Source organism: Streptomyces sp. NPDC045022, from assembly GCF_056432605.1.
Window position 1 is genome coordinate 259,300 of the sequence record NZ_JBWKIR010000008.1, and the last position, 57,447, is coordinate 316,746.

Annotated in this window: 49 protein-coding genes, 2 tRNA genes and 2 pseudogenes (1 of these 53 only partly in view); 35 read left to right on the forward strand and 18 right to left on the reverse strand. The window is 72.0% G+C overall.

The features are described from left to right. Window positions 1–330: 330 nt before the first annotated feature. Window positions 331–561, reverse strand: a complete 231-nt coding sequence (locus tag AC07C1_RS17395; protein WP_478939845.1) for a hypothetical protein — start codon at window positions 559–561, stop codon at window positions 331–333. A gap of 193 nt (window positions 562–754) precedes the next feature. On the opposite strand from AC07C1_RS17395, the gene AC07C1_RS17400 reads away from it, so the two are divergent. The 4 genes from AC07C1_RS17400 (at window position 755) to moeZ (ending at window position 5,014) form a co-directional block, all read left to right on the forward strand. Beyond that, complete coding sequence (locus tag AC07C1_RS17400; RefSeq protein ID WP_478939846.1) at window positions 755–1,834, forward strand: hypothetical protein; 1,080 nt, start codon at window positions 755–757, stop codon at window positions 1,832–1,834. A 241-nt stretch (window positions 1,835–2,075) separates the two neighbouring features. Continuing rightward, window positions 2,076–3,035: an NAD-dependent epimerase/dehydratase family protein gene (locus AC07C1_RS17405; RefSeq protein ID WP_478939847.1), complete on the forward strand. Its 960-nt coding sequence runs from the start codon at window positions 2,076–2,078 to the stop codon at window positions 3,033–3,035. Continuing rightward, window positions 3,023–3,772, forward strand: a complete 750-nt coding sequence (locus tag AC07C1_RS17410; RefSeq protein WP_478939849.1) for a spherulation-specific family 4 protein — start codon at window positions 3,023–3,025, stop codon at window positions 3,770–3,772. Before AC07C1_RS17405 ends, AC07C1_RS17410 begins: the two co-directional genes overlap by 13 nt. A 63-nt stretch (window positions 3,773–3,835) precedes the next feature. Further along, on the forward strand, window positions 3,836–5,014 hold the full coding sequence (gene moeZ, locus AC07C1_RS17415; RefSeq protein WP_478939851.1) for an adenylyltransferase/sulfurtransferase MoeZ: 1,179 nt from the start codon (window positions 3,836–3,838) through the stop codon (window positions 5,012–5,014). A gap of 129 nt (window positions 5,015–5,143) precedes the next feature. Here moeZ and AC07C1_RS17420 read toward each other — a convergent pair whose 3' ends face one another. The 3 genes from AC07C1_RS17420 to AC07C1_RS17430 form a co-directional block, all read right to left on the reverse strand. Then, window positions 5,144–6,709 carry an alpha/beta hydrolase gene (locus AC07C1_RS17420; RefSeq protein ID WP_478939853.1) on the reverse strand — a complete coding sequence of 522 codons (1,566 nt, stop codon included), beginning with the start codon at window positions 6,707–6,709 and terminating at the stop codon, window positions 5,144–5,146. Between the two features lie 133 nt (window positions 6,710–6,842). Beyond that, window positions 6,843–8,384: an alpha/beta hydrolase gene (locus AC07C1_RS17425; RefSeq protein ID WP_478939855.1), complete on the reverse strand. Its 1,542-nt coding sequence runs from the start codon at window positions 8,382–8,384 to the stop codon at window positions 6,843–6,845. Window positions 8,385–8,505: 121 nt separating this feature from the next. Continuing rightward, window positions 8,506–11,427 carry a lysylphosphatidylglycerol synthase domain-containing protein gene (locus tag AC07C1_RS17430; protein WP_478939857.1) on the reverse strand — a complete coding sequence of 974 codons (2,922 nt, stop codon included), beginning with the start codon at window positions 11,425–11,427 and terminating at the stop codon, window positions 8,506–8,508. Window positions 11,428–11,613: 186 nt separating this feature from the next. Here AC07C1_RS17430 and AC07C1_RS17435 point away from each other — a divergent pair, with 186 nt between their 5' ends. From AC07C1_RS17435 to AC07C1_RS17460, 6 genes are all read left to right on the forward strand, one after another. Beyond that, window positions 11,614–12,000 carry an MGMT family protein gene (locus AC07C1_RS17435; RefSeq protein WP_478939859.1) on the forward strand — a complete coding sequence of 129 codons (387 nt, stop codon included), beginning with the start codon at window positions 11,614–11,616 and terminating at the stop codon, window positions 11,998–12,000. Window positions 12,001–12,257: 257 nt separating this feature from the next. Beyond that, the gene (locus AC07C1_RS17440; protein ID WP_478939860.1) at window positions 12,258–15,716 is read left to right on the forward strand and encodes an ATP-dependent helicase; all 3,459 of its coding nucleotides are present in this window, start codon (window positions 12,258–12,260) and stop codon (window positions 15,714–15,716) included. A 114-nt stretch (window positions 15,717–15,830) separates the two neighbouring features. Next, a complete protein-coding gene (locus tag AC07C1_RS17445; protein ID WP_478939861.1) occupies window positions 15,831–19,415 on the forward strand; it encodes a UvrD-helicase domain-containing protein in 3,585 nt (1,194 codons plus the stop codon). A 76-nt stretch (window positions 19,416–19,491) separates the two neighbouring features. Further along, window positions 19,492–20,895 (forward strand): dipeptidase, encoded by a 1,404-nt coding sequence (locus tag AC07C1_RS17450; protein WP_478939863.1) that lies wholly within the window; start codon window positions 19,492–19,494, stop codon window positions 20,893–20,895. Window positions 20,896–21,042: 147 nt separating this feature from the next. Beyond that, window positions 21,043–21,987 carry an NAD(+) diphosphatase gene (gene nudC, locus AC07C1_RS17455; protein WP_478939864.1) on the forward strand — a complete coding sequence of 315 codons (945 nt, stop codon included), beginning with the start codon at window positions 21,043–21,045 and terminating at the stop codon, window positions 21,985–21,987. Between the two features lie 10 nt (window positions 21,988–21,997). Then, window positions 21,998–22,123 carry a hypothetical protein gene (locus AC07C1_RS17460; protein WP_478939865.1) on the forward strand — a complete coding sequence of 42 codons (126 nt, stop codon included), beginning with the start codon at window positions 21,998–22,000 and terminating at the stop codon, window positions 22,121–22,123. Between the two features lie 351 nt (window positions 22,124–22,474). Here AC07C1_RS17460 and AC07C1_RS17465 read toward each other — a convergent pair whose 3' ends face one another. Further along, the gene (locus tag AC07C1_RS17465) at window positions 22,475–22,717 is read right to left on the reverse strand and encodes a mycoredoxin (protein ID WP_478939866.1); all 243 of its coding nucleotides are present in this window, start codon (window positions 22,715–22,717) and stop codon (window positions 22,475–22,477) included. A 184-nt stretch (window positions 22,718–22,901) separates the two neighbouring features. On the opposite strand from AC07C1_RS17465, the gene AC07C1_RS17470 reads away from it, so the two are divergent. The 5 genes from AC07C1_RS17470 to AC07C1_RS17490 all read left to right on the forward strand — a co-directional run bounded on the left by AC07C1_RS17470 (window position 22,902) and on the right by AC07C1_RS17490 (window position 26,823). Continuing rightward, window positions 22,902–25,124: an ATP-dependent DNA helicase UvrD2 gene (locus tag AC07C1_RS17470; protein ID WP_478939868.1), complete on the forward strand. Its 2,223-nt coding sequence runs from the start codon at window positions 22,902–22,904 to the stop codon at window positions 25,122–25,124. A gap of 164 nt (window positions 25,125–25,288) precedes the next feature. Continuing rightward, entirely contained in the window at window positions 25,289–25,609 is a 321-nt protein-coding gene (locus AC07C1_RS17475) for a hypothetical protein (protein WP_478939870.1), read from the forward strand. Window positions 25,610–25,783: 174 nt separating this feature from the next. After that, window positions 25,784–26,152: a WhiB family transcriptional regulator gene (locus AC07C1_RS17480; protein ID WP_103817702.1), complete on the forward strand. Its 369-nt coding sequence runs from the start codon at window positions 25,784–25,786 to the stop codon at window positions 26,150–26,152. After that, window positions 26,149–26,472 carry a hypothetical protein gene (locus AC07C1_RS17485; protein WP_356941895.1) on the forward strand — a complete coding sequence of 108 codons (324 nt, stop codon included), beginning with the start codon at window positions 26,149–26,151 and terminating at the stop codon, window positions 26,470–26,472. The genes AC07C1_RS17480 and AC07C1_RS17485 overlap by 4 nt, the downstream gene beginning before the upstream one ends. Window positions 26,473–26,610: 138 nt before the next feature. Further along, window positions 26,611–26,823 (forward strand): hypothetical protein, encoded by a 213-nt coding sequence (locus tag AC07C1_RS17490; protein ID WP_478939872.1) that lies wholly within the window; start codon window positions 26,611–26,613, stop codon window positions 26,821–26,823. Between the two features lie 69 nt (window positions 26,824–26,892). Here AC07C1_RS17490 and AC07C1_RS17495 read toward each other — a convergent pair whose 3' ends face one another. Both AC07C1_RS17495 and AC07C1_RS17500 read right to left on the reverse strand, forming a co-directional pair. Next, on the reverse strand, window positions 26,893–28,260 hold the full coding sequence (locus AC07C1_RS17495; RefSeq protein ID WP_478939873.1) for an ABC1 kinase family protein: 1,368 nt from the start codon (window positions 28,258–28,260) through the stop codon (window positions 26,893–26,895). Then, on the reverse strand, window positions 28,253–29,467 hold the full coding sequence (locus tag AC07C1_RS17500) for a TOMM precursor leader peptide-binding protein (RefSeq protein WP_478939875.1): 1,215 nt from the start codon (window positions 29,465–29,467) through the stop codon (window positions 28,253–28,255). Before AC07C1_RS17500 ends, AC07C1_RS17495 begins: the two co-directional genes overlap by 8 nt. 273 nt (window positions 29,468–29,740) lie before the next feature. On the opposite strand from AC07C1_RS17500, the gene AC07C1_RS17505 reads away from it, so the two are divergent. The 4 genes from AC07C1_RS17505 (at window position 29,741) to AC07C1_RS17520 (ending at window position 33,619) form a co-directional block, all read left to right on the forward strand. Further along, on the forward strand, window positions 29,741–30,337 hold the full coding sequence (locus AC07C1_RS17505; protein ID WP_478939877.1) for a M48 metallopeptidase family protein: 597 nt from the start codon (window positions 29,741–29,743) through the stop codon (window positions 30,335–30,337). 143 nt (window positions 30,338–30,480) lie between these two features. Further along, a complete protein-coding gene (locus tag AC07C1_RS17510) occupies window positions 30,481–32,154 on the forward strand; it encodes a TerD family protein (protein WP_478939879.1) in 1,674 nt (557 codons plus the stop codon). An 11-nt stretch (window positions 32,155–32,165) separates the two neighbouring features. Continuing rightward, window positions 32,166–32,846 carry an AIM24 family protein gene (locus tag AC07C1_RS17515; RefSeq protein WP_478939881.1) on the forward strand — a complete coding sequence of 227 codons (681 nt, stop codon included), beginning with the start codon at window positions 32,166–32,168 and terminating at the stop codon, window positions 32,844–32,846. A 17-nt stretch (window positions 32,847–32,863) separates the two neighbouring features. After that, entirely contained in the window at window positions 32,864–33,619 is a 756-nt protein-coding gene (locus AC07C1_RS17520) for an AIM24 family protein (protein WP_478939883.1), read from the forward strand. Window positions 33,620–33,686: 67 nt separating this feature from the next. Here the strand turns inward: AC07C1_RS17520 and AC07C1_RS17525 are convergent, their stop codons facing one another. After that, window positions 33,687–34,208, reverse strand: a complete 522-nt coding sequence (locus AC07C1_RS17525; RefSeq protein WP_478939885.1) for an NUDIX hydrolase — start codon at window positions 34,206–34,208, stop codon at window positions 33,687–33,689. Further along, window positions 34,205–35,647, reverse strand: a complete 1,443-nt coding sequence (locus AC07C1_RS17530; protein WP_478939886.1) for a zinc-dependent metalloprotease — start codon at window positions 35,645–35,647, stop codon at window positions 34,205–34,207. Before AC07C1_RS17530 ends, AC07C1_RS17525 begins: the two co-directional genes overlap by 4 nt. Window positions 35,648–35,838: 191 nt before the next feature. On the opposite strand from AC07C1_RS17530, the gene AC07C1_RS17535 reads away from it, so the two are divergent. From AC07C1_RS17535 to AC07C1_RS17550, 4 genes are all read left to right on the forward strand, one after another. After that, entirely contained in the window at window positions 35,839–36,951 is a 1,113-nt protein-coding gene (locus tag AC07C1_RS17535; RefSeq protein WP_478939888.1) for an SDR family oxidoreductase, read from the forward strand. A 195-nt stretch (window positions 36,952–37,146) separates the two neighbouring features. Next, window positions 37,147–37,608 carry a molybdenum cofactor biosynthesis protein MoaE gene (locus AC07C1_RS17540; protein ID WP_478939890.1) on the forward strand — a complete coding sequence of 154 codons (462 nt, stop codon included), beginning with the start codon at window positions 37,147–37,149 and terminating at the stop codon, window positions 37,606–37,608. Window positions 37,609–37,793: 185 nt separating this feature from the next. Next, complete coding sequence (locus AC07C1_RS17545) at window positions 37,794–37,934, forward strand: hypothetical protein (RefSeq protein WP_478939956.1); 141 nt, start codon at window positions 37,794–37,796, stop codon at window positions 37,932–37,934. A gap of 50 nt (window positions 37,935–37,984) precedes the next feature. Next, on the forward strand, window positions 37,985–39,082 hold the full coding sequence (locus AC07C1_RS17550; RefSeq protein ID WP_478939892.1) for a YlbL family protein: 1,098 nt from the start codon (window positions 37,985–37,987) through the stop codon (window positions 39,080–39,082). Between the two features lie 118 nt (window positions 39,083–39,200). Here the strand turns inward: AC07C1_RS17550 and AC07C1_RS17555 are convergent, their stop codons facing one another. Further along, window positions 39,201–39,746 (reverse strand): PPA1309 family protein, encoded by a 546-nt coding sequence (locus AC07C1_RS17555; protein WP_478939893.1) that lies wholly within the window; start codon window positions 39,744–39,746, stop codon window positions 39,201–39,203. Window positions 39,747–39,910: 164 nt separating this feature from the next. Between AC07C1_RS17555 and AC07C1_RS17560 the strand changes: the two genes are divergently transcribed. From AC07C1_RS17560 to AC07C1_RS17575, 4 genes are all read left to right on the forward strand, one after another. Continuing rightward, complete coding sequence (locus AC07C1_RS17560) at window positions 39,911–42,856, forward strand: UPF0182 family membrane protein (RefSeq protein ID WP_478939952.1); 2,946 nt, start codon at window positions 39,911–39,913, stop codon at window positions 42,854–42,856. Window positions 42,857–42,897: 41 nt separating this feature from the next. Beyond that, window positions 42,898–42,971 (forward strand) — tRNA-Met (locus AC07C1_RS17565). A 206-nt stretch (window positions 42,972–43,177) separates the two neighbouring features. After that, window positions 43,178–44,998, forward strand: a complete 1,821-nt coding sequence (locus AC07C1_RS17570; RefSeq protein ID WP_478939894.1) for a tetratricopeptide repeat protein — start codon at window positions 43,178–43,180, stop codon at window positions 44,996–44,998. A gap of 110 nt (window positions 44,999–45,108) precedes the next feature. Beyond that, a tRNA-Met gene (locus AC07C1_RS17575) sits at window positions 45,109–45,182 on the forward strand. 134 nt (window positions 45,183–45,316) lie between these two features. On the opposite strand, the gene AC07C1_RS17580 is transcribed toward AC07C1_RS17575, so the two are convergent. Next, the gene (locus tag AC07C1_RS17580; protein ID WP_478939896.1) at window positions 45,317–45,733 is read right to left on the reverse strand and encodes a Fur family transcriptional regulator; all 417 of its coding nucleotides are present in this window, start codon (window positions 45,731–45,733) and stop codon (window positions 45,317–45,319) included. A gap of 145 nt (window positions 45,734–45,878) precedes the next feature. Between AC07C1_RS17580 and AC07C1_RS17585 the strand changes: the two genes are divergently transcribed. Then, complete coding sequence (locus tag AC07C1_RS17585; protein ID WP_478939898.1) at window positions 45,879–47,333, forward strand: catalase; 1,455 nt, start codon at window positions 45,879–45,881, stop codon at window positions 47,331–47,333. Window positions 47,334–47,400: 67 nt separating this feature from the next. Here the strand turns inward: AC07C1_RS17585 and AC07C1_RS17590 are convergent, their stop codons facing one another. Further along, window positions 47,401–47,796 carry a CBS domain-containing protein gene (locus AC07C1_RS17590; RefSeq protein ID WP_478939900.1) on the reverse strand — a complete coding sequence of 132 codons (396 nt, stop codon included), beginning with the start codon at window positions 47,794–47,796 and terminating at the stop codon, window positions 47,401–47,403. A 173-nt stretch (window positions 47,797–47,969) separates the two neighbouring features. Next, the gene (gene hisN, locus AC07C1_RS17595; RefSeq protein WP_478939901.1) at window positions 47,970–48,791 is read right to left on the reverse strand and encodes a histidinol-phosphatase; all 822 of its coding nucleotides are present in this window, start codon (window positions 48,789–48,791) and stop codon (window positions 47,970–47,972) included. A 257-nt stretch (window positions 48,792–49,048) separates the two neighbouring features. Between hisN and AC07C1_RS17600 the strand changes: the two are divergent. Both AC07C1_RS17600 and AC07C1_RS17605 read left to right on the forward strand, forming a co-directional pair. Beyond that, window positions 49,049–49,516 (forward strand): annotated as a pseudogene (locus AC07C1_RS17600) (TetR/AcrR family transcriptional regulator); the annotation flags it as partial. Window positions 49,517–49,837: 321 nt separating this feature from the next. Further along, window positions 49,838–49,963 (forward strand): annotated as a pseudogene (locus AC07C1_RS17605) (TetR family transcriptional regulator); the annotation flags it as partial. A gap of 137 nt (window positions 49,964–50,100) precedes the next feature. Here AC07C1_RS17605 and AC07C1_RS17610 read toward each other — a convergent pair. The 5 genes from AC07C1_RS17610 to AC07C1_RS17630 form a co-directional block, all read right to left on the reverse strand. Continuing rightward, window positions 50,101–50,403 (reverse strand): hypothetical protein, encoded by a 303-nt coding sequence (locus AC07C1_RS17610; RefSeq protein WP_478939903.1) that lies wholly within the window; start codon window positions 50,401–50,403, stop codon window positions 50,101–50,103. 208 nt (window positions 50,404–50,611) lie between these two features. Then, window positions 50,612–50,935 (reverse strand): DMT family transporter, encoded by a 324-nt coding sequence (locus AC07C1_RS17615; protein ID WP_014674883.1) that lies wholly within the window; start codon window positions 50,933–50,935, stop codon window positions 50,612–50,614. Between the two features lie 84 nt (window positions 50,936–51,019). Next, a complete protein-coding gene (rsgA, locus tag AC07C1_RS17620) occupies window positions 51,020–52,030 on the reverse strand; it encodes a ribosome small subunit-dependent GTPase A (RefSeq protein ID WP_478939905.1) in 1,011 nt (336 codons plus the stop codon). 9 nt (window positions 52,031–52,039) lie between these two features. Beyond that, window positions 52,040–53,356 carry a 3-phosphoshikimate 1-carboxyvinyltransferase gene (gene aroA, locus AC07C1_RS17625; RefSeq protein WP_478939906.1) on the reverse strand — a complete coding sequence of 439 codons (1,317 nt, stop codon included), beginning with the start codon at window positions 53,354–53,356 and terminating at the stop codon, window positions 52,040–52,042. A gap of 28 nt (window positions 53,357–53,384) precedes the next feature. Then, complete coding sequence (locus AC07C1_RS17630) at window positions 53,385–54,107, reverse strand: M50 family metallopeptidase (protein WP_478939908.1); 723 nt, start codon at window positions 54,105–54,107, stop codon at window positions 53,385–53,387. A 50-nt stretch (window positions 54,108–54,157) separates the two neighbouring features. Between AC07C1_RS17630 and AC07C1_RS17635 the strand changes: the two genes are divergently transcribed. From AC07C1_RS17635 to AC07C1_RS17655, 5 genes are all read left to right on the forward strand, one after another. Continuing rightward, entirely contained in the window at window positions 54,158–54,973 is an 816-nt protein-coding gene (locus tag AC07C1_RS17635) for an SOS response-associated peptidase (RefSeq protein ID WP_478939909.1), read from the forward strand. A gap of 1 nt (window position 54,974) precedes the next feature. Next, window positions 54,975–55,601, forward strand: a complete 627-nt coding sequence (locus AC07C1_RS17640; RefSeq protein WP_478939911.1) for an alpha/beta hydrolase family protein — start codon at window positions 54,975–54,977, stop codon at window positions 55,599–55,601. 256 nt (window positions 55,602–55,857) lie between these two features. Further along, entirely contained in the window at window positions 55,858–56,559 is a 702-nt protein-coding gene (locus AC07C1_RS17645; protein ID WP_478939912.1) for a sigma-70 family RNA polymerase sigma factor, read from the forward strand. Continuing rightward, on the forward strand, window positions 56,556–56,858 hold the full coding sequence (gene rsrA / locus AC07C1_RS17650) for a mycothiol system anti-sigma-R factor (protein WP_478939913.1): 303 nt from the start codon (window positions 56,556–56,558) through the stop codon (window positions 56,856–56,858). The genes AC07C1_RS17645 and rsrA overlap by 4 nt, the downstream gene beginning before the upstream one ends. Before the next feature lie 109 nt (window positions 56,859–56,967). Next, on the forward strand, window positions 56,968–57,447 hold the start of the coding sequence (locus tag AC07C1_RS17655; protein ID WP_478939915.1) for an HD-GYP domain-containing protein. The gene runs 825 nt beyond the window's last position; 480 of the gene's 1,305 nt are visible here — the first part of the coding sequence; it begins with the start codon at window positions 56,968–56,970; its stop codon lies beyond the right edge, outside the window.

Here is a 57,447-nt window from a genome sequence, read left to right on the forward strand (position 1 = left end):
TGTCACGTACCAGTACCTCGGCGGCGGCGGCGGTCGTGCCGTGGGCGAGGCGGACGGAGCGACCGGTGGTCATCAGCCCCTTGGTGCCGGCGGTCATGCCTTGGGCGAGGCGGGCGGACTTGACCGGCCGGGGATGCCCAGCGGCGCCGACCCGTGGCACGCGCGGTCGGGGGAGTGGCTGGGGAGTGGGACGAGCGGCGAGCCCGACTCGCCCACCGAGCGCTCGGCGGACGGCTCCGGCACTGCGGCGCAGTCGTCCCCTGCGAGCGTCGCCGGTCCGTCGGTGCCGTCGGCTTCCGTGGGTGGCGCTGGTCCGTCGGTGCCGTCGGCTTACGCGAGCGTCGCCGGTCCGTCGGTGCCGTCGGTTTCCGTGGGTGGGGCGCTGGCGTCGAGGCCGTCGGCCTTCGCGGAAGACATGCCGGCGTCGGTGCCGTCGGGCTTCGCGGAAGATATGCCGGCGTCGGTGCCGTCGGCCTCTGCGAGCGACGCGCTCTCGTCGGTGTCGTCGCCCTCGGTGAGCGTCCCACCCCGGCCGTCGGCGTCGCTGCTCTCGGGGATCACCCCCCGGTCGGCGGCGTCGCCCCAGGCAAGGCCACCCCGCGGGTCAGCGCCGCCGGCCTCCGGGCTCGGTGCCGTCGGGCCCGGCGAGCAGTCCGGCGGGCACGGCACCGGGTCGGCCGCCGCAGGTGTCGTAGCGACACCGGAGTCCGGTGAGAGGCGTACCGCCGCAGCACGGCGCGGGGCCGGGGACCCGGTGAAAGCGCTGCTGCACCGGCACCGTGAGCTGTGTGAGCGGGCCGTGGACCCGCTGGAGATCGCGGCCGGGCTGGAGGCGCACGGGGTCACCGACCGGACCGCCGCCCGCTTCCGGCACCGGGACGTGTTCTCGCTGGCCGAGGAGCTGTACGCGCGTGTGCCGCGCGACGGAGATCCGCGGCCGGAGTCCGAGTCCCTGCCCGTGTCCCGCGATCGCGCCGGCTGGGTCCTGCTCACCCTCCTGCCCGGCGCCCTCGGCGCGGCCACCGTCGCGGCTCTGCGGCTCACCCACGGACAGCCCCGCCTGCTGGTGGCCCTCGGTGGCCTCCTCGCCGTCGCTCTGGCCACCCGCACGGCACTGCGTCGCGGCCCCTTGGCCGGCCCGCCCGGCACGCGCGCGTGGAGCAGGGCGAGCGGCACGCGCGCGTGGACGCTCTGGCTGCTGGGCTATGCCCTCTTGGGCGACGGTCTGCTCGACGCCGTCGTGACGGGTGGCCCCGACGCCCTGCCCACCGGAACCACGGACGGCCCCTGGCCCACCACCGCCGCGCCCGCCCTGGCCCTCACGCTGGCCTGCGCCCCCGCTGCCTGGTGCGCCCACCTGCTCACCACCGGCGCCCGCCGCAGGCTCGCACGCAGCCGGGACCTGGAGGACTTCACGTCGGCCGCGAAACCGCTGCTGCTCGGCACGTTCACGCTGTTCCTCGGCGCGCTCACGGCACTGCTCCTGCTGTGCGGCACCGCCCTGCACGAACCCGCGGCCTACCCGCAGGCCCTCACCCTGGGCGCCCTGCTCCTGCTAGCCCGCCTGCTCAACCTGCACCGCCACCGGCACGCCCCCGCCCTCGCCCTCGGCGCCGCGGCGTCCACGGAGGCGGCGGTCCTCGCCCTGCCGCTGACTGCCCGGTTGCCCGGTTGTGCCTTCCTCGCGGCCCCCGCGCAGACCCTCGTGAACGCCTGGGGCGCGGCCGCCGTCCCCGCCCTCGCCTGCGGCGCCGCGGCCCTGGCCCTGCTGCTGCACGCCGTCCGCACCCTCACCCAGGCCTCGGCCCACGCACCCACGGGAGCACCCGAGTGACCCCTCCGCCACCGGCCCGACCCGTGCCCCCCGCCATCCGCCCGGAGCGCCCGACAGCACCGGGCGACGGCCACCGGTGCCCGGCCCGCCGACGAAGGCACCCGCACCACCCCCTTGAAGGAGAACACCAGATGACCACCTCCCGACCCGGAGCGTCCGGAGCCGCCGGAACCGCCGGAGCGGCCGCAGGAGCCTTCGCACCGGCCGGTTCCACCGGCGCGCACACCCCGGGAGCCGCCCGATGAGGGTCCTGCTGATCGGAGCCAACGGATACATCGGCCGCTTCGTCGCCGACCGCCTGCTGGCCGACCCGGCCGTCCAGCTCACCGCGCTCGGCCGCGGCGACGACGCCGACGTCCGCTTCGACCTCGCCACCGGCAGCCCGGGCGCGCTCACCCGCTTCCTCGACGCGGTGCACCCCGGAGTCGTCATCAACTGCGCCGGCGCCACCCGGGGCGGTGCCCGCGAACTCACCCGGCACAACACCGTCGCCGTCGCCACCGTCTGCGAGGCCCTGCGGCGCAGCGGCTGCGGTGCCCGCCTGGTGCAGATCGGCTGCGGCTCCGAGTACGGTCCGAGCCAGCCCGGATCCTCCACGGCCGAGGACGCCGTACCGCGCCCCGGCGGCCCGTACGGCGTCAGTAAACTCGCCGCCACCGAACTGGTCCTCGGCTCCGGCCTCGACGCCGTCGTGCTGCGCGTCTTCTCGCCCGCCGGACCCGGCACCCCGGCCGGTTCCCCGCTCGGCCGCCTCGCCGAGGCCATGCGCCGCGCCATGCAGTCCGGCGACGGCGAACTCAAGCTCGGCGGGCTCGGCGTCCAGCGCGACTTCGTGGACGTACGCGACGTCGCCCGCGCCGTGCACGCCGCCTCGCTCTCCGCCGCGCAGGGCGTCATCAACATCGGTTCCGGCCGCGCCGTCCGCCTCCGCGACGCCGCCGCGGTCCTCGCCCGCGTGGCCGGATACGGCGGCGCCCTGCATGAGCTGGACGCCCCACCCGGCGCCCTGCGCGGCACCATCGGCCACCCGCGCGCCGACTCCGACCACATGGCCCCGGTCGCGTACCCGTACCCCGACGGCTGCGGCAGCTGGCAGCAGGCCGACGTGCGCACCGCACGCGACCGGCTCGGCTGGCGGCCCCGGATCAACCTCGAGGAATCACTGGCAGACATCTGGATGGAGGCGGCATGCCGCATCTGACCAGCACCACGGCGGGCGTCACGAGCACCGGCGTCCGCACCGCCCTCGGCATCCCCGGTTACGCCCACCCGCTCGTCGCTCCCACCCAGTGGACCGAACTCGCCCGCCCGGGAACCCCGCTGGACTGGGTGGTCCTCGACGTGGCCGCCGGCCCCGGCACCCGCCCCGACCCGCACTGCCTGGAAGCCGCGGGCCGGCTGCGCAACGCGGACGTCCGCGTCCTCGGCCACCTGAACCTCGACCACGGCGCCCGCGTCCTCGGTGACCTTCTCGGCGACGTCCACCGCTACCTCGACTGGTACCGGGTCGACGGCTTCCTGCTGGACCGCTGCCCCGCCGAGCGCACCGCGCTCCCCGGCGTCCGCCGCGCCATCACCTCGCTCCGGGCGATCAGCGACCGCACCCACATCGTCCTCGGCCACGGCAGCCATCCGGACCCGGGCTATGCCGAGCACGCGGACCAGCTGGTGACCTTCTCCGGCTCCTGGTCCGACTACCGCTGGTCGCAGGTCGCCGAGTGGACCGCCGACTACCCGCCCGACCGCTTCTGCCACTTCGTCCACGGCGTGCCGCACGGCCACCTGGACGAGGCGCTGCGCATCGCGCGCTGGCAGGGAGCGGCGACGATCTACTTCACGGACCACACCGACCGCGGCGGGCGCACCGACCCGTGGGAGACGATGCCCGGGTACTGGGACGATGTCGTCTCGCGGGTCGGAACGGGTGTCTCGGAATGAAGAAGGCCATGGCAGTGTTACGAGGAGAACAACTGTAGTGATTGACCGACCAACGGAGTTCCCGTGTCGCTGCCACCCCTGGTCGAGCCAGCTTCTGAGCTCACCGTAGACGAGGTCCGCCGGTACTCCCGCCACCTGATCATCCCTGACGTCGGGATGGACGGGCAGAAGCGGCTGAAGAACGCCAAGGTGCTCTGTGTGGGTGCCGGCGGCCTGGGCTCGCCGGCGCTGATGTACCTGGCCGCCGCGGGTGTGGGCACCCTTGGCATCGTGGAGTTCGACGAGGTCGACGAGTCGAACCTGCAGCGCCAGATCATTCACAGCCAGTCCGACATCGGTCGTTCCAAGGCCGCGTCCGCGCGTGACAGTGTGCTCGGCATCAACCCGTACGTGAACGTGATCCTTCACGAGGAGCGGCTGGAAGCCGACAACGTGATGGACATCTTCAGCCAGTACGACCTGATCGTCGACGGCACCGACAACTTCGCCACCCGTTACCTGGTCAACGACGCCTGCGTGCTGCTGAACAAGCCGTACGTGTGGGGCTCGATCTACCGCTTCGACGGCCAGGCCTCCGTCTTCTGGTCCGAGCACGGCCCCTGCTACCGCTGCCTCTACCCGGAGCCCCCGCCCCCCGGCATGGTCCCCTCCTGCGCCGAGGGCGGCGTCCTGGGCGTGCTGTGCGCGTCCATCGGCTCCATCCAGGTCAACGAGGCCATCAAGCTCCTCGCGGGCATCGGCGAGCCCCTGGTCGGCCGTCTGATGATCTACGACGCCCTGGAGATGCAGTACCGCCAGGTCAAGGTCCGCAAGGACCCCGACTGCGCGGTGTGCGGCGAGAACCCGACCGTCACCGAGCTGATCGACTACGAGGCCTTCTGCGGAGTCGTCTCCGAGGAGGCCCAGGCGGCGGCCGCCGACTCCACGATCACTCCCAAGCAGCTCAAGGAGTGGATCGACGACGGCGAGAGCATCGAGATCATCGACGTCCGCGAGCCGAACGAGTACGAGATCGTCTCCATCCCGGGCGCCAAGCTGATCCCGAAGAACGAGTTCCTCATGGGCACCGCCCTGGAGAGCCTCCCGCAGGACAAGAAGATCGTCCTGCACTGCAAGACGGGTGTCCGCAGTGCGGAAGTCCTCGCGGTCCTGAAGTCCGCGGGCTTCTCCGACGCCGTCCACGTGGGCGGCGGCGTCATCGGCTGGGTCAACCAGATCGAACCGGCCAAGCCGGTCTACTGATCACCCCGCCGAGCGACCGGCACGACTGAAGAGGCCCACGGCTCCGACCCGTTCAGAGCTGTGGGCCTTTTGCTGCCGTGGGGCCGACGGCAACCTGCGTCACGGGCAGGCGGCCGGGGCCCCGTCGCGTCAGGAGCAGACCGTGCCGTCCTTCGGCACCGTGCCCTTCAGCAGGTAGGCGTTCACCGCCGAGTCGACGCAGTCGCTGCCGCTGCCGTACGCCCCGTGACCCTCGCCCTTCCAGGTGAGTTCGACGCCGACACCCTTGCCCAGCTCGTCGGCCATCCTGCGGGCGCCCTCGTACGGGGTCGCCGGGTCCCCGGTGTTGCCGACCAGCAGGATCGGCGCCACGCCGGGTGCGCTGACCTCCGGGGTGTCGAACTGGCCCGGCACCGGCCAGCCGTGGCACCAGCCGGCCGTGTCCCAGCCCAGGAAGTCCCCGAACACGGGCGAGATCCGCTCGAACTCCGCCAGCCGCCGCTTGGTGTCGGTGAGCGTCGGCCGCTCCTTGTCGTCCAGGCACGATATGGCCCGCTGGGAGTGGGACGTCGTGCCGTAGTGGCCCGAGGAGTCCCGCTCGTTGTAGTCGTCGGCAAGTGCCAGAAGCTGCGAACCGTCGCCCTTCTCCGCCGACTTGAGCGCACCGGTCAGCCGCGCCCAGCTGGACTCGCTGTACAGCGGCAGGACGATCCCGGTGACCGCGAGCGTCTGGGTCAGCTTCCGCCCGGACGACGTCGGCAGCGGTTGCGCGTCGATCCGCTTGAGCAGGGTCGCGATCTTCCGGGAGCCCTGCTCGGGGCCCTGCCCGGTGGACTTCAGATAGTCGTCCAGCGCCCGCTGGAAGCCCCGGGCCTGGTTCTCGGCATGGCCCACGGTGCCCGCAGTCGGGTCCACGACCGCGTCGAGGATCAGCCGTCCCACCCGTTTCGGGAACAAGTGGGCGTACACCCCGCCGAGTTCGGTGCCGTAGGAGATGCCGAAGTAGTGCATTCGCGCGTCACCGAGGACCTGGCGCATCAGGTCCATGTCGCGCGCGGTGTCGGTGGTGGACACATGGGCCAGCAGCCGGCCGGCGGCCTTCTCGCAGCCCTCGCCGAAGTCGGCGGCGTCCTGGAAGTACGCCTTCTCCTCGGCCGGGGTGTCCGGGGTGGCGTCCACGTCCTCGGCGGCCTCGATCTTCCGGTCGGCGCGGCAGCGGACGCCCTCGCTGGCCCCCACCCCGCGCGGGTCCCAGCTGACCAGGTCGTAGCGCTCGTGAAGCGAGGAGACCGTGGACGCGTAGTACGGCATCATCGACACGCCCGAGCCACCGGGGCCACCGAAGTTGAACAGCAACGAGCCGATGCGGTCGCCTCCGGTCGCCTGGGCGCGGATCAGGGCGAGGCCGATCGTCGCACCGTCCGGTTCGGACCAGTCCAGCGGCACCTTGAGCGTCGCGCACCTGAAGTCGTCGCCCGGCGCCGCGGCACCCCCGGTGGCCTCGCAGCGATGCCAGTCGAGGCGCTGGGAGGTGAGAGAGGCCGGAAGGTCCGAGGAGGGCGGTGACGCCAAGGACCCCGACGCCGAGGACGCCGACGGGGGAGCCGTTTCCTCCCCCTTGCCCTCGTTCCCGTTTCCGTCCGACGATCCACCACCGCAGCCGGCCACCAGCAGCGCCGCGGCCACGGCGGCCGTCCAGCGCAGGAATCCCCTCATGCGCACCCCCCTCACGGGCCCTTCGCGTCGTGCCGCGCCGGGCGTCCAGGCCATGGTAGGCGCACCGGGCCCATCCCGTTGCGGCCTGTGGATAACCGTCTGACCTGCTGTTTTCTCTGGCTGTAACGGTCTGTCAGGTGCAGACCGTGCCGTCCTTCGGCACCTTTCCGTCCAGCAGGTAGCCGTTCACCGCGCTCTGCACGCACTTGTTCTTGCTGTCGTACGCCCCGTGCCCCTGCCCCTTGTACGTCAGCTCCACGGCGACACCCTTGCCGAGCGCGTCCACCATCTTCTTCGCGCCTTCGTACGGGGTGGCCGGGTCACCGGTGTTGCCGACGACGAGGACGGGCGCCGATCCGGGTGCGCTGACGTCGGGATGGTCGGCGGCGCCCGGCACGGCCCAGTCGGTGCAGCCGACCATGCCCCAGGCCAGGTAGTCCCCGAACAGCGGGGAGGCGGCGCGGAACTCGGGCAGCTTCCCCTGGACGAAGTCCGCGTTGTACCGAGGCTTCTCGTCGGCGCAGTTGATCGCGACGTTCGCCGCGGTGATGTTGCTGTACTCCCCGTTCTCGTCGCGGCCGTTCATCGAGTCGGACAGCAGCATGAGGATCTTGCCGTCACCGTCGTACGCCTGCTCCAGCCCTTCGGTCAGGTACTCCCAGAAGTCCTTCGAGTACAGGGACTGCGCGATGCCGTTGGTCGCGGCGGTCTGGGTGAGCTGGCGCGGGAGGACGCCGGGGATCGGCTTCGTCTCCAGGTTCTTCAGCAGTTTCGCGATGCGGTCCTTCACGTCCTGCGGGGTGTCCCCGATCGGGCATTGCGTGGTCTTCGACGTGCAGTCCTCGGCGAAGTTGTCCAGTGCGAGCTGGAAACCCCTGGCCTGTCCGAGGGCGCTCTGCTCGGGGCTCTGCGTGGGGTCCACCACGGCGTCGAGGACGGCCCGCCCGACGTGCCGGGGGAACAGATGGGCGTACACCCCGCCGAGTTCGGTGCCGTACGAGATGCCGAAGTAGTGCAGCGTGGCGTCCCCGAGGACTCGGCGCATCAGGTCCATGTCGCGCGCCGCGTCCGTGGTGCGTACATGCGGCAGGATCTTCTTGGAGTTCTTCTCGCAGGCCGCGTTGAACTGCTGGGTGCGCTTCAGGAACTGGGCGCGCTCGGCGCTGTCGTCGGGCGTCGCGTCCTGCTGGAAGTAGGCGTCCAGCTGGGAGTCGCTCTCGCACTTCACCGGTGCGCTGCGGCCGACCCCGCGCGGGTCGAAGCTGACCAGGTCGTATCGGGTGCGCAGGGCGGCGTAGTCCTGGGCGAAGGCGGGCAGTGTGGCGACGCCGCTGCCTCCGGGGCCGCCGAAGTTGAACACGAGCGAACCGATCCGTCTGTTCGCCGGGCCGCTGGCCTTGGCCCGGATCAGGGCGATGCCGATGGTGTCACCCTTGGGCTTGGCCCAGTCCAGGGGCGCTTTCATGGTGGCGCACTGCCAGTTCGTCCCGTTCGGCAGCGGGGACGGGGCGCCGCCGCCGCCCTCCGCCTCGGACGGGGCCGGGCAGTCCTTCCAGTCCAGCTTCTGCGTCGTGACGTCCCCGTCCTTCGCGCCGTCTCCGCAGCCGGCCAGCAGGACGGACAGCAGCACGGCGGTGGTGGTCAGGGCGGCGCGCGGCCGGGAGGGGTTCGCCATGCTTCCATCCTGGCGGCGTGCGGGCCGGGGCGCGCGGGGCGCGGGCCGTCCGAGGTACGCCCCGCGTACGCCGCATCCGGCCCGGTGAGGAACCCGCGCGGCCCTGCCCGATCGCCCGAGGCTAAAGGGCACCCTTGCGGGTCATGTGGTTGAAGGCCAGCCAGCCCGGCAGCACCGGCAGCCACAGGGTCAGCAGCCGGAACAGCAGGACGGCCGGGGCGGCGACCTCCTTGGGCAGGCCGACGGCGATCAGGCCGACGGTCAGGGTCGCCTCGACCGCACCCACGCCACCGGGGGTGGGCGCCGCGGAGCCGAGCGCGTTGCCGGCGAGGAAGACGACGGCGACGCTGGCGATGCTCAGCGAGACCGAACCGTCACCGAAGGCGCGGATGGAGGCGTCCAGGCACATCACGAAACAGGCGGTCAGCAGGAGCATGCCGCCGATGCCGGTGACGAGTTTCTGCGGCCGCTGCAGCACGTCGAGCATGCGCGGTACGACACCGGCGAACAGCGACCTCACGCGCGTGACGACGAATTTCCGCAGGAACGGCACCGAGGTCACCACCAGGACCAGCACCGCCACGGTCAGCAGACCCGCGATGACGGTGCGGGACGGCGACAGCGAGGGTGTCTTCTCGGTGCCCGTCAGATAGCCGAAGGACAGCAGCATCAGGATGTGGCAGCCGAGCCCGAACAGCTGGGACGCGCCGACGCTCGCCACCGCGAGCCCTGGGCGCACGCCCGCGCGCTGCAGGAAGCGCGTGTTGAGGGCCACACCGCCGACAGCGGCGGGCGCCACGATCTTCACGAAGGACCCGGCGACCTGCGCCGCCACGGTCCTCGGGAACGGCACCCGCTCCGGCACGAACCCCAGCAGCGCCATCGCCGCGGCGACGTAGCTGAGGGCGGAGAACAGCACCGCCGCGGCCACCCAGCCCCACTGGGCCTGAGCGAACAGCCTGCCGAACTCGATGTGGGTGAGCTGGGTGAGCAGGTAGTACGCGCCGATGGCGCCGGCGATGAAGCTGATCAGCGTGCGCGGCCGCACCCGCTCCAGCCGGGCCGGTTCGACGGGCGCCTGGGGCCTGATCCGCAGCACCTCGTGCCGGATCTGCGTGAGCAGGTCCTCCTCACGGGCCTCGTCCAGGGCTTCGTCGATGGCCCGCTTCTCCGCGCGCTGCTCGGCGCGGACCGTCTTCTTGTCCGGCTTTTCGAGGACGGGCGGCGTCGTCCCGGACGCCTCCTCCGGGCGGACCGCCTTGGCCTGTCTGGACGCCTCGAGCACCGCCTCGCGTTCGCGCTGGGCGCGCTCCCGGGCCAGCCGGCGCAGCGTCGCGCGCGTGGAACGCGTCAGCGCGATCGGCTGGAGCATCGGCAGGCAGTCGGCGACCGCGTCCGGGCCGAGCACACCGACCGCCGAGGCAACGGCCCGCTCGGCGCCGACCCGCAGGGCGAGCGTGGTGACCAGCTGGGCGACGTCCATGCGCAGCAGCAGATCACCGGCCGCGATCTCGCCGCCGCGCAGTTCGGCGAGGATCACCCTGCCGGAACGATCCACCAGTATCGCGTCACCGGCCAGCCTGCGGTGCGCGATGCGCCGCGACTGCAGCGCCTGCACCTGGTGCCAGGTGTGGCGCAGCAACTCGTCCGTGATGTCCTCGTCGGCCAGCGAGTCCAGCGTGCGCCCGCCGGTGTGCTCGTAGACGAGCATGACCGCGTCGGGGCCGAGTTCGGAGGTGGCGATGAGCTTGGGCGCGTTGGCGCCGGCCGCGATCGCGGCGTACGCCAGCAGGGCCTCCTGCTCCAGCGCCTGCCGCAGCGACTGGAGGCTGGAGCGGGTGGCGAAGCCGCGTAGGGTCAGATTGCGCCACGCGCGGTAGAAGAAGCCCTGCGCCTGCTGTTCCCGGTCGACGACCGTGACGTCCAGCGGCGGGCCGTCCTCCAGGTTGACGAAGTAGCGCCGGCCGCGATCGCCGTTCTCCGTCTCGATCACCTCCTCGCGGGCGGCGCTGAGGGGGTGGAAGCCGACGTGCCGGAGGCCCGCCATCAGGGTCTGCCCGGTGGGGCGGACGTTCGGGGAGCCGACCGCGTACAGGGTGCCGTAGGCGATGGTCCAGCCGATGAGGACCGTCAGGATGATCGAGAAGGGGGTGGTGTAGCCGGTGACCAGCATGGAGAACGCGTCGAGCAGCAGCACGATCCACAGCACCGCCCGCCATCTGGGGCGGCGGGACATGCCGACGGCCGTCATGTAGGCGATGACGGGCGCCAGATAGCCGTGCACGGGGTCGGTCAGGGCGTGGATGTCGCCGGGTGAGGGCTGGGTGAGCGCCTCCTGGATCGAGTCCGGGGCGGCCCGCGCGACCCACAGGTCGGTGGCGAGGGTCACTCCATGGGCGAGGACGGCCGCCAGCACGCCGTCGGCGATGCGCAGCCCGTCCCGTTTGATCAGCCGTTCGATCGCGAAGGCGACCGGCACCAGGAGGATCGCGATGCTGGACGCCAGTCCCGCGATCTTGATGAGCAGGTCCGGGGCCTGGCCGGTGCCCTTGTTGATGTCCTGTTCGAGGCCCGAGGTGGTGCCGTGCGCGAACGCGGCGATCGCGAGCAGCACGACGAGGGCGAGCACCCCCACCAGGAGCCGCATGAGGTCCGAGGGGCGGTGCACGCGCGCGGGGAGCAGCGGTTCGTCGCCCTCCACCGCCTCCGCGTGGGGGTCCTCGCCGACGCCCGGACCGTGGTCGGGGCGCGGGTTCTCCGGCACGTGCGCCCCCTCGCCTGCGTCGTCGTCTCTCTCACGCGCGCGTGAGCCGTGGTCCGCATCCGCCGGTCCGCCGCCCGCGCGTGAGCCGTCCGAGTCACTGCCCTCACGCGCGCGCGTGCCGTCGTCCTTCGCACGTGCGTCCGTGGGATGGTTCTCGCGCGGACCAGGGTCTTCCTGGTGCGCGCCGGTCCCGCCCTCGCCCGCGCGGGCGGTGTCGGGGCGCGCGGCGGCGTCAGGGGTGCCCGCCACGCCTTCGGGGTGCACGCCCTGCTGCTTCATGGTCTCTTCTTGGTCTCGTATCACCGGTCACCGCCCGCACGATGGTGGCATGTCCCACCGGCCCACGCGGGCACCAGGGTGTGGATGCGCGGGCGCACAGTCTGCCGGAAGCGCCGCCCCGGGGCGAGGGGGGCGGTGCCTGCGGCCCGCCACGCGATGTCGGTGGGGTGCGGCAGGATGGGACGAATGAGCGAGCACAGGCCTGCCGAGGAGACCCGCGAGGAGTACGCGGACGCGCTGCCGGAGTACGCCGAGCGAGTCCTCGAGGTCGCCGAGCGGATTCCGCCGGGGCGGGTCATGACGTACGGCGATGTCGCCGAATGGCTTGTCGAGGGAGGCCCGCGCCAGGTCGGCCGGGTGATGGCTCTCTACGGAGGCGCTGTCCCGTGGTGGCGCGTGGTGCGTGCCGACGGCGTGCTGCTGCCCGGGCACGAACTGCGCGCGCTCGACCACTACCGCGCGGAGGGCACGCCGCTGAAGGAGGCGGGCAGGGGCACCGAAGGGCATCTGCCGCGACTCGACATGCGGCGGGCCCGGTGGGACGGCGGTGCGGGCGCGGAGGGTCACATCTGACAGCTTCCGCCATCGGACGCCACCAGGGAGAGCCCGTGGCCCGTACGGGTGACAGCGGGGACATCCGTGGCATGGCGTACGTTCGTGAGGTGTGGGACATGCGTGGCATGAGTGCCGCGAGGGAAGAAGCGGAAGCCCCGCTTCCGTCCGGAGCGGCGGCGTAGCGTCGGCTGCACGCGTCCCCCTCACCCCGCGGCCACCGCCTCGCGCGCGTGACCGCCCGCCCACCAGCACAACCACCAGGACCGGCCAACCACGTGAGTTCCTCTTCCTCCACCAGGCGCCTGCCGCACCCCCGGGTGCGGCAGGGGAGCCGTGGCGCTTACCGACTGGTCCGTACCCCGCCGACCACCGTGGATCCCCCTCGTCTGGACGCTGCGCAGCGCGCCGTGGTTGACCACCGGTCCGGACCGCTGCTCGTCCTCGCGGGCCCGGGCACCGGCAAGACCACCACCCTGGTCGAGTCCGTGGCCGCGCGGATCGCCCGTGGCGGGGACCCGGAGCGGATCCTGGTGCTGACGTTCAGCCGCAAGGCCGCCGTCGACCTGCGCGACCGGATGGCCGTGCGCATGGGCGCCGCCCGCGCCCCCCGGGCGACCACGTTCCACTCGTACTGCTACGCACTGGTCCGCGCCCATCAGGACAGCGGCCTGTTCGCCGAGCCGCTGCGCCTGCTCTCCGGCCCCGAGCAGGACGTCACCGTCCGCGAACTGCTCGCCGGTCAGCCCGCGCTGGAACGGCTCGGGCTGACCCATGTGCGCTGGCCGGACGAGTTGCGTGCCTGCCTGACCACGCGTGGCTTCGCGGACGAGGTCCGCGCGGTCCTCGCCCGCAGCCGCGAGCTGGGCCTCGGCCCCGACGCCCTGGACGCCTTCGCCCGCCGCATCGGCCGCCCCGACTGGCGGGCAGCCGCCGGGTTCCTCGCCGAATACCTCGACGTCCTCGACCTGCAGGGCGTGATCGACTACGCCGAACTCGTCCACCGCGCGGTCCTGCTCGCCCACCGCTCCGAGGTGGCGGCACGGCTCGCCGCCCAGTACGACGCCGTGTACGTCGACGAGTACCAGGACACCGACCCCGCCCAGGTACGGCTCCTGCACGCGCTGGCCGGCGGCGGCCGCACCCTGGTCGCCTTCGGCGACCCCGACCAGTCGATCTACGCCTTCCGGGGCGCCGACGTCAACGGCATCCTCGACTTCCCGGCGGACTTCCCGCGCGCGGACGGCCGCCCCGCCCCCGTCGAGGTGCTGCGCACGTCCCGCCGCTCCGGCGCCGGCCTGCTGGCCGCGACCCGCCTGATCACCCAGCGCATGCCGCTGCCCAGGCTGCCCGCCGACAGGGTGCGTGCCCACCGTGAGCCGGCCGCCGTACGGGACGGCGGCCGCGTCGAGGTCTACACGTATCCGACGTCCGGTACGGAACTCGACAACATCGCGGACATCCTGCGCCGCGCGCACCTGGAGGACGGTGTCCCCTGGAGCGACATGGCCGTTCTGGTACGTGCCGGAGCCCGCGCCCTCCCGACCCTGCGCCGCGCCCTCACCTCGGCCGGTGTCCCGCTGGACATCGACGGTGACGACCTGCCCCTGCGGCACGAGCCGGCGGTGGCACCGCTGCTGGCGGCCCTGCGGGCGGTGGCCACGGCGGAGTCCCGGCGCCGGGAGGAGGAGCCCCCCGCGCCCTCCGCCGAAGACGTGGAGGCGGAACCGTCCGCTGAAGAGGTGGAGACCGAACCGTCCGCTGAAGCAGCGGAGGCCGAACCCTCGGCAGAAGACGCGGCGGCGGAACCGTCCGCCGGCGAAGCTGCGGCTGAGGACGTCGGAGAGCCGACGCCGGACACCTCCTGGCTCGACACCGAGACGGCCCTCACCCTGCTCGCCTCCCCCCTCGCCGGCATGGACACCGCCGACCTGCGCCGTCTGGGGCGGGCGCTGCGCGAGGAGGAGCGGGCCGCAGGCAACCCGCTGCCGCCCCCGTCCGACGCACTGCTCGCGCGTGCGCTCGCCGAGCCCGAGCGCCTGGCCGTGCACGACCCGGCCTACGCGCGCGGGGCGCAGCGCCTCGGCGCGCTGCTCCGCAAGGCCCGTGAACGCCTCGCCGGCGGCGGCACGGCCGAGGAGGCGCTGTGGGACCTGTGGGAGGGCACCCCCTGGCCCACGCGCCTGGAGCGGGCCGCCCGGCGCGGCGGCGCCGCCGGCCGTAACGCGGACCGGGACCTGGACGCCGTGTGCGCCCTGTTCGCCACCGCCGCGCGGGCCGAGGAACGCACCGGCGGCCGCGGCGCCCTGAACTTCCTGGCGGAGATCGAGGCCGAGGACATCGCCGCCGACACGCTCACGCGCCGCGCGGTACGCCCCGACGCCGTCCGCCTGATGACCGCGCACCGCTCCAAGGGCCTGGAGTGGCGGCTGGTCGTCGTCGCCGGCGTCCAGGAAGGGCTGTGGCCCGACCTGCGCCGCCGGGGCTCGCTGCTGGAGGCCGACCGCATCGGGCGCGACGGACTCGCCGAACCGCTCACCCCCGGCGCGCTGCTCGCGGAGGAGCGCCGCCTGTTCTACGTGGCCGCCACGCGCGCGCGTGAACGCCTCGTCGTCACCGCGGTGAAGGCACCTGCCGACGACGGTGACCAGCCCTCCCGGTTCCTGACGGAACTGGGCGTCGAGCCGAAGGACGTCACCGGGCGTCCCCGCCGCCCGCTGGCGGTCGCCGCGCTCGTCGCCGAGCTGCGCGCCACCACCGTCGACCCGCGCGCGTCGGCGGCCCTGCGCGAGGCCGCCGCCCGCCGCCTGGCCCGGCTCGCCGCGCTCGCCGACGAGGACGGCCGCCCGCTGGTGCCGTCCGCCCACCCCTACCGCTGGTGGGGCATGTTCGAGCCGACCGAGAGCAAGGTTCCGCTGCGCCACCGGGACCAGCCCGTGGTGCTCTCCGGCAGCGCCCTCGACCAGCTCGCCAACACCTGTTCGCTGCAGTGGTTCCTGGGCCGTGAGGTGAAGGCCGACGCGCCCGCCACCGCCGCGCAGGGCTTCGGGAACGTCGTCCACGTCCTCGCCGACGAGGTCGCCTCCGGCCGCACCCCGGCCGACCTCGACGTCCTCATGGAACGCCTGGACTCGGTGTGGAACGCGCTCGCCTTCGACGCGCCCTGGAAGTCGCAGCAGGAGAAGGACAACGCGCGCGTGGCGCTGGAACGCTTCCTGAACTGGCACGTCCTGGACCGCACCGGCCGCACCCCCGTGGTCAGCGAGCAGGACTTCGACGTCACCCTCGCAGCGGGCGACTACGAGATCCGCATCCGCGGCCAGATGGACCGCGTGGAGACAGACGGTGACGGCCGGGCCTACGTGGTCGACTTCAAGACCGGAAAACAGGCACCGAGCGCCGCGGAAGTGACCCGCCATCCCCAGCTGGCCGTCTACCAGCTGGCCGTCAGCGAAGGCGCCGTGGACGCGGCCTTCGACGGTGTGCGCCCCGAGCCGGGCGGTGCCGAACTGGTGCACCTCAGGCAGGGCGCCGCAAAGCGCGACGGAGGCGAGAGCCTGCCGAAGGTGCAGACCCAGGAGCCGCCGGCGGGGGAGTGGGTCGGCGAGCTGCTGGCCACCGCCGCCGGAAAGGTCCTCGACGAGCGGTTCACGCCGAGCACCGGGCAGCACTGCACGCACTGCGCGTTCCGCGCCTCGTGCAGCGCCCGTCCCGAGGGACGCCACGTGGTCGAGTGATACGCGGCCAGAGGGCGGTGACGTACGACACCCCACACGCTGACCTGCGTTTCTTCCGCCTCGGGCGGTCGATCCGTCCCCGACTGTCAGTGCCCGCCGCTAACCTTTCGCGACATGCCCGCCCGTATCACCGACCCCGAGCAGCTCAAGGAGCTCCTGGGCATCCCCTTCACCCCCGAGCAGACGGCCTGCATCATCGCGCCGCCCGCCCCGCAGGTGATCGTGGCCGGAGCCGGGTCGGGCAAGACCACCGTGATGGCGGCCCGCGTGGTCTGGCTGGTCGGCACCGGACAGGTCGCCCCCGAACAGGTCCTCGGCCTGACCTTCACCAACAAGGCCGCCGGTGAGCTGGCCGAACGCGTCCGCAAGGCGCTGATCAAGGCCGGCGTCACCGACCCCGATGTCATCGACCCGGACAACCCACCGGGCGAACCGGTCATCTCGACGTACCACGCCTTCGCCGGACGCCTGCTGACCGACCACGGTCTGCGCCTCGGCCTGGAGCCCACCTCACGCCTTCTGGCCGACGCCACCCGCTACCAGCTCGCCGCGCGCGTGCTGCGCGAGGCCCCCGGACCCTACCCGGCGCTGACCCGCTCCTTCGCCGACCTCGTCAGCGACCTGCTCACGCTGGACTCCGAACTCGCCGAACACCTCATCGACCCCGAGGAACTGCGCGCCTGGGACGCCGACCTGCTGCTCACCCTGGAGGGCGCCAAGCTCACCAACGCCGACCTGCGCAAGGTCCCCGACACGGCCGCCGCCCGCCAGGAACTCGCCGGCCTCGTGCAGCGCTACCGGGCCGCCAAACGCGAGCGGGACCTGCTCGACTTCGGCGACCAGATCGCCCTGTCCGCCCGCCTCGGCCGCGTTCCCGAGGTGGGGCGCCTGCTGCGTGAGGAGTTCCGCGTGGTGCTCCTCGACGAGTATCAGGACACATCGGTGGCCCAGCGGGTCCTGCTGGCGGGCTTGTTCGGCGGCGGCACCGGCCACCCGGTGACCGCCGTCGGAGACCCCTGCCAGGCCATCTACGGCTGGCGCGGCGCCTCCGTCGCCAACCTGGACGACTTCCCCGCACACTTCGCCCGCGCCGACGGCCGGCCCGCCACCCGGCAGGCGCTCAGCGAGAACCGGCGCAGCGGCGGCCGCCTCCTCGACCTCGCCAACGGCCTCGCCGAGCCCCTGCGCGCCATGCACGCGGGCGTGGAGGCCCTCCGCCCGGCCCCCGGCGCCGAACACGACGGCACGGTCCGTTGCGCCCTGCTCCGCACCCACGCGGAGGAGATCGACTGGATCGCCGACTCCCTCGCCCACCTTGTACACACCGGCACGGCCCCCGGCGAGATCGCCGTCCTGTGCCGCACCGCGACCGACTTCGCTGAGATCCAGGGCGCCCTCGTGGCCCGCGACATCCCCGTCGAAGTGGTCGGCCTGTCCGGGCTGCTGCACCTGCCGGAGATCGCCGACCTCGTCGCCGTCTGCGAGGTCCTGCAGGACCCCGGCGCCAACGCCTCCCTGGTGCGCCTGCTGACCGGACCGCGCTGGCGCATCGGCCCCCGCGACCTCGCCCTCCTCGGCCGCCGCGCCCGCCTGCTGGTCGCCCACGCGCGCGTGGGCGACGCCGACGACCCGGACCGCCGGCTCGCAGCGGCCGTCGAGGGGGTCGACCCGTCCGAGGTGATATCGCTCGCCGACGCCCTCGACACGTTCCTCGAAACGCCGGGGGGCGGGGATTTCGAGGAAGGTGCCGACGACGGACTGCCGTTCTCCCCGGACGCGCGCGTGCGCTTCGCCCGTCTCGCCGCCGAACTGCGCGACCTGCGCCGCTCCCTGTCCGACCCGCTGATGGACGTCCTGCACCGCGTCCTCACGGTCACCGGCCTGGAGGTGGAACTGTCGGCGTCCCCGCACGCGCTGGCCGCCCGCCGCCGCGAGACCCTGTCCAACTTCCTCGACGTCGCCGCGTCCTTCGCCGCCGGCGACGGTGAGGCCACCCTGCTCGCCTTCCTCGGCTTCCTGCGTACGGCCGCGCAGTACGAGAAGGGCCTCGACAACGCCCTGCCCGGCGGCGAGAACACCGTCAAGGTGCTCACCGCGCACAAGTCCAAGGGCCTGGAGTGGGACATCGTGGCCGTCCCCGGACTGGTCGAGGGCACCTTCCCCAGCGCTCAGGGCCGCGAGAAGTGGACGGCGCAGGCCAAGGTGCTGCCGCATGCCCTGCGCGGCGACACCGACACCCTGCCCGACGTCGACTCCTGGGACGCGCGCGGCATGAAGGCCTTCCACGAGGCCATGAAGGACCACCAGCGCACCGAGGAACTCCGCCTCGGCTACGTGACGTTCACCCGCCCCCGTTCCCTGCTGCTCGGTTCCGGCCACTGGTGGGGCCCCAGCCAGAAGAAGCCGCGCGGTCCCTCCGATTTCCTGCAGGCCCTGTACGACCACTGCGCCGCCGGGCACGGCGAGATCGAGGCCTGGGCGGAGGAGCCAGCCGAGGGCGAGGAGAACCCGGCCCTGCACACGGCCGCCGCCGACCAGGTGTGGCCGCTCCCGCTGGACGCCGCCGCCCTGGCCCGCCGGCGCGCGGCCGCCGACACGGTCCTCGCCCACCTCGACGCCCTCGCCGCGCGGCAGGACGGCCATCCGCCGGCCGCCCACGACCCCGGCGCCCTCGACGACCCGGACTGGCCCGCACCACCGGACGACGACTTCCACGAAGAGGAGCCGTACGAGGAAGACCTCCCCTACGACGAGGACGCCTACGACGAGAACGCCTACGGTGAGGAGCGCCGGTACGGGGACATCCTCGGCGAGGAGGGCCCGTATCAGGACACCCTCGCCGCGGAGCGCGCCCCCGGCAGGGAGGTCCCCACCCCGGACGATCCCGCCGGCTGGGACGCCTGGAGCGCCCACCGGCCTACGGTGCCCCACCAGGCACCCCCACCGCGGGAGCGTCCCCGGCCCGCCGAACCGCGGCCTCACACCGCACTCACCCCCGAGGAAGCCCGCACCATCGCCTCCTGGGACCGCGACCTCGACGCACTCACCGGAGAGCTGCTGCGCGCCCGGCAGACCGCGACCGACGTCCTCCTGCCCGCCACGCTCACCGCGTCCCAGCTGCTGCAGCTGGCCGAGGACCCGGACGGGCTCGCACAGGAACTCGCGCGCCCCATGCCGCGCCCCCCGCAACCGGCCGCGCGCCGAGGCACCCGGTTCCACGCTTGGGTCGAAGCCCGCTTCGAGGAGTTGACCCTGCCCCTGCTCGAACCGGACGAGCTGCCCGGCAGCGACGCCGACATCACCGACGAACGCGACCTGGAAGCCCTGAAGGAGGCCTTCGAACGCACCGAGTACGCCCGGCGCACCCCCTACCGGGTCGAGGCCCCCTTCCAGCTCACCCTCGCCGGCCGCGTCGTACGGGGCCGCATCGACGCCGTGTACAAGACCGGCGACGGCGACGGGGCGGCGTACGAGATCGTCGACTGGAAGACCAGCCGCACCCGCACCGCCGACCCGCTCCAGCTCGCCGTGTACCGGCTGGCCTGGGCCGAGCAGCAGGGGGTGCCCCCGGAGTCCGTCACGGCCGCCTTCCTGTACGTGCGCAGCGGCGAGGTCGTACACCCCGAAGGCCTGCCGGACCGGGAAGCGCTGGAGCGGCTGCTCACGGGCGAACCGGAGAGGACACGGGAGACGACCTGAATGTGGCACGGGAGACAACCTGGGTGTGACGAACCGCCCGCCGAGGATGTCGGTGCGGGCCGATAGGCTCGTGAGCATGAGCCAGATCCCGGACAGCGCCGTCCGTACGTACATCGAGCAGCATCGCGCCGCCTTCCTCGACGACCTCGCCGCTTGGCTGCGCATCCCCTCCGTGTCGGCCCAGCCCGACCACGCGCCCGATGTACGGCGCAGCGCCGACTGGCTCGCCGCCAAGCTCGAGGAGACCGGCTTCCCGACCGTCGAGGTCTGGCCGACCCCGGGCGCCCCGGCCGTCTTCGCCGAGTGGCCCGCGGGCGACCCCGAGGCACCCACCGTCCTCGTCTACGGCCACCACGACGTACAGCCCGCCGCCCGCGAGGACGGCTGGGACAGCGACCCCTTCGAGCCCGTCGTCCGGGACAACCGCCTCTACGCGCGGGGGGCGGCCGACGACAAGGGCCAGGTGTTCTTCCACACACTCGGCGTCCGCGCCCACCTCGCGGCCACCGGCCGCACCGCCCCCGCGGTCAACCTGAAGCTGCTGATCGAGGGCGAGGAGGAGTCCGGCTCCCCCCACTTCCGGGCCCTCGTGGAGGAGCGTGCGGAACGGCTCACGGCGGACGCCGTGATCGTCTCCGACACCGGCATGTGGTCCGAGGACACCCCCACCGTGTGCACCGGGATGCGCGGCCTCGCCGAGTGCGAGATCCGCCTGTACGGCCCCGCCCAGGACATCCACTCCGGCTCCTTCGGCGGTGCCGTACCCAACCCGGCCACCGCCGCCGCCCGCCTGGTCGCCGCCCTGCACGACGAGCACGCACGCGTGGCGGTCCCCGGCTTCTACGACGGCATCGTGGAGCTGACCGACCGGGAGCGCGAGCTGTTCGCCGAGCTGCCCTTCGACGAGGAACGCTGGCTGCGCACCGCCAAGTCCCACGCCACCCACGGCGAGGCCGGCCACACCACCCTGGAGCGCATCTGGGCCCGCCCGACCGCCGAGGTCAACGGCATCGGCGGCGGCTACCAGGGCCCCGGCAGCAAGACGATCATCCCGTCCTCGGCGATGGTGAAGCTGTCCTTCCGGCTGGTCGCCGGCCAGGACCCCGGCCTCATCGAGAAAGCCGTCCGCGCCTGGGCCGCCGAGCAGCTGCCCGCCGGAATCCGGTCCGAGATCGACTTCGGCTCGGCCACGCGCCCGTGTCTGACCCCGCTCGACCACCCCGCGCTGCAGTCCGTGGTCCGCGCCATGGGCCGCGCCTTCGAAGGACCGGTCCGCTTCACCCGCGAGGGCGGCTCCGGACCCGCCGCCGATCTTCAGGAAGTCCTCGGCGCCCCCGTGCTCTTCCTGGGCATATCCGTCCCCTCCGACGGCTGGCACGCCCCCGACGAGAAGGTCGAACTGGACCTCCTCCTCAAGGGCGTCGAGACCAGCGCCTACCTGTGGGGCGACCTGGCCGACACCTGGCGTCCCACGCCCTGACCGGCCGGCGCCGTACGAAGGGCACCGCGCGGGGCACACTGGAAGAGCCGCCCCGAACGCCCCGCCCCCGCCGGCCGGTGCCCTCCCGCCCTACGTCCTGCCGAACCGCCCGCCGAAACCGCTGCACTGGGGGAGTTGGAAGCACCCGTGACCACCTGGACCGACGACACAGCAGACCGACCCATCTCGCTGACCGCCCCGAGCGGCATCGACCGCGCCGCCCACCACCGGCTGGACGAGGCCTGGCTCGCGGCGGCGTGGAGCCACCCCACGACCCGCTGCTTCGTCGTCTCCGGCGGCCAGGTGCTCATCGACGAGACCCCGGACGGCCGGACCGAACTCGTCATGACACCGTCCTTCGAGGCCCCCCTCACCGAGGCGCACCGCTACTTCCTGGGCATCGACGAGGACGGCGTCAGCTACTTCGCGCTCCAGAAGGACGCACTGCCCGGCCGTATCGACCAGTCCGCCCGCCCGGCGGGCCTGCGCGAGGCCGGCCTGCTGCTGTCGCCACGCGACGCCGGGCTCATGGTGCACGCGGTGGGCCTGGAGAACTGGCAGCGCACCCACCGCTTCTGCTCCCGCTGCGGTGAGCGCACGGTCATCGCTTCCGCCGGCCACATTCGCCGCTGCCCGGCCTGCGGCGCCGAGCACTACCCGCGCACCGACCCGGCCGTGATCATGGCGGTGACCGACGTGGACGACCGCATCCTGCTCGGCCGCCAGGTCCACTGGCCCGAAGGCCGCTTCTCCACGCTCGCCGGCTTCGTGGAGCCCGGAGAGTCCATCGAGCAGACGGTGCGCCGAGAGGTCTACGAAGAGGCGGGCGTCACCGTCGGCCAGGTCGAGTACGTCGCCAGCCAGCCGTGGCCGTTCCCGTCCAGCCTGATGCTCGGCTTCATGGCCCGCGCCACCTCGACCGAGATCGAGGTCGACGGGGACGAGATCCACGAGGCCCGCTGGTTCTCCCGCGAGGAACTCCACGAGGCCTTCGAGTCCGGTGAGGTGCTGCCGCCCTACGGCATCTCCATCGCGGCCCGCCTGATCGAGATGTGGTACGGCAAGCCACTGCCGACGCGCAGCTTCGTCTGAGGCGTCCCGGGTGGCCGCTGACCCGTACTGGAACCACAACGTCCATTACCACCGGGCCGTGCTGGCCGCCGTACCTCGCGGCTGCCGCACGGCCCTGGACGTCGGCTGCGGAGACGGCCTCCTCACCCGCGCCTGATCGTCGTGGGGCCGGCGTACAACCAGACCCTGCTGGACTGGGTGATCGGCGGCTGCGGACTGCCCGCGAGCCGGCTGTACGCGCGCGTTCGGGGCGGCAAGCGCGACCCGGCCGGCATGCCCGTGGAGGACCCGCCCATGCACTGGGGCGAGGTGCGCGCGGCAGCCCGCCGACTGCTGCCCGGCTGCCGCTTCCGGCGCCGGTTGCTGTGGCGCTACCTCGTGGTGTGGGACAAGCCACACACCTGGGACGGAGACGAGCCGCACGCGCAGGACGCGGAAACAGCAGGGCGGCCCCTGATCTGTCAGGGGCCGCCCAGCTGTGCGATCACCGCGGCGAACCCGCGGAACGTCACGCGGCGAGCTTCTGCTTCACCTGGGCCAGCGACGGGTTCGTCAGCGTGGAGCCATCAGCGAAAAGCACGGTCGGGACCGTCTGGTTTCCGCCATTCGCCTTCTCCACGAATGCGGCGGACTCGGGGTCCTGCTCGATGTTGATCTCGGAGTAGGCGATGCCCTCCCGCTCCAGCTGGCTCTTCAGCCGCCGGCAGTAACCGCACCAAGTCGTGCTGTACATCGTCACAGTGCCCTGCATGTCTCTCGCGCTCCTCAGACAGCTCGGAAAGGTCGTCCAGGAGAAGAACGTAGGCGACCGGTACCCCATTCCCGCCGGGGGTATACGCGCCCCGGCTGTGACACCTGCCGCATTGGTACGACCGCGGATACCCGCCTGTGGACAACCGGCACGGCGGTCTCCGGCGACCTGGCAGCATTGCGGTGTGACAGCAGCAACGCACTCCACCCTCTTCCCGCAGGGCACCGGCGGTTCTTCCGGCTCGGCTCCGCCGAGTGGGGCCGACGCGGTGCTCGAGGGGCTCGACCCCGAGCAGCGCGAGGTGGCCACCGCCCTGCACGGGCCGGTGTGCGTGCTGGCCGGCGCGGGCACGGGCAAGACGCGAGCGATCACGCACCGCATCGCCTACGGGGTGCGCGCCGGGATCCTGCAGCCGTCCAGCGTGCTCGCCGTCACCTTCACCAACCGCGCCGCCGGAGAGATGCGCGGCCGGCTGCGCCAGCTCGGCGCCCACGGCGTCCAGGCCCGTACCTTCCACTCCGCGGCCCTGCGTCAGCTCCACTACTTCTGGCCCAAAGCGATCGGTGGCGGCATGCCACGGCTCGTCGACCGCAAGATCCAGCTCGTCGCCGACGCGGCCGCCGCCTGCGGCACCAGGCTCGACCGGGGCGAGCTGCGGGACGTCACCGCCGAGATCGAATGGTCCAAGGTCACCCAGACCGTTCCCGCCGACTACCCGTACGCGGCTGCGAAAGCCGGTCGCGAGGCCCCGCGTGACCCCGCGGAGATCGCCCACCTCTACGCGGCCTACGAGGACCTCAAGCGCGACCGCGCGGTGATCGACTTCGAGGACGTCCTGCTGCTGACCGTCGCCGTCCTCCAGGACCGTAACGACATCGCCGAACAGGTCCGCGCGCAGTACCAGCACTTCGTCGTCGACGAATACCAGGACGTCAGCCCCCTGCAGCAGCGGCTGCTGGAGCTGTGGCTCGGCGACCGCGACAGCCTCTGCGTCGTCGGTGACGCCAGCCAGACCATCTACTCGTTCACCGGAGCAACGCCCGACCACCTCCTCGACTTCCGTGCCCGGCATCCCGGCGCCACCGTCGTGAAGCTGGTCCGTGACTACCGCTCCACCCCCCAGGTCGTCCGCCTCGCCAACGGCCTGCTCGCCCAGGCCCGCGGCCGCGCCGCCGACCACCGGCTGGAACTGGTCTCCCAGCGCGCCCCGGGCCCCGAGCCCGGCTACACGGAGTACACCGACGAGCCCGCCGAGGCCGAGGGCGCCGCCCGCCGCATCCGCGAGCTGATCGACGCGGGCGTCCCGGCCGCCGAGATCGCCGTCCTGTTCCGTACGAACGCCCAGTCCGAGACCTACGAGCAGGCCCTCGCCGACGCCGGGGTCCCCTACCAGCTGCGCGGCGCCGAGCGTTTCTTCGACCGGCCCGAGGTGCGCAAGGCCGGCGTCGCCCTGCGCGGCGCGGCCCGCTTCGGCGGCAACGACTCCCTGCTGGACGGAACCGTGGACCTGCCCTCGCAGGTCCGCGCGGTGCTGTCCGGGGAGGGCTGGACCACCGAGCCCCCGGCCGGTTCAGGCGCCGTCAGAGAACGCTGGGAGTCCCTGGCCGCGCTGGTCAACCTCGCCCATGACCTAGCCGCCGCCAACCCGGGTGCCACCCTCGGCGACTTCGTGGCGGAGCTGGACGAGCGGGCGGGCGCCCAGCACGCCCCGACCGTCCAGGGCGTCACCCTCGCCTCCCTGCACGCCGCCAAGGGCCTGGAGTGGGACGCCGTCTTCCTGGTCGGCGTCGCCGAGGGCATGCTCCCCATCACCTATGCCAAGACCGATGAGCAGATCGAGGAGGAACGCCGGCTCCTCTACGTCGGCGTCACCCGCGCCCGGGAACGGCTCCACGTCTCCTGGGCGCTGTCCCGCTCACCCGGCGGCCGCCCCACCCGCCGGCCCAGCCGCTTCCTCGACGGCCTGCGCCCCGGCACCACCGCCACCGTCGGCCGCACCGGCTCCGGCGCCGGTGGAAGCGTCGAGCGCGGGATCGCCGGAGGCACCCTCGCCGCTCCCCGGCGCACCCAGCGCACCCCTGCCCGTTGCCGGGTCTGCGGCCGCACGCTGACCGACGCGGGCGAGATGAAGCTGATGCGCTGTGAGGACTGCCCCTCGGACATGGACGAAGGGCTGTACGAACGGCTCCGGGAGTGGCGGGCGGTCCAGGCCGAACGCAGCGGGCAGCCGGACTTCTGCGTCTTCACCGACCGGACCTTGATGGCCATCGCCGAGACGCGGCCCGAGAGCCCCGCCGAACTCTCCCGCATCCCCGGCGTCCTCAGCCGCAAGCTGCGCAGCTACGGACCCGACGTTCTGGCCATCTGCGCAGGCCAAGAACCTGGCCAGGACGACGAGAACGACTGATGCCAACTCGTCGAAAAAATAGTTTGCGCATGCCCCGGCAATCCCCATAGGTTCTAGGCACGGAAGCCGCGGCCTTCTCCAAGGCCCGGACTCCGTGATGTACTTGCATACCCGAGCGGGCTGGTTCACCCCAGTCCCTGAGACGCCGAGAGGAGGCGAGTCCAGTGATCAGCATCAACTTCAGCACCATCAGCACGGCCAAACTGACCGATCGCTCGACCGTCTCCACGTGCATGCTCGGCGCCTCGAACCAGGGCACCGGTGTGTCCGGCATTCGTGCCGTCCGTCCGGCGTCCTCCCTGTCTCTCGCGGGCCTTCCCGTCCGCCGGCGCAATGAGCGACCGACCAAGGCACTGGAAGCGGTAGCGGCACAGGCACATGCCTATGCCTTCGCGGCGGCCGGTGCCGGATTCCGGAAGCAGACGACGCAGCACCACCTGATGTGGGCCTTCCGTGGGCCAGAACCCTGGAGTGATCCAGCCTGATCGCCGATCAGGCCGGCGCCTTCAGGGCCGCGGAACCCCACCCGGGATCCGCGGCCCTTCTGTTTTCCCCGAACGGGGACGACGGAGCGAAGGGGCCTCGGGACAAGAAAAGAACCCGGTACCAAGCCGACACCCGGTCAACCGGCCGGACCGACCAGACGAGGAAGACCAACCGTGCAACTCGAAGCGCACGCCCCGTCCGTACCGCCTTCACAAACGATCCCCCCGCCCGGTCTCACGGAGGACTCCACCTTGACCCCCCTCACCGCGCTCACCGCGCTCGACGACGCCATCGAGAACCTCGGTGTACCCGTCCCCTGCCGCTCCTACGACCCGGAAGTCTTCTTCGCCGAGTCGCCCGCGGACGTCGAGTACGCCAAGTCCCTCTGCCGCACCTGCCCGCTGATGGAGGCCTGCCTCGCCGGCGCCAAGGAGCGGCGTGAGCCCTGGGGCGTCTGGGGTGGCGAGCTGTTCGTCCAGGGTGTCGTCGTCGCCCGGAAGCGGCCGCGTGGCCGCCCGCGGAAGAACCCGGTCACGGCATGAACACCGCAGGAACGATCGATCGCCCCCTCACGCACGACCCCAAGAAGCAGGCCCCGATGAAGCCGTCCACCAGCGAGCCCGCAGGCTCCGCGACCTCAGACTTCACCACCACCGGCGCCACCGAAGCGCGTCAGAACAGGAACCGAGAGATGCAACTCATGCAAGAAGCCCTGGCTCGTGCGCATATGCACGAGCGACTGCACGACGCCGTGCGCGAACGCCGGGCCATGCGCCTGGTGGTCGCCCAGCGGATGCAGCGCCGGGCCGAGCGTGCCTCGCTGCGCGCCCGCCGCGCGCTCGCCATGGCCGTCATGCAGTAACCATCACACCCGTGAAGCGGTGGTCTCCCGGCCCAGGGAGGCGAAGTCTTCCCCGCGGGGGCCGGTTCGGCCGAACGGACCGGCCCCCGCGGTGCGTTGCGCACGACGAGCCGCCGGTCGCGGGGTTATCGTCGCCGGGTGACGAGTCCTCCCGGTGACAGGGATCAGGGCGGCTGCACCCCAGAGCGCCGCCCTGCCGTCTGCGCCCGCTGCGGCACACCCGCCGACGGCCCCCGGCCGGCGACCTGGACCTGCTCCGTGGAGAACGGCATCCGCCAGTACTTCTGCGACACCTGTTCCAGGGAGAACCTGCGGGCGATCGAGGGCCGGCTGGACTCGTCCTGGTGGTGAGCCCCGGCTGTTGCGGCTGCTCGGAGCAGTAGGCCAGTGGCCTCTCGCACCGGTGCCGGTGACTGCCGGTCACGCGCCCGCCGGTTCCTCCTCGGGGGCGTCGTCCTCGGGCACGAAGCCCGGCAGCCACTCCTGCAGTTCCTCGCGCAGCCGTACCGTGGCGCCCAGCTGGCACAGCACTCCGATCGTGCTGAGGGTCACCCGGTGGATCAGCAGATAGGCGGGCGGCAGGTTGAGCCGCTTGCCCAGCTGATACGCGGGGGAGCGGGGGTCGGCGATGCGGGCGGCCTGGCTGCGCATCCAGGAGCGGGTGAAGGTGAACGCCTCGGCCCGGGCCGGCTCGATGATCGGCAGCAGGTAGTCCAGGACCGCGTCGGGGACCAGCTCTATGGACTCCTTCACGAACCCCTCCTCGCAGAGGAGTTCGTAGACCCTCTCGGCGTCGCCGTCCAGCGTCAACCGCAGCGAGACGCCGATCGGCAGGGGCAGTCCGCCGGGGAGCCGGTCGACCGTGCCGAAGTCCAGGACGCCCAGACGCCAGTCCTCCTCGCCGGCCGGCCCGCCCGGCAGCAGCCGGAAGTTCCCCGGATGGGGGTCGGCGTGCAGCAGGCCGGTGCGGGCCGGGCCCGAGAACAGGAAGCGGGCGAGCAGCTGGCCGGCCCGGTCGCGCTGCTCCTGGGTGCCGTCCGCGATGATCTCCGACAGCGGGATGCCGTCGATCCACTCGGTCACCAGGACCTGCTCGCACTGGTGCACCACCGCCGGGACCACCACGTCCGGGTCGTCCGCGAACTCCTCCGCGTGCACGCTCTGGGCCTGGGCCTCCAGCCCGTAGTCCAGTTCCTCGGAAACGCGGTCCTTCAGTTCCGTGATGAGTGGCTTGATGTCCATGCCCGGGATGAGCGGCCCCAGCAGCCGTGCGAAGCGGCTCAGTTGGCCGAGATCGGACAGCAGGGCCTCGCCGGCGCCCGGGTACTGCACCTTGACGGCCACCTCACGGCCGTCGTGCCACACCGCCCGGTGCACCTGGCCGATCGAGGCCGCGGCCGCCGGCTTGTCCTCGAACTCCTCGAACAGGTCGCGCCAATCCGGGCCCAGCCGCTCCTCCAGCACGGCGTGCACCGTGCGGGTCGGCATCGGCGGTGCCGCCTCCTGGAGCTTGGTCAGAGCCGCGCGGTAGGGGCCGGCGATCTCCTCGGGCAGCGCGGACTCGAAGACGGACATGGCCTGCCCGAACTTCATCGCGCCGCCCTTGAGCTCACCGAGCACCTTGAACAGCTGCTCCGCCGTACGCTGTTGCAGCTCCCGCCCGACGATCTCCGCGGACTCGCCCACGATCCGCTTGCCCAGCCCCCAGGTGGCCCGGCCGGCGAAGCCGAGCGGGAGCGCGGCGAGCTTGGCGGTCCGGGTGACCGCCTTGCGGGGAAGATCAGACATGCGCCCTCCAAGTCCCAGTCGGCCGCGCCGCGCCTGCCTCGCGTCGTCGCTGCGTCGACGGCCGTTGCACCGCCATTGTCGCGCGCCGCCGCCCGGCGGTTGAGGAGTGCTCCCCTTTAACTCTCTCCGCCGCACCGCATCCGCATGCAGGATGCGGCCGGACCGGTCGAGAATGCCAGTTCAGACCGGGTAGGGACACCTCCCAGCGGACCCCGGTGCCGGACGGTGTCCCGCCGTCGAGGAAGGCCAGGGCGTGTGCCGCGGCCAGTCCGGCGACCGCCGTGGCCAGCGTCAGATCACAGGCCCCGATCCGGCGGGCCCGGCCGGACCGCCACTGGGAGATCAGCCGGGGCCAGGCCGGGTCCCGGTCCGTGCGGTCCTCGTGCAGACAGCCCGCGCAGCTCGACTCACCGGGCAGGACGAGTGGGCCGACGACGCCCGTGCCCTCCACGACACCGGCGTACAGGTGGGGTGTGCCGGAGGCCATGAGCGGCTCGGCGGTGGACGGATCCGGTGCGTGCACGGCTACGTCGTCCCGTGGCGTGAGGATCACCAGGGAGAGCCCGGGGTCCTCGGCGCCGGAGCCGGGGGAGTGCGGGCGGCGGGGCGGGCGGTCCGGTGCCGCGCGGCGGACGGCGGCCCGCGCCGCCGCGTCCCGGCGCTCGCCGAGGGACTCGGTGGGCAGCCCGCCCGGTGCCACGTCCCAGGGCTCCACGCGGCCCACGTCGCGTACGTCGACCTCGCCGACTCCGGCGCCCGACAGCACCGACGCCAGCACGGCGCCGACCCGCCCGGCGCCCCGCACCTGCACCCGCAGTGCGCGGCGGGCGGCGAGCCGGGCGAGCGCGCCGCCCGGTTCGGAGGTGGTCAGGGTCAGCGACGCGAGGTCGGGGCGCAGCCGCTGCAGGACGTCCTGCTTCTCCCGCAGCGTGTCCGCGGCCGGCCCGCCGCCGCGCGCGTCGTCGACGAGGCCCGCGCGGGTCAGCCGTTCCACCAATGCGTCGACATGGCCGTCCGGCAGGTCCATGCGGCGGCCCTCCTGGCGCAGCAGTGGCAGTCCCCGGGTGCCGTTGAGCAGTTCCAGGAAGCTGCCCGTCGCCGTGTCCATCGGGCCCAGCGTCAGCGCGTGCGCCGGGGTCATCCCGAACTGCACGGTGTTGAGATCACGCCAGCCGCGCCGCAGCGCCGGCTTCACCATCGGATGCATGCCTGGCCCTCGTATCCGTTGAAGCATCCCGGAACGTCCTGTCGCCGACGGAGACGGTCCGCTCCGCCGACGCCTGCCAGCATGCCCGGCCCGTGCGCCGGATGCCCAAGGTTGTCCACAGGCAGGGGATGTTTGTCATACCGGCCAGTCGGGAGGAAATGGTGCAAAACGGATCTACGGATCGGTCCTACGAATCAAACGCATGGTGGGGGATCGGCATCGAACCGCCCCGGAGCCGGGACTTTGCCCACGCACAGCGGGTAACGTCGGGGCGTGTCCGCCGACCCACTGCACCGCGCCGGAAACCCACAGCGCAGCACGACGAACCAGCCGCCCAGCGGCTCGAGGGTGAGCGCGATCGAGGTCCGCAGGAGTGCCCGGCGCCGCCGGACGGTCTCCGCGTACCGCGAGGGCGACCGCACCGTCGTGCTGATCCCCGCCCGGATGTCGAAGGCGGAGGAGCAGCGCTGGGTGACCGTCATGCTCGACAAACTCGCCGCCCAGGAGAGCAAGCGGCTGCTGGGCGACGCCGAGCTGTCCGAGCGCGCCGAGCGGTTGTCGTCCCAGTACTTCGGCGGCCGGGCCCGGCCCGCCTCCGTGCGGTGGGTCAGCAACCAGAACACCCGTTGGGGTTCGTGCACCCCCGCCGAGGGCAGCATCCGGCTCTCGCACCGCCTGCAGGGCATGCCGGAGTACGTCGTCGACTACGTGCTCTGCCATGAACTGGCGCATCTGCTGGTCCCCGGTCACGGACCCGACTTCTGGCGGCTGCTGGACGCCTATCCGCGCACCGAGCGGGCCCGCGGCTACCTCGAGGGCGTGGTCGCCGCCGGACGGCTGCCGCACGTGTCCGACACCCGGGGGGAGTGAGCGTCCCCGCCGGCCCTGGTGAGCGGTCGGACGCGGTTGTGTACCGGGTCTGTACCGACCAGGCCCGGCCGGGGCCGATGTCGGCCATTGCGGTTAGCCTGGCGCGACGCACTCGCATTCGGGATGGGGGACGGTCGTAACGCATGGCCAGGGAATTCCAACGCGGCCACAAGGCCAGGATCAGTGACCTCACGGTGGGCACGGATCTGTACGTAGGCGTGCAGATCTCCGCCCCCGGACTGACCTTCGACATCAGCTGCTTCGGTCTGGACGCCGACGAGCGGCTGTCGGACGACCGGTACTTCATCTTCTTCAACCAGCCGAAGTCCCCGGAGGAGTCCGTCCAGCTGCTGGGTGCCCAGGCGGGCGACACGGAGTCGTTCCGCGTCACGCTCGACCGGATCCCGTCGCAGATCCGCAAGCTGTCCTTCACGGCGACCATCGACGGCGCCGGCCAGATGTCGCAGATCGCTCCCGGATATCTGCGCATCGTGGCGGGCGGCGAGGAGGTCGCCCGGTACTCCTTCAGCGGCTCGGAGTTCTCCACCGAGCGGGCCGTGATGCTCGGCGACTTCTACTTCAAGGACGGCTGGCGGTTCGCCGCCGTGGGCCAGGGCTTCGACGGCGGCCTGGACGCGCTGCTGAAGAACTTCGGCGGCGAGGTGCTGGAGGAGGAGGCGCCCGCCGCCCCGCAGCAGCCGCAGTCCGGCGCCACGCCCGGCTTCGCCCCGCCCGCCCAGACCGGTGCGCCGCCCGCGTTCGGCGCCCCGGCCGCCCCCGCGCCCGCCCCGGCCCCCGCGCCCGCTCCGGCCCCCGTGCCGCAGCCCGCCCCGCAGGGCTTCGCGCCGCCGCCCGGCCACACCCCGCACCCGGCGCCCGCGTCGAACGTGCACGCCGCGCCGACGGTCATCGCTCCCCTGACCCCGCCCGTCGGCGGCACCGTCCCGCCCCCGCCCCCGGCGCCCGCGCCCTACGGCCAGCCGCCGCAGCAGCCGTCGTACGGCGGCCGGCCCGGCGCGCCGATGCCCCCCGGATACGGCCAGCAGCCACCCCCCTACGGCGGCGCGCCCACCGCGCCCATGCCCCCGGGCTATGGTCAGGTCCCCGGCCAGCAGGCCGCCCCCTATGGAGTGCCACAGGGCGCCCCCCAGGGTGGCGCCGGTGTGACGGCGGCGCTCCAGACGTTCAAGGAGACGCCCACCGGGCAGCGCTGGACGCAGCAGAACAAGAAGCTCATCCGCGTCGACCTCGGCATCGGCGGCCAGCCGGTGCTGGCCCGGCAGGGCAGCATGGTGCTCTACCAGGGCAAGGTCGACTTCAGCTACAAGGGCGCGGGCTTCGCCGGCCGGATCGTCGGCAACGCGACCGGCCAGGAGATGCAGCTGATGCGCTGCACCGGCCAGGGCCAGGTGTTCCTCGCCGAGAACTCCACCCACCTGCACCCCGTCGAACTGCAGGGCGACGCGATCTGCGTCTCCGCGGAGAACGTCCTCGCCTTCGACGAGGGCCTGCAGTACGAGGTCCGCCGCGTCGAGGGACACGGCATCCCCGGCGGCGCGCTGTTCACGATGCAGTTCCAGGGCACCGGCACGATCGTCGTCAAGACGCACGGCACGCCCGTCGTGCTGCCGGTGACGCCGACGACGTTCGCCGACTGCAACGCGGTGGTCGCCTGGTCGGCCGCCTCCCAGGTGATCGTCTCCAGCCAGGTCCGGATGCGCCGCAACGCCTACCCGGGCGACACCGGGGAGAGCGTCAACCTGCAGTTCCGGGGCGCGCCCGGCAACTTCATCGTCGTCCAGCCGTACGAGGTCTGAGGGAGCCCGTCATGAACCAGCCGCTCGCGGGCTACGCCCCCGCACCCGTCACCGCCCGCATGGAGAACCACGGCAACCACATGCTGAAGGTCGCCATGCAGACCGGGAACGACCTCCTCGCGCGCGTGGGGTCGATGGTCGCCTACGAAGGCTTCATCCAGTACGAGCCCAACCCGCCGGCCGTCCGGCAGATCGCCCGCGACTGGGTCACCGGTGAGGGCGCTCCGCTGATGAAGTGCTCCGGTGACGGCCTGCTCTACCTCGCCGACTACGGCGCCGACGTCGTCGTGATCAACCTCAACGGCGACGGCATCTCCGTCAACGCCACCAACCTGCTCGCCTTCGACGCGCACCTCAGCTGGGGCGTGGAGCGCGTCAAGGGACTCGCGAAGTTCGCCGGGCAGGGGCTGTGGAACACGAAGATCTCCGGACAGGGCTGGGTCGCGCTGACCTCCCGGGGCAAGCCCATCGTCGTCGACTGCGGCGGCGGCGAGGACGAGACGTACGTCGACCCGGACGCACTCGTCGCCTGGTCCCCGAACCTGAAGGTGAAGGGCAAGCGCAGCTTCAAGGCGCAGTCGCTGATCGGCCGGGGCAGTGGCGAGGCCTACCAGATGGCCTTCTCCGGCCAGGGCATCGTCGTCGTCCAGCCCAGCGAGGACAGCACCGACCGCCTTCGGTTCCGGGGCTGAGGGGGAGCCAGAACATCATGCAGAGCCCGCTTTTCGCCTACAACGACCAGCAGACCCAGGAGCGCTGGAGCCTGCAGAACAAGCAGATGCTCCGCGTCGCCCTGGAGGGCCACGACGACATCCTCGCCCGCAAGGGCACCATGGTCGCCTACCAGGGCCTGGTCGAGTTCGACGCCGAGTACCGCAGCAACAACCAGGCACGCGCGCGTGCGCACACCGGCGAGGGCCTGGACCTGATGCGCTGCCACGGGCAGGGCACCGTCTACCTCGCCAACCTCGCCCAGCATGTGCACGTCATGGACGTCGAGCAGGACGGGCTGACCGTCGACAGCAGCTACGTCCTCGCCATGGACTCCTCGCTGCACCACGAGGTCATCGCCGTCGACAGCCTCTACGGCATCTCCGGGTCCGGTAAGTACCAGCTCAACATCACCGGACGCGGCAAGGTCGCCCTGATGACCTCGGGCGCGCCGCTGCTGATGCAGGTCACGCCCGACAAGTACGTCAACTGCGACGCCGACGCGATCGTCGCCTGGTCCACCGGGCTGCGCGTGCAGATGCAGGCCCAGACCCACTCCTCCGGAGTGTGGCGCAGGCGCGGCAGCACCGGTGAGGGCTGGGAGCTGAGCTTCATGGGCTCCGGATTCGCGCTGGTGCAGCCCAGCGAGCTGCTGCCGCCGCAGCACGCCCAGATAGGCCAGGGCCTCGCCGCGCAGTTCGGCGTGGGTCAGCAGGGGGCGCGCGGTCAGAACCAGGGCAACGTCTGGAGCTGACCGTCCGGACAGCAGACGTAAGGGGCGACCGCCCGTGCGGTCGCCCCTTACCCGTTCAGGTTCCCGTTCAGAGCCGGGCGCGGGTCGCGTCGAGCAGCCGTACGACGGACTCGTCGGCCACGCCCGCCACCTCGTCGTAGGCGAACCAGCGCACGTCCAGCGACTCGTCGCTGACCGCGTGCTCGGCGTCGTGCGGGGCCAGCACCGCGTACTGGACGTCGTAGTGCCGGTGGCACGGGGGCGGGATCGGATGCCGGTCCAGGCGCACCGGGCCGCCGGGCAGCAGCGTCAGCCCGGTGATGCCGGACTCCTCGGTCGCCTCACGCAGGGCAGCCGCTTCCAGGCCGAGGTCGCCCGGCTCGCAGTGGCCGCCCATCTGCAGCCACATCCGCAGCTTCCTGTGCAGGGTGAGCAGCACCCGGCCGCGCTCGGGGTCGATCACCAGGGCGCTCGCCGTGATGTGGCCGGCGTGGCAGGCCTTCCACACGCCGTCCGGGTGCGCCGCCAGGTGGTCCAGGTAGGCCTGGCGCAGCTCTTCCTGGCCCTCGTACCCCTTGAGAACGAGGACCGTGTCGTCATGCAGACTCACTCCCTGTCGTCGCCCTCGGCCTCGTCGTCCTTCTTGCGCAGGTCGGGCTGGCCCTGGGAGCCGCCCGCCGCCTCGCCGAGCATCTTGTCCAGCTCTGAGAAGTCCAGCTGCTCACGGTGGACGAAACCGTCCGGGTCGTCCAGGTCGGTCGCGGTCGGCAGCATGTCCGGGTGGTGCCACAGGGCGTCCCGGCCGTCGACGCCGCGCGCGTCCGTGAGCGAGGCCCAGAGGCGGGAGGCGTCACGCAGCCTGCGCGGGCGCAGTTCCAGGCCGATCAGCGTGGCGAACGTCTGCTCCGCCGGGCCGCCGGTCGCGCGGCGCCGGCGCAGGGTCTCCCGCAGGGCGTCGGCGGACGACAGACGCGGCTTCGCGGCCGCGTGGACCACCGCATCCACCCAGCCCTCGACGAGTGCCAGAGCGGTCTCCAGGCGGGCCAGCGCGGCCTTCTGCTCGGGCGTGTCCTCCGGCTGGAACATGCCCTGCTGCAGCGCGTCCTGCAGCTGCTCGGGGTTCTGCGGGTCGAACTGGCCGACGACGTCCTCGAGCTTGGCCGTGTCGACCTTGATCCCGCGCGCGTAGCCGTCGACCGCGCCGAACAGGTGGGAGCGCAGCCACGGCACGTGCGCGAACAGGCGCTGGTGCGCGGCCTCGCGCAGGGCCAGGTAGAGCCGCACCTCTTCCTGCGGGACGCCGAGGTCCTTGCCGAAGGCCTCGACGTTCGCCGGGAGCAGGGCGGCCTTCCGGGCCGGCCCCAGCGGCAGGCCGATGTCCGTGGAGCCGACGACCTCGCCCGCGAGCACGCCGACGGCCTGGCCGATCTGGGTGCCGAACATGGCGCCGCCCATCGAGCGCATCATGCCGATCAGCGGGCCCGCCATGGCCTGCATCTCCTCCGGCAGGACATCGCCCATGGCCGCGCCGACCCGCTCCGCGACCGGGTCGACCAGCTCCTGCCACGCGGGCAGGGTCGCCTCGACCCACTCCGCGCGGGACCAGGCCACCGCCGAGGCGGAGCCCGACGGCAGGGACGTCGCGTCGTCCAGCCACAGGTCGGCCAGGCGGACGGCCTCCTCGACCGCCTTGCGCTCGGCCGGGCCCACACTGGCGTCCTTCGTGCCGTCCGGGGCGCCCTGGGCGACCGTCTGGCGGGCGATCTGCTTGGCCATGTCCCAGTTCACCGGGCCGCCCTCGTAGGAGAGCATCTGGCCCAGCTGCTGGAACGCGGCGCCCAGGTCGGTGGGGTTCAGCGAACCGAACATGGCTGCGAGCGGATTGTCGGCGCCGGGGCCGCCAAAGCCCCCGGCTCCGGGCAGGCCGCCGAAACCGAACGGGTTGGCCGGTCCCTGCCCACCGCCGCTCTCCTGGTCCTTCTTCTTGCCCTCGTCGCCGTCTTCCGGCTCCTCCGGCGGAAGGCCGAATCCGAATGGGGTGTCACTCACGGGATTCCTCGGCTGGTAAGGCCACCGGTTCTCTCCGGCGGCGCGGCTGCCCGACGTCACCACCCAGCGTAGACACCCGGACCCGATCGGGCCTCGGTGCTTCGCCCACGGAAGGCCTGCGGCAGGATGGATGCACCTGGTACGCACGCGTCACTCGCGCTCGTACTGAAGACAACCGCTGGAGACGCCCGGTGAGTTCCCCAGATCCGCAGGTTCGCGCAGCGCGAAACCTCTCCACCCCTCCCGCCGTGCGCGGGCCCGTCGTCGCGGTCACCGGCGCCGCCACCGGGGTCGGCGCCCTGCTCACCGAGCGGCTCGCCGCCTCCGCGGAGATCAAGCAGGTCATCGCCATCGACGAGCGGCGCGGGGAGTGTGCCGACGCCCAGTGGCACATCCTCGACGTGCGCGACCCGGCGATCGCGGACAAGCTGCGGGGCGCGGACGTGGTCGTGCACCTCGCGCTCGACCTCGACCTGGAGACCGATCCGGCGGCCCGGACGGCTTACAACGTCCGGGGGACGCAGACCGTGCTGACGGCCGCGGCGGCGGCCGGAGTGCACCGGGCCGTGCTGTGCACCTCGGCGATGGTCTACGGGGCGCTGCCGGACAACGAGCTGCCCCTCTCGGAGGACGCCGAGCTGCGCGCGACGGCCGAGGCCACGGGCGTGGGCGACCTGCTGGAGATCGAGCGGCTGGCGCGGCGGGCTCCTCGGGCCCACCCGGGGCTGAACGTCACCGTCGTGCGGCCGGCCGTCCTGGTCGGGGGTACCGACACCGCGCTGACCCGGTACTTCGAGTCACCGCGGCTGCTGGTGGTGGCCGGGTCGCGGCCCGCCTGGCAGTTCTGCCACGTCGAGGACCTCTGCGCTGCTCTGGAGTACGCCGTTCTGGAGAAGGTCGAGGGGGAACTGGCCGTCGGCTGCGACGGGTGGCTGGAGCAGGAGGAGGTCGAGGAGCTGACCGGGATCCGGCGGATGGAGCTGCCGTCCGCGGTGGCGCTCGGCGCGGCGGCCCGGCTGCACCGGATCGGGCTCACGCCGTCTCCGGCGGGCGATCTGGCCTACACGATGTACCCCTGGGTGGTCAGCGGGAGCCGGCTGCACGACGCCGGGTGGCGGCCGAAGTGGACCAACGAGGAAGTGCTCGCCGAACTGCTGGAGGAGGTCTCGGGGCGGCACACCGTCGCCGGGCGGCGGCTGGGGCGGAAGGACGCGACGGCCGCGGGGGCGGCCGGGGCGACGGTGGCCCTGCTGGGCGCGGCGGCGGTCGTACGGCGGGCCCGGAAGGCGCGTCGGCGCGTGTGAGGCGCCCGGTGCCGCGGCCGGGCGGGCGGGGTGTCGCCTGCCCGCGCCGGCGAGGTGCCGCTGCGCCCGCCCGTGCCGTCCCGAGCGGCACGACCGCCCGCCCCCGGCCGCTGTAGAAGACTCCAAGCGGCCCCGCGCGCGTGCCTGGTGAAAGTCGTATTCCTGGATGTCGCAGGCGTGCGGCACGATGGGGGTATGGCACACACGAACGAGCACCCCGGTGAGCAGGCGGCTCAGGATCCCATCAGGCTGATCGGCATCCGGGAGACCGCGCTCTCCGTCGACGAGGTGTTCCAGGCCGTCGGGGAGGAGGCGGCCGGCGGTATCGCGCTGTTCGTGGGGACCGTGCGGAGCCACGACGGGGGCGCCGACGTGGACGCGCTCGGGTATTCGTGCCATCCGAGTGCCGAGGCCGAGATGCGGCGGATCGCCGAGAAGGTCGTCGCGGACCATCCGGTGCGCGCGCTGGCCGCCGTCCACCGAGTGGGGGAGCTGCGGGTCGGGGACCTCGCCGTCGTCGTCGCCGTCGCCTGTCCGCACCGCGCGGACGCCTTCGACGCCTGCCGCAAGCTGATCGACGACCTCAAGCACGAAGTGCCCATCTGGAAGCACCAGAAGTTCTCCGACGGGACCGAGGAGTGGGTCGGCGCCTGCTGACGCCGACCGATCGTCACCTGCCGACTCCCGTCACGTTCGGCGCACACTTCCCTCGGGTTGCGTAACCGGCACCCTCGCGTGAGCGTTGTCAGTGCGGATGGTTAATCTGCTGATCAGTCAGTTGCGGACGCTCATGGGGTTGGGAGGTCGGCATGGCGGCGCTTGCCTGGTTGCTGATTCCGCTCGTGGCTGCGATAGCTGCCGGACTGTGGGGCAGTTGGGCCAGCCGGACCCGCAGGGCGCGCAGTGACGGTCCCGAGCTGGACGGGTACGCCCGATTCCGCGCGGCCATGGAGAAGTCCGACTCGGGTGCGCGCGGCGCGTGACGTGGGTGCCCTGACGGTGGGCTGACAGAGGCGTCCCGTACTGTCGTGCCATGCCACGCCGCACCGCGACGATGCTCGCCTCCACCCTGATGCTGATCGCGCTCCTGTGCGCGGGAGTGCTCATCCCCGTGCCGTACGCGGAGATGTCTCCCGGCCCGACCGTGAACACGCTGGGGGAGCACGACGGCGAGCCGGTGCTGCAGATCTCCGGGCACAAGACCTACCCGGCGGACGGTCACCTGAACATGACCACCGTCCGGGTGACCAGCGCGGACTTCCGCATGAACCTGGTGGAAGCCGTCTACGGCTGGCTGGCGCACGACAGCAAGATCGTCCCGCACGACACGCTCTACCCGGACGGCAAGACGGAGGAGCAGTCCACCCAGGAGAACGCCGAGGAGTTCAGCCAGTCCCAGGAGAGCGCCAAGGTCGCCGCCTTGAAGAAACTGGGCATCCCGGTGAAGTCCTGGGTGATCGTCTCCACCGTCGTCAAGAACTCCCCGGCCGAGGGCAGGCTGCACGCCGGCGACGTGATCAAGGCCGTGGACGGCACGGCCGTCAAGCAGCCGGCCGACGTCGCCAAGCTGGTGACCAAGCACAAGCCGGGACAGGACGTCGTCTTCACCGTCGTCCCCGCCAAGGAGCAGGCCGCCGCCGAGAAGGCGAACAAGGCGGCGACCAGGACGCAGAAAGTGACGATCACGACCGCGACCTCCGACGACAGCGGCGCCAAGCGGGCCATCGTCGGGATCTCCGCCGGGACCGACCACACCTTCCCGTTCACCATCGACATCAAGCTCGCCGACGTCGGCGGCCCCAGCGCCGGCCTGATGTTCGCCCTCGGCATCTACGACAAGCTCACCGCGGGCGACCTCACCGGCGGCAAGTTCGTCGCCGGCACCGGAACCATCGACGACAACGGCACCGTCGGGCCGATCGGCGGCGTCGAGATGAAGACCGTCGGCGCGCGCAGCATGGGCGCCCGGTACTTCCTGACGCCGGCCGACAACTGCGCGGCGGCCGCCAAGGACACCCCGAGCGGCCTCACCCTGGTCAGGGTCAAGACGATCGGGGACGCCCTCGACGCGCTGAAGGACATCCGCGCCGGGAACACGGCGGCGCTGCCCAAGTGCACTGCCAAGGGCTGAGCGAAGTGCACTGCCAAGGGCTGCTGAGCGGCCCGTGCCACGGCTGCTGAGCGGCGCGTGACACGGCTGGGGGCGCCCCGCAGGACTGGGGCGCCCCCATCGCCGTACCGTCAGGACGTCAGTCCGCGAACGTCGCGGACAGGGCCTCCGCGAGGCCCGGCACCAGGTCCGGGCCGGTCAGGACCTCCGTCGGGGAGTCCTTCTCGCGCAGCCGCAGTGCCGACTCACGGCTGCCGTCGCGGAGCACGGCGACCGTCATGCGGACCTCCTGGCGCTCGGGGTGCTCGGCCACCCACCTGGCCAGCTTGGCCTCGCTCAGATTCTGCGGGACCTGCGCCTCGGCCGACGGCGGCAGCATCAGGCGCTCCACCGTGAGCGCGCAGCCGGCCACCGCGTCGGGCCAGGCGATGGTGCCGAGGAACTCGTCCAGCGGGTTGCCGGACGGGATCTCGTCCTGCTCGATCGGGGTGAGAGCGGCGGTTTCGGAGGACACTTCCTCGAGGCCCAGCTGAGCCGCGAGCGAGGGTTCCTGGACCCGCAGCCGTGCGGTGTCTACGAGGGCGAAGAGGCGAGCGGGCTGGTCCCAGCCGAGGCCGGAGGCGTACTCGTCGATCTCGAGTACGGCCCGGGTGAGCGGGCTCGCTGCCATGGGAGTGTTGGACATGGTCACAATCCTGCCTCGTTCCCGGCCGGAATCGGGAACCGAGTAAACCGTGAGTAAGTTGCATAGGTGTGGGCCCGCGATCACGGGGGGCCACGGCGGGCCCGCGAACACGGGGGCCTGACGGATCGACAGCGAACTTCGAGGTGCGCACCTTGGCTTTCCAGATGCCGGACCGCGGCGGAGGCCCGACGGGGCCGCGGATCAGAGCGGGCCGCCCGTCCCGGCGCGTCCGGACCCTGCTCATGACACTGGGCGTCCTTGCCGTCCTCGGCATGGCGTTCACCATGTTCGCGGGCTTCTGGACGGACTGGCTCTGGTACCGGTCGGTGCATTACTCGTCCGTGTTCACCACCATGCTGTGGACCAAGATCGGGCTGTTCTTCGTCTTCGGTCTGCTGATGGCGTTGGCCGTCGGCGTCAACATCTGGCTCGCGCACCGGCTGCGGCCCCCGCTGAGCGCCATGTCCATGGAGCAGCAGAGCCTCGACCGGTACCGGATGGGCATCGCGCCGTACAAGAAGTGGCTGCTGCTCGCCGTGACCGCCCTCGTCGGGCTCATCGCCGGCGCCTCGGCGTCCAGCCAGTGGCGGACCTGGCTGATGTGGGTCAACGGCGTCCCCTTCCACCAGAAGGACCCGCAGTTCCATCTGGACGTCGCCTTCTACGCCTTCGATCTGCCCTGGTACCGCTTCCTGCTGGGCTTCGGTTTCGCCGCCGCCATCCTGTGCCTGATCGCCGCCGCGCTCACCCACTACCTGTACGGCGGGCTGCGCGTCACCAGCCCGGGCGCGCGTGCCACGGCCGCCGCAACCGGGCACCTGTCGGTGCTGCTCGGCATCTTCGTCGCCCTCAAGGCGGTCGCCTACTGGCTCGACCGGTACGGCCTCGCCGTCAAGTCCAGCGACTTCAAGGCGACCGGGAACTGGACGGGCCTGCGCTACGTCGACGCCAACGCCTACCTGCCGGCCAAGACGATCCTGTTCTGCATCGCCGTCATCTGCGCGCTGCTGTTCTTCGCCACCCTGTGGCGGCGCACCTGGCAGCTGCCGGTCATCGGCTTCGGCCTGATGGTCCTCTCGGCGATCCTGATCGGCGGCCTGTACCCGGCGATCGTCCAGAAGTTCCAGGTCCAGCCCAACGAGCAGGCCAAGGAAGCCCCGTACGTCCAGAAGAACCTCAAGGCGACCCGCGAGGCGTACGGCATCGACGACACCCAGGTCACCGAGTACGCGGGCAAGTCCACCACCTCGGACAAGACCAAGCTGCGCGACCAGGTCGACGACGCGGCCAGCATCCGCATCATGGACCCGAACATCGTCTCGCCGACGTTCCAGGTGCTTCAGCAGATGAAGAACTACTACGGGTTCCCGACCAACCTGGACGTCGACCGGTACGCCGCCAAGGACGGCAAGGACCAGGACACCGTCCTCGGTCTGCGGGAACTGAACCTGGACGGCATCCCGAAGAACAACTGGATCAACGACCACTTCCGCTACACGCACGGCTATGGCGTGGTCGCCGCCAAGGGCACCGAGGCCAACGCCAACGGCGAGCCGGTCTTCACCGAGTACGACCTGCCGTCGCAGGGCGACCTCGGCACGTACCAGCAGCGGGTCTACTACGGCGAGAAGACCACCACCTACTCCATCGTCGGCGGTCCCCAGAAGGAGATCGACTACTCCGACGACGACGGTGAGAAGACCACCAGTTACCGGGGCGGGAGCGGGGTCAACCTCGACAACCCGGTCAACCGGGCGGCGTACGCGGTGGCGTTCAACGAGCCGCAGATCCTGTACTCGGGTGCGATCGGCAAGGGCTCGCGGATCCTGTACAACCGCACGCCCAAGGAGCGCGTCGAGGCGGTCGCCCCCTGGCTGACCATCGACGGCGACGCCTACCCGGCGGTCGTGAACCACCGTATCCAGTGGATCGTCGACGCGTACACGACCACCAACGGCTACCCGTACGCGTCCCGTACGACCCTCGGGGACACGACGGCCGACTCGCTGACCGCGACGAACAACTCGCGGGCGGTGGTGGCCCAGCAGAACCAGGTCAACTACATCCGCAACTCGGTGAAGGCGACCGTCGACGCGTACACCGGCGACGTCAAGCTGTATGAGTGGGACACCAAGGACCCGGTGCTGAAGACCTGGATGAAGGCCTTCCCCGGCACGGTGGAGGCGAAGAGCGCCATCTCCCCGGACCTGATGAACCATCTGCGCTACCCGCAGGACCTGTTCAAGGTCCAGCGCGAGCTGCTCACCCGCTACCACGTGACGGACGCGCAGACGTTCCTCACCGGCAGCGAGGTGTGGCAGGTGCCGGACGACCCGACCAACAAGTCGGGCAACGCGGTGCCGCCGTACTACCTGAGCATGAGGATGCCCGACCAGGCCAAGCAGGCGTTCTCTCTCTCGACGACGTTCACGCCCAACGGCCGGTACAACCTGAGTGGGTTCATGTCGGTCGACGCCGAGGCCGGCAGCAGCGACTACGGCAAGATCAGAATCCTGAAACTGCCGACCCGTACGACGGTCGACGGGCCCAAACAGGTCCAGAGCCAGTTCAACTCCGAACAGGACATCGCCGCGGCGATCAAGCTCCTCAAGGGCGGTGACTCGGAGGTCGAGTACGGCAACCTGCTGACCGTGCCACTGGACGGGGGACTGCTCTACGTGGAGCCGGTCTACGTACGGGGTGGCGGACTCAAGTACCCGTTGTTGCGGAAGGTGTTGGTCACCTACGAGGGCAAGACCGCGTTCGAGAACACGCTCGGGGAGGCACTCGACAAGGTCTTCGGCGCGAAGGGTTCGACCACCACGCCACCGGACACCGGCACCACCAAGCCGCCCACGTCCACCAACCCGACCGTCCAACAGGCCCTGCAAGACGCCCAGAAGGCCTTCGACGCCGGGCAGGATGCCCTGAAGCAGCCGGACGGACCGGACTGGACCGCGTACGACAAGGCACAGAAGGACCTCAAGGACGCGCTCAAGCGGGCCGAGGAGGCCCAGGCCAAGGCCGGCAACGGCAAGAACGCCGACAAAACCACCGAAAAGGGCACAGACAGGGGCGCCGACAAGAGCAGCGACAAGAGCGGGAGTTGATCAAGTGCCCTCCGCGCCGTGGTACGGTTACCAGGCAACGGCGCGGGGTGGAGCAGCTCGGTAGCTCGCTGGGCTCATAACCCAGAGGTCGCAGGTTCAAATCCTGTCCCCGCTACTGCGATCGAAGGCCCGGATCCTCAAAGGATCCGGGCCTTCGTGGTGTGCGAACTCATGTCCGGAGGGGAGGGACGGCCGCGCCACCGTGGGGAGTTGGGGGGTTCTGTGTTTGACTTGTCTCTCTGTGGGCATGTCGACAAAACGCTCAAGTGACCTCATGGGCTGCGGTATACCGGGTATACCCAGGTTGCAGGTGGTGCGACGATGGACGTTATGGGGGACAAGGCAACTCTGTTCGGGACAGGGCGATTTGTGCAGCCTTCCGGCGAGGAGGCGTCCCACGACGAACGGGACGACATGGGGGAAGCCGCTGAGGAACTGCGCCTTCGGCTGGCCGCCGAGACCGGCGACGCCGAGGCCATGAGCGTCCTCGGAGCCATGCTGCTGCGCCGTGGCGACCTCGACGGAGCCGAATCCCACCTGCGGGCCGCCACCGCGGTCGGCGACCGGGCCGCCGCCAACAACCTGGGTGTCCTCCTGCATCAGCGCGGCTACGCCGAGGAGGCCGCCGGCTGGTGGCGGATCGCCGCCGTCGCCGGTTCCGCCGCCGCCGCGCACGCCCTGGGCCGCCACCACCGCGAACGCGGGGATGAGCCGGCCGCCGAGTACTGGCTGCGCCAGTCCGCCGAGCAGGGCCACGCCCTCGGCGCCTACGCGCTCGCCGACCTGCTGGAGCACCGTGGGGACGTCGGCGCCGAGCACTGGATGCGGGCCGCCGCCGAGTGTGGGCATCGCGAGGCCGCCTACCGGCTGGCGCGCGCGCTCGACCGCAAGGCCGGACACGAGGACGAGACCGTAGCCGACAACGCTGTCGAAGAGGCCGAGCAGTGGTACCGGCAGGCCGCCGCCCGCGGCCACCGGCGGGCCGCGCTGCACCTCGGGGCGATCCTGGAGAAGCGCGGCGAGCTGAAGGAGGCCGGGCGCTGGTACCTGACCTCCGCCAAGGACGGCGAGACGCGCGCCGCCTGTGCCCTCGGGTTCCTGCTGCGGGACGCCGGGGACACCGAGAGCGCGGCCGTGTGGTGGCTGCGCGCGGCCCAGGAGGGCGACGGCAACGCGGCCAACGCGCTCGGTGCCCTGCACGCCGAGCGCGGGGAGACCCAGACCGCCGAGCGCTGGTACCGGGCCGCGCTGGACGCCGGTGACGACAACGGGGCGTACAACCTGGGCCTGCTCTGCGCCGAGCAGGGGCGGACCGCGCAGGCCGAGCAGTGGTACCGGCGGGCCGCCTACGCCGGGCACCGGGAGGCGGCCAACGCGCTGGCCATCCTGCTGCTCCAGGGCGGCGACACGACCGGGGCCGAGCCGTGGTTCTCCAAGGCCGCCGAGGCCGGCAGCGTGGACGCCGCGTTCAACCTGGGCATCCTGTACGCCGGGCGGGACACCGCGCGCGACGCGGAGATGGCGCTGCGCTGGTACGAGCGGGCGGCAGCCGCCGGGCACACCGAGGCCGCTCTGCAGGTCGGGATCGCCCGGCTGCGCGAGGGGGACGAGCAGGAGGCCGAACGGCATCTGCGCTGTGCCGCCGGCGGCGGAAGCGCGGAGGCCGCATACCGGCTGGCCACCCTGCTCGACGCGCGGCGGCCGCCGGAGCCCGCGCACGAGCTGGGCGAGGTCGTGCACGAGAAGACCGAGTGCGAGGAGTGGTACGAGCGGGCCGCGTCCCAGGGGCACCGGCGGGCCCAGGTGCGGGTGGGCATGCTGGCCGCCGCCCGGGGTGACGTCGTGGAGGCGGCGCGCTGGTACCGGGCGGCGGCGGAGGCCGGGTCGCGCAACGGTGCCTTCAATCTGGGGCTGCTGCTGGCGCGCGAGGGGAGCGAGCCGGAGGCCGCCGTGTGGTGGACGCGGGCCGCCGACGCCGGGCACGGCCGGGCGGCCTTGCGGCTGGCCCTGGTCTACGCGCGTCGCGGAGAGCTGGCGGAGGGGCAGAGGTGGGCGGACCGGGCGGTCGCCCTGGGGCCGGAGGAGGTCGCCGAGCGCGCGGGGCGGTTGCGGGACGCGCTGCGGGAGGAACTGTCGGCGTGAGTGGTGGCTCGGTAAGCGGCGTGAGCGGTGGCTCGGTAAGCGGCGTGAGCGGTGGCTCGGTAAGGGATTTGCCTCCCGGCGCCTTCCTCACGTAGTGTCGTGTTCACCGACGCGGGGTGGAGCAGCTCGGTAGCTCGCTGGGCTCATAACCCAGAGGTCGCAGGTTCAAATCCTGTCCCCGCTACTGAAGCCGAGGGCCGGAATCCAGAAATGGGTTCCGGCCCTCGGTGTGTGTGCCGACGGCAACGGCATGCGTGAGGGCGTACGAGAGAGCCCCGGCACCTCGAAGGTGCCGGGGCTCTCTCGTGAAGTGAGGGGTTACGCGCTGACGCAGTTCGGGCAGAGACCGCGGTACGTCACCTCGACGTCCGACACCGTGAAGCCGAAGCGCTCGGAGTCGGGCAGGTCGGCGAGCGGGTTGCCCGTCGGGTGGACGTCGCGGATCGAGCCGCACTGGGCGCAGACCAGGTGATGGTGCGGCCGATGCGCGTTCGGGTCGTACCGCTTGGCGCGCTTGTCCGTGGTGACTTCCAGCACCTCGCCGAGGGAGACCAGCTCGCCCAGCGTGTTGTAGACGGTCGCCCGGGAGATCTCCGGCAGCTTCGCGACGGCCCGCGAGTGGACCTCGTCGGCCGTCAGATGGACGTGGTCGCCGTCGAGGACCTCGGCCACCACGCGTCGCTGCGCGGTCATCCGCCATCCGCGTCCACGCAGCCGTTCCAGAAGGTCGCTCATGGCTACCAGCCTAACAGCAGGGAGGACCAGGTTGGGAACAGGTGTGAGATTGGATCGACGTTTGACTTAGACAAAGTCTATTGTAGGATCAGGTACGGCTTTGGCCATGGGGCAGGATGAGTCACTGAGGACGCAGGAGGCGCACGTGACGCAGGGACCGCTCACCACGGAGGCCGGAGCCCCGGTCGCCGACAACCAGAACAGCGAGACCGCGGGCGTCGGCGGCCCGGTGCTCGTGCAGGACCAGCTGCTCCTGGAGAAGCTGGCCCACTTCAACCGTGAGCGCATCCCGGAGCGGGTGGTGCACGCCCGTGGCGCTGGCGCCTACGGCACCTTCACGGTGACCGCCGATGTCACGAAGTACACGCGCGCCGCGTTCCTCTCCGAGGCCGGCAAGGAGACCGAGGTCTTCCTGCGCTTCTCCACCGTGGCCGGCAACCTGGGCGCGGCGGACGCCGTCCGCGACCCGCGCGGCTTCGCGCTGAAGTTCTACACCGAGGAGGGCAACTACGACCTCGTCGGCAACAACACCCCGGTGTTCTTCATCCGGGACGCGATCAATTTCCCGGACTTCATCCACACCCAGAAGCGCGACCCGTACACGGGCTCCACGGAGGCCGACAACGTCTGGGACTTCTGGAGCCTGAGCCCCGAGAGCACCCACCAGGTGACCTGGCTCTTCGGCGACCGCGGCATCCCGGCCTCGTACCGTCACATGGACGGCTTCGGCTCGCACGCCTTCCAGTGGAACAACGCGGCCGGCGAGGTCTTCTGGGTCAAGTACCACTTCAAGACCGACCAGGGGATCAAGAACCTCACCGCCGAGGAGGCCGAGGTCCTCGCGGGCAGGGACCCCGACTCGCACCAGCGTGACCTGCGTGAGGCGATCGAGCGCGGCGAGTTCCCGAGCTGGACCGTGGGTGTGCAGATCATGCCGGCGACGGACGCGGCGACGTACCGCTTCAATCCGTTCGACCTGACCAAGGTGTGGCCGCACGCGGACTACCCGGTCGTCGAGATCGGCAAGCTGGAGCTGAACCGCAACCCGCGGAACGTCTTCGCCGAGGTCGAGCAGTCGATCTTCAGCCCCGCGCACTTCGTGCCGGGCATCGGCCCCTCGCCCGACAAGATGCTGCAGGGCCGGCTCTTCGCGTACGGCGACGCGCACCGCTACCGCGTCGGCATCAACGCCGACCATCTGCCGGTGAACCGCCCGCACGCCACCGAGGCGCGCACCAACTCCCGTGACGGCCGGCTCTACGACGGCCGCCACGGCGCCGCGAAGAACTACGAGCCGAACAGCTTCGGCGGTCCGCGGCAGACCGGCCGCCCGCTGTGGCAGCCGTTCGACGGGTTCACCGCGGGCACCGGCGGTCACCCGACGCCGTCGCACGCCGAGGACGACGACTTCGTGCAGGCGGGCAACCTCTACCGGCTGATGACGGAGGAGGAGAAGGAGCGCCTGATCGCCAACCTCGCGGGTGCCGTCTCGCAGGTCTCGCGCGAGGACATCGTCGAGCGCGCGATCGGCAACTTCCGCAATGCCGACGCCGGCTTCGGCAAGCGGCTGGAGGCGGCGGTGCAGGAGCTGCGCGGCTGAACCGGCCGCCTTCACGGCCGGGCGGGCCGGACCCCCAGGTGCTCGGGGTCCGGCCCGCTTCGCGTGCTCAGGGCACCGGGGTGGGTTCGGGCGCCGGGATCCAGCAGCGGATGATGTCGCGTACCGAGACGATGCCGGCCACGTCGCCGCCGTCGAGGACGACCAGGTGCCGGAAGCCGCCGTGGCTCATGGCGCGGGCCGCCTCCTGAAGGGTCCAGGTCGGGGTGGCGAAGACGACGTGGGTGGTGGTGTGGGCGTGGGTGTGTTCGGTGTCCGGGTTCTGGCCGAGGCCGACGGAGTTGAGGATGTCGCGTTCGGTGAGGATGCCGATGCCGCCGGCGTCCGGGTCGAGGACCACGGCGGCGCCGACGCGGCGGGCGGACATCAGGGCGGCTGCCTGGCGGAGGGTGTGGGCGGGGCCGACGGTGAGGATCACCGTGCTCATGGCGTCACGGACGAGCATGGATGGGGCCACCTCCTGGGAGTCCCTGCCGTTGTGCAGCCCGGCGCCGGAGGCGCCCGTTCGGCACTGCACAAGTTCACAAGCGGGGGTGGGCCCAGAGTGCCAGGTAAAGGGAGGGTCAACAAGAGGGCGCGCGACGCCAGTTGAGGGCGTGCGTGGGTTTCTCCCGTGGCTCAGTGGCGCCGGTCGAGATACCCCAGCAACTCGTCGTGCAGCAGGCCGTTGGACGCGGCGGCGTTGCCGCTGTGCGGGCCCGGGCGGCCGTCGAGGCCGGTGAAGCTGCCACCCGCCTCCGTGACGACGATCGCGTTGGCGGCCATGTCCCACAGGGACAGCTCCGGCTCGGCGCAGATGTCGACGGAGCCCTCGGCGACCATCATGTACGGCCAGAAGTCGCCGTACGCGCGCGTGCGCCACACCTGGCGGGTCAGGTCCAGGAAGCCGTCGAGACGGCCGCGCTCCTCCCAGCCGGAGAGGGAGGAGTACGCGAACGAGGCGTCCGCGAGCGTGCCGACGCCGGAGACGTGGATGCGGGTCGCGGAGGTCAGGCTGCGGCCGGTGAAGGCGCCGTGGCCCTTCGCGGCCCACCAGCGCCGCCCGAGGGCGGGTGCGGAGACGACGCCGACGACGGGCTGGAAGCCGCTCTCGCCTTCGCCCTGGCCCCCACCGTCCGCTTCCATGAGGGCGATGAGGGTGGCCCAGACGGGGACACCGCGGACGTAGTTCTTGGTGCCGTCGATCGGGTCGATCACCCAGCGGCGGGGACCGGTGCCCTCGATGCCGTACTCCTCGCCGAGGATCGCGTCCCTCGGCCGGGCGCGCTGGAGGTGGCCGCGGATGATTTCTTCCGCGGCCTTGTCCGCTTCGCTCACCGGGGTCATGTCCGGCTTCGTCTCCACCTTGAGGTCGAGGGCCTTGAAGCGGTCCATGGTGGCGGCGTCGGCGGCGTCCGCGAGGACGTGGGCGAGGCGCAGGTCGTCGAGGTAGTCCGGCATGTGACGAACGGTATCTGCCGGGCGGGTACGGGGGCCAACAGGGGCGAGGGTGGCCGGGGTGCCGGGGGAGCGCCCCGAAAGGGCGCGGAGAGCCGCGCGACCGGCCGCGACGCGCCTGCGGCCGGCGTACGGCCCGCGGTCCGACGGCGGTCACCGCCGACGGCCGAAGCTCGCCCCCGTACCACCGCGAACCCTTGACAGTGCATACAAGCGCGTCAAATCTGGGCACAAGAATCGCTCCGCCCCAGGGAGGCGAGATGCCTGCTGCCCGGGAATCGCTACTGGACGCCGCCCGTACGGCCCTCGCGCGCCGGGCGTGGTCCGCGGTGCGGATGGTCGACGTGGCCGCGGCGGCCGGGGTGTCCCGGCAGACCCTGTACAACGAGTTCGGCAGCAAGGACGGGCTGGCCCGGGCCCTGGTCCGGCGGGAGGCCGACGGCTATCTCGCCGGGGTGGAACGGGCGCTCGGCAGTTCCGCCGAGGCCGGGGAGCGGCTCACCGCCGCCGCCGAGTGGACGGCCGCCGCCGCGCGGGACAACGCGCTGGTCCGGGCCATGCTCACCGGCTCCTGGAGCGAGCGGTTGCCGGCGCCGCCGCTCGTCGGGGTGCCGTCCTCCTCCGCGGTGCCCGCGCAGCGCCGGGCCGACGGCCCGCTGCCGACGCCCGGCGACTTCGTGCGGATCGTACGGGACCGCGCGCTGACCGCGCTGACCGGCCCTGGCACCATCCCGGCGGCCCCGGCGGTGACCGCTGTCCCGATGCCCACCGCGGCGACCCCGGCGGGCACCGCTGTCCCGATGCCCACCTCCGCTCCGGCAGGCACTACTGACCCGGAAAGCATCGTCGCCCCGGAAGCCCCCGTAGCCACGCCGGCCCCGACGGGCACCGGTGCGCGCGCAACCCCCACTGCCGCGGCGCGCACCACCGTCGCCCCGACAGCCACCTCGGCCCCGGCAGCCACCTCGGCCCCGGCCACCTCGGCCCCGGCAGCCACCGCCACCCCTGCTGACACCTCCGCCCCGTCAGCCACCTCCGCCCCGATAGCCACCGCCGAGCTGGCGCTCTCCTGCGAGCTGGTCGTACGCCTCGCGCTGTCCTGTGTGGCGGCGCCGCCGAGGGAGGGCGGGATGGCCGAGCTGGTGCAGGCGGTGCTCCCGCGGCAGCCGGTGTGACGCGCTTCCAGGCGCGACTCCTCCTCCGGCCTGCCCGTCCTCGCCGTACTCCTTCTTCGGCCGGCCCCCTTCGTGTGGTCGGCGTCCCCCGCTACGACGGCTGCCGGTGCCGCGGACGGTGCTGTGGCCCGACACCGTCAGGACTCGTACGGACGGCCCCGGAAGTACACGGCCCTGTACGGCCGGGGACGGTCACCACGCTCGTGCGCGGCATCGGAGCGGTCGGCGGGAGCCGAACACAGGGACAGCGCGCGCAGCCTGTCCAGACCGGCCAGCACCTCGGCACGCCGACCGGACTCCTTCATCCAGCGGGGCAGCCGCGCGAACATCGCCCTGGTCGGACGCGTGCCGCCGCGCTCGCGCAACGCGGCGCCGACATAGGCCGCCAGCGCCTCGACGTGCTCCTCGTTGCAGGCGCCCAGCCGGCCACGGCGCCGCACCCCGCGCAGGCCAGTCGCCGGGGCTGGAACAGGAGTTCACTGAGGTATTCGGGCGCCGGGAGCCCGGGCCGGGGAGTGACGTGCGCGCGGCCACCGCAGCGGGGACAGACCACCAGCACGCGGCCGGCGAACTCGGCCAGCAGGCGCCCGGGATCGCGGTGCCGGGACGAATCGCCACGCCCCTCGGATCCCATGCCGGTGTCCCGGCCTAGTGGGCGGAGCCGGACAGCTGCAGGCCGATCACGCCGACGATGACCAAGCTGATGGAGACGATCTTCAGGGTGGACACCAGGTCACCGAGGAAGACCATGCCGTAGATCGCGGTACCGGCCGCGCCGATCCCGGTCCACACGGCGTAGGCGGGGCCGACGTCGAGCTTCCGCAGCGAGAGGGTCAGCAGGCCGAAGCTGCCGAGCGCGAACGAGGCGAACGCGATCGTCGGCCACAGACGGGTGAACCCGTGCGAGAGTTTCAGGCACACGGCGAAACCGGTCTCCAGAATCCCGGCCACTATGACCAGCAGCCACGCCATGCGCTGTCCTCCCGTTGGTCCGGATCTCCGGCTGGGTGCGATTATGCACTTGCCGGACTCCCACCCGGGCAAACAACGCGGTGCTCAGTCGCCTTCCGTGCGCTCCCGCGTGGCCAGCAGCCGGCGCAGGGAGTACAGCCGTGCCGGGTCCGCGTGACCCTTCTCGACCCACGCGTCCAGCGCGCAGTCCGGCTCGTCGTGACTGCACGCGCGCGGGCAGCCCTCCGTGCCCGGCTTCAGGTCCGGGAAGGCGTGGATCACCCGGGACGGGTTCACATGGTGCAGTCCGAAGGAACGCACCCCCGGGGTGTCGACGACCCAGCCGGCGCCGCCCGCCAGCGGCAGCGCGAGCGCCGAGGTGGTGGTGTGCCGGCCGCGTCCCGTCACCGCGTTCACATGACCCGTCGAACGCCGCTGGTCCTCCGGGACCAGCGCGTTGACCAGGGTGGTCTTGCCCACGCCGGAATGTCCGACGAACGCCGTGACCCTGCCGTCCAGCTGCTCGCACACCCGGGCCACCGCGGAGCCGTTCTCCAGCTCCTCGCGGCTGGTGACGACATACGGGATGTCCAGGGCGCCGTACAGCTCCAGCAGTTTGTCCGGCGGGGCCAGGTCCGACTTGGTCATCACCAGCAGCGGCTCCAGACCGCCGTCGAAGGCGGCGACCAGGCAGCGGTCGATCAGCCGCGGGCGCGGCTCGGGGTCGGCCAGGGCCGTGACGATCGCCAGCTGGTCGGCGTTGGCGACGACCACCCGCTCGAACGGATCGTCGTCGTCGGCCGTGCGCCGCAGCACGGACGTGCGCTCGCCGATGCGCACGATCCGCGCGAGCGTGTCCTTGTTGCCGGACAGATCGCCCACCAGGGCCACCCGGTCGCCGACGACGGCCGCCTTGCGGCCCAGCTCACGGGCCTTCATCGCCATGACGACCCGGTCCTCGACCAGGCAGGTCAGCCGTCCCCGGTCGACGGTGAGGACCATGCCCTCGGCCGCGTCCTCGTGCTTGGGCCGGATGTTCGTACGCGGCCGGTTGCCCTTGCGGTTGGGACGGCTGCGGATGTCGTCCTCGTCGGTGTGCTTGCCGTAGCGGCGCATGACGTGTCCCTACTGCCCGAGCATCCCGGTCCACAGCTCGGGGAAGTCCGGCAGGGTCTTCGCCGTCGTCGCCACGTTCTCGATCCGCACGCCCTCGACCGCCAGGCCGATGATCGCGCCGGCGGTCGCCATGCGGTGGTCCTCGTAGGTGTGGAAGGTGCCGCCGTGCAACGGGCGCGGGCGGATGTGCAGGCCGTCGGCCGTCTCGGTCACGTCACCGCCGAGTTCGTTGATCTCCTTGGTGAGCGCGGCCAGCCGGTCCGTCTCGTGCAGCCGCAGATGGGCCACGCCCCGCAGGGTCGAGGGGGAGTCGGCGAGTGCAGCGACCGCCGCGATGCCGGGGGTCAGCTCGCCGACGTCGCTCAGGTCGACGTCGATGCCGTGGAGGGCACCCGAGCCGGTGAACACCAGCCCGTAGTCGCTGAGTTCGCAGGAACCGCCCATCTCGGTGAAGATCTCCCGCAGCCGGTCACCCGGCTGAGTGGTGTGGGCCGGCCAGTCCGGGATCAGCACCTTGCCGCCCGTGACCAGGGCCGCCGCCAGGAACGGCTGCGCGTTCGACAGGTCCGGCTCGATCGTCAGGTCACGGCCGAGCAGCGCGCCCGGCGTCACCCGCCACACGTTCGGCTCGCCACCCGACTCCGGGGTGTCCACCTGGGCGCCGACCGCGCGCAGCATGTCCACCGTCATCCGGATGTGTGGCATGGAGGGCAGGGTCGCGCCGGTGTGCCGCACCTCGACACCCTGGTTGAAGCGGGGCCCCGACAGCAACAGCGCCGAGACGAACTGGGAGGACGAGGAGGCGTCGACCGACACCGGTCCGCCGTCCAGGGCCCCGCCGCCGTGCACGGTCAGCGGCAGCGCGCCCCGCCCGTCGTCGTCGATCCGGGCGCCGAGCACGCGCAGCGCGTCGATCACGCCGTTCAGGGGGCGCTCGTAGGAACGCGGGTCCCCGTCGAAGCGGATCGGGCCGTCGGCGAGGGCGGCCACCGGGGGCAGGAAACGCATGACGGTGCCGGCGTTGCCGACGTCGACCGTGGCCGGGCCGCGCAGGTCGGTGGGCAGCACCCGCCAGGCCTCGCCGGTGCCGTCGGGGCCGACCCCCTCCTCGATCTCCACGCCCATGGCCCTGAGCGCCCCGGCCATCAGCAACGTGTCGCGGGAGCGCAGCGGGCGGCGCAGCCAGCCGGGCTCGGAGGCCAGGGCGGCGAGGACGAGGGCGCGGTTGGTGACCGACTTGGACCCCGGCACGTGGACCGTCGCGTCGACGGCTCCGCTCGCGTGCGGGGCGGGCCAGAGGGCGGTAGGGGCGGTGTTCGGGGCCATGGGGCCACTGTATAAGGAGGGCCCGATGTCAACCTTCCAGCAGCCATCCCCCGCCGCCGATCAGCGAGCACAGCGACACCGCGTGGAACAGGAACAGCCACAGGCCCGCCGGTACGTGCGCCAGGCGGGACAGCTGGTCCGCGTCCGAGTCCCCCGCCCCTCCCCGCGACCGCTTGGCCTGCAGCTCGAACGGCGGCCGTACGCCACCGAACAGCAGGAACCACACCACCGCGTACGCGAACGCCGCCTGCACCTGCGGTCCCGCCAGCCAGGACACCAGCAGGAAGGCACCGCCCGTGAGGACGACCGTCAGTACGCCGTACGCGTTGCGGATCATCACCAGCATCACCACCAGCAGGGCGGTCGCCACCCACAGCAGCAGCGTGATGCGCCCGGCAGCGAGCAGGGCGGCCCCGCCCAGGCCCAGCAGCGAGGGCGCCGTGTACCCCGCGGCGGCCGTGAAGATCATGCCCAGGCCGTAGGGCTTGCCCCGGCTGACCGTGAGCCCGCTGGTGTCGGAGTGCAGGCGGATGCCGGTGAGCTGCCGTCCGGTGAGCAGGGCGACCAGGCCGTGGCCGCCCTCGTGCGCGATGGTGATCGCGTTGCGGGATATCCGCCACAGCTGATGCGGGACCACCGCGGCGAGCGCGGCGGCGAGCGTGGCCAGCACCACCCACAGATCGGGATCGGGCTGGGAGCCGGTGAGCCGGTCCCACAGATCGGGCAGCGCGGTGGCGGCGAGGCTGTCCATGTGTCCGAGTGGCTCCCTGTACTGGTACGGAGTCTGGCAGTGTGGCACGTATGTGCGGACGGTATGCATCGAGTCGTAGGCCCGAGGATCTCGCAGGAGTCTTCGAGGTCGAGAAGTGGGAGCCCGAGGAGACCCTGGAGCCGGACTACAACGTGGCTCCGACCAAGGAGGTCTACGCCGTCCTCGACCGTCCCCTGAAAGACGCGGACTCTCCGCACCCGGTTCGCCAGCTGCGCAGGCTCAAGTGGGGCCTGGTGCCCTCCTGGGCCAAGACACCCGAGGGCGGCGCCCGGATGATCAACGCCCGCGCGGAGACCGTCCACGAGAAGCCCGCCTACCGCCGCGCCTTCGCCGCCCGCCGCTGCATCCTGCCCGCCGACGGCTATTTCGAGTGGGTCACCGGCGAGCAGGAGCGGGATCTGGAGGTCGAGGGCAGGAAGAAGCGGCCGCGCAAGCAGCCGTACTTCGTGCTGCCCGCCGACGGCTCGGTGTTCGCGATGGCCGGGCTGTACGAGTTCTGGCGCGACCGGACCCTGCCCGACGACCACCCGCTGGCCTGGTGGGTCACCTGCTCGGTGATCACCACGGAGGCGGAGCGAACCCCCCTGGCCGTCGCCCCCGCCGAGGGCCCGCACGCCCTCGCCGAGATCCACCCCCGGATGCCGCTGATGCTCACTCCGGACCGCTGGGACGCATGGCTGGACCCCTCCCGCACCGACCCGGACGACCTGCTCGGGCTGCTGGCCCCGCCCCCGGCCGGCCTGATGCGCGCCTACCCGGTCTCCACGGCCGTCAGCAACGTCCGCAACAACGGCCCGGAGCTGCTGAAGGAGCTGGAGACACCGGAAGAGGGCACACTCTTCTAGCGTGATCGAGACTGTCGAGACCGAGGCCGGGACCGCACGTGTCACCTGGCACCGGGCGAAGAAGGCGCGGCTGGTGCTTGCCGTGAGTCATGGGGCCGGCGGCGGCATCGAGGCGCGCGACCTCCAGGCCCTCGCGCGGACCCTCCCCGGGCACGGGGTGACCGTCGCCCTCGTCGAGCAGCCGTGGCGGGTCGCGGGCAAGAGGGTCGCGCCCGCGCCGAAGACCCTGGACACCGGGTGGCGCGGGATCTGGCCCGCGCTGGAGCGGCCCGGCCTGCCGGTGATCTCCGGCGGGCGCAGCGCCGGTGCCCGGGTCGCCTGCCGTACGGCGGCCGAGCTGGGCGCGCACGCCGTGCTCGCGCTGAGCTTCCCGCTGCACCCGCCGGGCAAGCCGGAGAGGTCCCGCGCCGGGGAACTCCTGGGCGCCGGGGTACCCACGCTGGTCGTGCAGGGCGGGAACGACCCCTTCGGCAAGCCCGGGGAGTTCCCGGAGGGCGACTTCGAACTGGTCGAGGTGCCCCGCGGCGATCACGGCTTCGCCGTCCCCAAGCGCGCGGACATCACGCAGGAGCAGGCCCTGGAGATCGTCGGCGGCGGTGTCGCCGGGTGGATCGCGTCACTCGGGTGACCGCCGGGAATGCCGCACGACGGACCACTGTTGTGGCGGAAAGGAGTGCTGAGGCCTCGGCACCGACGTCGTAGGAGAGGAAGTCCGCCGCATGGGTTCGACCATCTGCCCGAGCCGTAAGCGCAGCGCTGACCTGGACTGGACGGTGCTGCACGCGGCCAGGACCGCTCCTATTCGAGCGGCGGCAGGCACGGGTCGTGTTCTATCCTCCGAATCGAGTGGGATCGGTTTCGGTCCTGCCCAGCATCTTGAGGAGGTGGGTCCGGTCACTGGGACCGACGCAGGGACCGACAACGGTCAGGCGGAGCTGCCCGAGGGCCAGGGCGTGAGCGCGGAGACGGAGGCGAACTCCGAGTCCACCGCGGAGCGCAGTGCGCGCTTCGAGCGGGACGCGCTCGAATTCCTCGACCAGATGTACTCGGCCGCGCTGCGCATGACGCGCAACCCGGCCGACGCCGAGGACCTGGTGCAGGAGATGTACGCCAAGGCGTACGCGTCCTTCCACCAGTTCCGTGAGGGCACCAACCTCAAGGCGTGGCTGTACCGGATCCTCACCAACACCTTCATCAACTCCTACCGCAAGAAGCAGCGCGAGCCCCAGCGCTCCGCCGCGGAGGAGATCGAGGACTGGCAGCTCGCCCGCGCCGAGTCGCACATGTCGACGGGTCTGCGCTCCGCCGAGTCGCAGGCGCTCGACCACCTGCCCGACTCGGACGTGAAGGAAGCGCTGCAGGCGATCCCCGAGGAGTTCCGCATCGCCGTCTATCTCGCGGATGTAGAGGGCTTTGCGTACAAGGAGATCGCGGACATCATGGGGACGCCCATCGGTACGGTGATGTCCCGGCTGCACCGGGGCCGCCGTCAGCTGCGCGGCATGCTGGAGGACTACGCCCGTGAGCGTGGTCTGGTCCCGGCCGGCGCCGGAGAGTCGAACGAAGCGAAAGGCTCGGGCTCATGAGCTGCGGAGAGCCGCACGAGACGGACTGCAGTGAGGTCCTCGACCACCTGTACGAGTTCCTCGACAGCGAGATGCCGGACGTCGATCGCGACAAGTTCCAGCACCACTTCGAGGAATGCTCGCCGTGCCTGGAGAAGTACGGTCTGGAGCAGGCCGTGAAGAAGCTGGTCAAGCGGTGCTGCGGACATGACGACGTACCCGCCGACCTGCGCGCCAAGGTCATGGGGCGGCTTGAGCTGATCCGCTCCGGTCACACCGTGCCCGAGCACGATGTGACCGCCACCGCCCAGGAGAGCTGAGCGCCGGGTCATCACCCGAACGTGCTAATCCTCAGGTCGTAGGCCCCGCATCCCCGACATCCCGCCCTAGGCTCCGAGCCTGGGCAGGCATGGTCGGGGGAGGGACGCGATGGATGCGCTACCGGCGAGGGCACGTGGCTATGTGGCCTGTGTCGCCCTGCTGGCCGTGCTCTGTGTGCTGCCGCTGCCGGCGACCCACGCCCCCTGGTGGCCGATCGCGCTGCTCGCGGCGGTCTACGCGGCATGTGAGCACGTCGTACGGTGTCGCTTCGGCGGCACCTTCTACCCGGTGCTGCTCGCCGGGGCGCTCCTGCTGCCCCCGCCGGCCGCCGCGCTGGTCCCGCTGCCCGCGGCCCTGCTCTGCCCCGTCGAGGACCGGCCCGCGCCGGCGCGCCGCGTGTGGCGGGCCGCGCAGCCCTCGCTCGCCGTGTGGGGCGCCAGCGCGGTGCACTGGGCGCTCGGCGGCCGGGACGCCGTCGTCACCTGCGACTTCCCCTACGCGCTGCTGCCGGCCGGCGCGGCCGTGCTCACCTTCTGCGTGATCCTCACCGTCCTCGACGGCGGCATCCTCGCCACCGCTGAGCACGTA

Coding starts and splice junctions, on each gene's coding strand:
- rsgA (WP_478939905.1), bottom strand. CDS start 52,030: ATGCGCCGCTACGGCAAGCACACCGACGAGGACGACATCCGCAGCCGT.
- AC07C1_RS17515 (WP_478939881.1), top strand. CDS start 32,166: ATGAACCAGCCGCTCGCGGGCTACGCCCCCGCACCCGTCACCGCCCGC.
- AC07C1_RS17465 (WP_478939866.1), bottom strand. CDS start 22,717: ATGCAGGGCACTGTGACGATGTACAGCACGACTTGGTGCGGTTACTGC.
- AC07C1_RS17420 (WP_478939853.1), bottom strand. CDS start 6,709: ATGAGGGGATTCCTGCGCTGGACGGCCGCCGTGGCCGCGGCGCTGCTG.
- AC07C1_RS17495 (WP_478939873.1), bottom strand. CDS start 28,260: ATGTCTGATCTTCCCCGCAAGGCGGTCACCCGGACCGCCAAGCTCGCC.
- aroA (WP_478939906.1), bottom strand. CDS start 53,356: ATGGCCCCGAACACCGCCCCTACCGCCCTCTGGCCCGCCCCGCACGCG.
- AC07C1_RS17560 (WP_478939952.1), top strand. CDS start 39,911: ATGCCGGACCGCGGCGGAGGCCCGACGGGGCCGCGGATCAGAGCGGGC.
- AC07C1_RS17635 (WP_478939909.1), top strand. CDS start 54,158: ATGTGCGGACGGTATGCATCGAGTCGTAGGCCCGAGGATCTCGCAGGA.
- AC07C1_RS17580 (WP_478939896.1), bottom strand. CDS start 45,733: ATGAGCGACCTTCTGGAACGGCTGCGTGGACGCGGATGGCGGATGACC.
- AC07C1_RS17425 (WP_478939855.1), bottom strand. CDS start 8,384: ATGGCGAACCCCTCCCGGCCGCGCGCCGCCCTGACCACCACCGCCGTG.
- AC07C1_RS17615 (WP_014674883.1), bottom strand. CDS start 50,935: ATGGCGTGGCTGCTGGTCATAGTGGCCGGGATTCTGGAGACCGGTTTC.
- AC07C1_RS17570 (WP_478939894.1), top strand. CDS start 43,178: ATGGACGTTATGGGGGACAAGGCAACTCTGTTCGGGACAGGGCGATTT.
- AC07C1_RS17485 (WP_356941895.1), top strand. CDS start 26,149: ATGAACACCGCAGGAACGATCGATCGCCCCCTCACGCACGACCCCAAG.
- AC07C1_RS17430 (WP_478939857.1), bottom strand. CDS start 11,427: ATGAAGCAGCAGGGCGTGCACCCCGAAGGCGTGGCGGGCACCCCTGAC.
- AC07C1_RS17550 (WP_478939892.1), top strand. CDS start 37,985: ATGCCACGCCGCACCGCGACGATGCTCGCCTCCACCCTGATGCTGATC.
- AC07C1_RS17555 (WP_478939893.1), bottom strand. CDS start 39,746: ATGTCCAACACTCCCATGGCAGCGAGCCCGCTCACCCGGGCCGTACTC.
- AC07C1_RS17410 (WP_478939849.1), top strand. CDS start 3,023: ATGCCGCATCTGACCAGCACCACGGCGGGCGTCACGAGCACCGGCGTC.
- hisN (WP_478939901.1), bottom strand. CDS start 48,791: ATGCCGGACTACCTCGACGACCTGCGCCTCGCCCACGTCCTCGCGGAC.
- AC07C1_RS17500 (WP_478939875.1), bottom strand. CDS start 29,467: ATGCATCCGATGGTGAAGCCGGCGCTGCGGCGCGGCTGGCGTGATCTC.
- AC07C1_RS17540 (WP_478939890.1), top strand. CDS start 37,147: ATGGCACACACGAACGAGCACCCCGGTGAGCAGGCGGCTCAGGATCCC.
- AC07C1_RS17445 (WP_478939861.1), top strand. CDS start 15,831: ATGCCCGCCCGTATCACCGACCCCGAGCAGCTCAAGGAGCTCCTGGGC.
- AC07C1_RS17450 (WP_478939863.1), top strand. CDS start 19,492: ATGAGCCAGATCCCGGACAGCGCCGTCCGTACGTACATCGAGCAGCAT.
- AC07C1_RS17630 (WP_478939908.1), bottom strand. CDS start 54,107: ATGGACAGCCTCGCCGCCACCGCGCTGCCCGATCTGTGGGACCGGCTC.
- AC07C1_RS17520 (WP_478939883.1), top strand. CDS start 32,864: ATGCAGAGCCCGCTTTTCGCCTACAACGACCAGCAGACCCAGGAGCGC.
- AC07C1_RS17510 (WP_478939879.1), top strand. CDS start 30,481: ATGGCCAGGGAATTCCAACGCGGCCACAAGGCCAGGATCAGTGACCTC.
- AC07C1_RS17435 (WP_478939859.1), top strand. CDS start 11,614: ATGAGCGAGCACAGGCCTGCCGAGGAGACCCGCGAGGAGTACGCGGAC.
- AC07C1_RS17590 (WP_478939900.1), bottom strand. CDS start 47,796: ATGCTCGTCCGTGACGCCATGAGCACGGTGATCCTCACCGTCGGCCCC.
- rsrA (WP_478939913.1), top strand. CDS start 56,556: ATGAGCTGCGGAGAGCCGCACGAGACGGACTGCAGTGAGGTCCTCGAC.
- AC07C1_RS17405 (WP_478939847.1), top strand. CDS start 2,076: ATGAGGGTCCTGCTGATCGGAGCCAACGGATACATCGGCCGCTTCGTC.